Raw genomic sequence first — 45,757 nt, 5'->3', positions numbered from 1 at the left:
ACAAAGCCACTCCCCGCAAGGCAAGGCTGTCAGGCACGGAACACTGGTGAGCGGTATTGATGGCAGTACTGGACGCATTATCCCACCGGGACATGCGGACAGACACGGCACATTGGCTGTTGGCCGGACGGCTAATCTGTATATCGATCCAGTACCGCATGTAACCTGCGGGCGTGGTAAAGGGATCATCATCCAGGCTCGCGTAATCCGCATTGAAAGAAGTATTGCCTATGGCGATGGAATCAAAGCACCGGCCATATCCCAGACCGCAGGACATTGGGAAATAACAACTGGTCAAGCCGTCGTAAGCTGAATTGTTATTGTCGAGATCAAGCATATTAAAATCAGCCGTGACCACAGTCCATGTCGGTATGTTGTCTCGCCCGGCAGCCCACCAAAACCGGTCCACAAGTATTCCCCAGGAAAAAGGATTGGAAGAATTGAAATAGGTACGCAACGCGGAAAACTCCATCTCGTGAAGCAGACGCACCTCCCTGTATCTAGCCGCCTCCGTGTCAGTGGATGGCACTACCGGAATATTGACACCGCCGTTGGCATTGACAGTGTAGGAAAACGTACCGCTCTGGGCCGCCAGATTATTCAGAACGGCATCCTCCCCGTTTTTAATACCGCCGTCCTGGGCAGACGATCCCAAGGCGGCTCCTTTAAAAGTCTGTGTCACAAGGGCATGTTCGTCGGAAACCTCTACGGTTTCCGTAGGAGCAGTAAAGCCGAACTGCCCGGCGGAAGACGCTTCCAGTATGGTGAGGGGTTCTTTTCCATCATTACGAATGGCTTTCACGGAACAGCCAGTTGTACATGTAAGGGCATAATGCGCACCTGGTATGGTATTTATTTTCATCGTGTGGATTTGATACAAACCCATGCCGCATTTCATCCATTCTGACACGTGGCAGAATATAAACGGTAAACATATATTCTCCCAATCTCTTTGAATACATCAATTTACTCCTATTCCCGCAAAACACCTTTCCAGCTGTGGCATCCCGTCCTTCTGACCGATGGGCAAGCCTTTCCCATCATGTAATGGTGCTACTTTTTCCTTGGCTTGCCGGTCCATATTTGATTTACAGGGGCAGGCGCAGCGGATTCCGCAAACGGAGACCGGGACGCCGGCATTAATTCCCCTTTCAGCACAGTGGCACGTATTCTTGTAGGCTTATCCGGCGGAGTGGACAGTTCCGTTGCGGCGGCGCTGCTCGTGGAGCAGGGCCATGAAGTCGTAGGGGCCTACATGAAAAACTGGGTGAACGATGAAGGCATTCCCGGAGAATGCCCGTGGGAACAGGATATTCGGGACGCGCTGGCCGTCGCCCAAAAAATCGGGATCGAATTTCGCGTGATTGACCTCGTGGAGGAATACCGCGCACGCATCGTGAACTACCTGATTGAAGGCTACCGGGCCGGATACACGCCGAATCCGGATGTGCTGTGCAACCGGGAAATGAAATTCGGCGTGTTTCTGGATTATGCACTGGAACAAGGCTTCGAGTACGTCGCCACGGGCCACTATGCCCGCAGGCTGGAGACACCGCAGGGATCGTTTATCCTGCGCGGACGGGACCCGAACAAGGACCAGTCCTATTTCCTTTCCCTGATGCGGCCCGGCCAGATTTCCAAAGCCATATTTCCTCTCGGAGACTTGCTGAAACCGGAAGTCCGCGCGCTGGCGGATAAATACGGACTGCCCACGGCCCGAAAAAAAGACAGCCAGGGCATCTGTTTCATTGGCCAGGTGAAGATGAGCGACTTCCTGCGGCATTACCTGCCGGACAAACCCGGAAAAATCGTGGATACGGAAGGCAGAATTCTTGGCGAACACCAGGGATTGCACCTGTTCACGATGGGACAGAGAAAGGGGCACGGAATCGCCTCCCCGCGGGAGGGCATCGCCTATGTCGTAGTGGGCAAGGATGTCAAACGCAATCTTCTGATTCTGGGGTATGAAGAGGCCTCCACACGGGGCCTGTATGCCTCCCATGCGGTGGTCGGCGGCATCTCCAACACCCTGTCGCCTCTGCCCTCCCGCGTCATGGCCCAGCCCCGCTACCGTGCCAAGGCGGAATGGGCCGCCTGCGAGTATCTGGAGGAAGGCAGGGTGCGCCTGAGCTTTGAAACGCCTCTGCGTGCCCTGGCCGTGGGCCAGGTCTGCGCCTTTTACGATGGGGGAAAACTGCTGGGAGGCGGCTTTTTTGAATCCATAGAGCCATGATTGATCCGGAACGCACCATAGCCGCCCAAGCCACTGCCGCAGGCCAGGGAGCCATCGCCGTTATCCGCATGAGCGGAACCCGGTGCACGGATGTTCTGGGTATCTGCACTCCGGTGGGATTCCCCGCACGCCTCCGGCCGCGCTGCGCCGCGCTGACCCATATTCTGGAAGAGGACGGCTCCTCCATCGACCAAGTGCTGGTCACGCACTTCCCGGCTCCCGCCAGCTATACGGGGGAAGATACGGTGGAAATTTCCTGCCACGGCGGCATGCTGGTGACGGAACACCTCCTGAAACGGCTGTACCAGTGCGGAGCATCTCCCGCAGAACCGGGAGAATTTACGAAAAGGGCCTTCCTGAACGGACGGATGGACCTGACTCAGGCGGAAGCCGTCATGGACGTGATCTCCGCGGGAAGCGATCTGGCGCTGAAAGCCGCGCAATCCCAACTGAACGGAAGCATCGGCGCACGGGTGGATGAACTCAAGGACGAACTTGTCCACGTCCTGGCGCATGTGGAAGCCTATATTGATTTTCCGGACGAGGACATTTCCCCGGACACAGCCGCCGCCCTTCTCTCACGGCTCGCCAACGCGGAAGAACAGCTTTCCGGCCTGCTGGGCTCGGCTGCCGCGGGCCGTCTGCTGAGGGAAGGCATCCGGACGGCCATCGCAGGACCGCCCAACGTCGGCAAATCCAGCCTGCTCAATACCTTGCTGGGATACGAGCGCGCTATCGTCAGCAACATTGCCGGAACCACGCGGGACACCGTGGAAGAATCCATCCAGATCGCCGGTCTGGCCCTGCGCCTGATTGACACGGCAGGAGTCCGGGAATCGTCCGACCTCATCGAACAGGCCGGCATCCTGCGCACCAACAGGGCACTTGAAGCCGCAGACCTGGTTCTGGAAGTGGCGGACGCCTCCCTCCCCCGCTCCGCCCCCCTTCTGACTGAAAACCGCGGCACGCCCAGTCTGCTGATCCTGAACAAGTGCGACCTGGGAATCCATCCGGACTGGCGGGAAGTTTCCGGAATCCGTTTCTCCTGTTCCACGGGAGAAGGCCGGAAAGAGCTGGAAGAAGCCATTGTCCGCATTTTCGCATCCCAACTGCCCCGTGAAGCGGGAAGCTCCCTGGTGGCCATCAATGCCAGGCACCAGCATGAACTGGGCCTGTGCCTGGAACACGTCCGCCTGGCTTCGGAATCCATCTCCCGGCAGGAAAGCCCGGAATTCACGGCTCTGGAACTACGGGAAGCCCTGGCACACTTGGGAGAAATCACCGGAGCCGTTGACACGGAAGACGTACTGGGCGCCATTTTTTCCTCCTTCTGCCTGGGGAAGTAGGAAAAATGCTTCCGCCGGCAGGTTTCCCCCGGCTCCGGAATCTTTCTTTTTATTTCCGCCTTGCGGAAAGACGGGCATCACCTGAAAAACTTTTTGCAGCTATTTTACATCGGAATTATCTTCTTTAGTCTTGTTGTGACTGATCTCCCTGGTTTATTCATTTCGAACTATTGATGAACAGCAGCAATCTTTCATAGTTGGCATTCAAATGCCGTCGGAAGTGAATAAAAACAGCGTTACAAGATTACTCTACATAGATCCGTTTTACATTGATTCCCGATTGTTTGTTTACTATCATTACAACATTCTTATGTTATGCGTCTTTTCTCTCTTTTTCCTTCTCACGCTGGTTCCTGTCCAGGCCGCCATTTATTTTGCTCATAACGTTTCCGAAAATTCGGGATTCGTAAACACCAAAAAATATTGGAACGGAGATTCCAATTTGTGTTGGGCGGCTACGGCCAGTAATATGCTGCAATGGTGGCAGAACAATTCCTCAGGAATCCCGTCTTCCGTTCCCAATGGTCCAAACGAGAGCGGAAGAACGGAGATTTACGATGTATTCTGCAACAATTGGAAAGATAGCGGGAAAGGCGTGGAAATCGGCTTGCGGTGGTATCTGGGAGGTAAACCCCTCAATCCCAATAATTATTTGTATGATTTCAAGGATACCGTCACCGATCCGAAGGGCACTGGCCGATACTGGGAGGGATACGTCACGGATTTGGGATTCTCCTCCTCCACGTGGGAAGGCAACTGCCCCTTCATCAGCAGCAAGTTTTTTACACAAGACGATTTTTTCCTCCAGTTCGGTACAGACCTCGTCTCATTTTTCAAAAACGGCGGCGTGGTAGGCCTTTCCATTGCCCCCGCATCAGGACCCGGCCACGCCATTACCTGCTGGGGAATTGAAGTTGACGATGCTACCGGGAGGGCCAAATCCTTGTACATCACGGATTCCGACAATGGACAAGGACTGGAAAAACGGGATGTCTATTATAATGAAGACAACCAAACCCTGTACCTAGGAAGCCCGAACGGCTACCGGATCAACGCGTACGACGCCTTGCTCCTGCCTTTTTACAATGTCCCGGAACCTTCCGCAGCGGTCCTCATCGTCCTTGCGGCGGGAACAGCCTCTTTCCGCAGACGCCGGCTCTACTGAACCGCATCCGGGAACATTCCCGCCTGTCAGGCTTCCGGCTCTTCAGGCGGCGAATCGGCATCCGAGGTAAACAATGGGATATAGGAAGGCAGGTTCCAGTTCCAGCGGATGGCCGCCAGGCGTACGGAAAGCGTCACGACGAACCCCGTCACAAAGCAGGTGGAGGAGTCGATGCCCAGATAAGAGAGCGCGGCATAGGCCACGCCGCCCATGAGCGCCGCCGTGGCATACAATTCACCGGGACGGAAGACATAGGGGACGTTCCCGGTCAGGACATCGCGCAGCAGGCCGCCCGCCACGCCGGTGCAGATCCCCATCATCACGGAAACGGTAGGCGTATAGCCGTGCAAGTATGATTTTTCCGTGCCGATCATGCCGAAAAGGGCCAGCACGATGGCGTCCGCCACGCGGATGGTGCCCAGGGGCGGCGGATACTTCTGGGCCAGGTAGAAAGTCGCCAGGCTGGTAATGACGGCAGCAAGAACAAAAATCTCCCCGCTGGGAAGCGTCCAGTACACTGGGATATCCAGCAGCAGGTCGCGCACGGTTCCTCCGCCCAGAGCGGCCAGCGTTCCGCACACGATGACGCCGAACAAATCCATCTTCACCCGGGAAGAGGCAATGGACCCCGCCAGGGCGCCAATGATGGTACTCATGATTTCACAGATGGAGAGGAACATGACGGGAGGCGGGGGAAAGGAAGGGAAACCGGACTCAGCACACCCGTATCCACGGAAGGGACGAATCCTGCATGGCGCAGAACAGGGAGGTGGAGCCGAGGCCCATGTCATGCAATGTAGCACGCATCAGGCTTTCTGCCAATGCCGGAGAATTACTTTCAGCACTCAAATGGGCCAAAACGACGTTTTTCAAGGCATTGTGCGCCACGCGCCTCAGCAGGTCGCACGCCTGCTCGTTGGAAAGGTGGCCGTGCCCGGACGCTATGCGCTGCTTCAGCGGCCATGGCCTTTTGGGCGTGGCCGCCAGCATTTCCGGATCGTAATTAGACTCCACCACCAGGCTGTCCACCATGGACAGGTATTCCGCCACGCATCCGGGGGCCTGCCCGGTATCGCTGATAAAGCCCAGGCTGGATTGTTCCGTCTCAAACTTGAAGCCCACAGGGTCCACGGCGTCATGGTAAGTGGGAAAAGGCGTGATGACAATATCCCCTATCTTGAAAGACTGCCCCTTCTCAAAATAAGTCCAGGGAGCTTCCGGAGCCTTTTCCTGAACGCACAGGGCGGTATGGCGCGTGGCGTACACGCGCACGGCGTGCTTTCTGGTAAACTGGTGCACGCCCTTCATGTGGTCGGCGTGTTCGTGAGTAAGCAGGATGGCGTCCAGGTCATCCGGTTCCACTCCGGCATATCTCATTCTTTCCCTGAGTCTTGCGGCGCTGAATCCGGCATCCACCAGCAGCACGGTATCCCCCGTTTTCACAATGGTGGCATTTCCTCCGCTGCCGCTGCCCAACACGCAAAACTGCATCATGGGCGGAAATATAATCCTCCCCCGCGGGCGGGGCAAGACCGGATCAATGCTTTTTTCCCGGCATTCATGCAAGAAAAGAATGACTTTATCCAGTACAGGGTTGACATTTCAGGTGCATTAAAGTGTATTGAAAGCACTACGTAGTGTACTCGCAGGCGATGAGCAGTGTATCAGACAACCTATTTGGTGCATACACGCACAAGCTTGACCCCAAAAACCGGATTGCGATTCCGACGGAATGGAGGCCAAGCGAAGGCTGTGCCCTGCTCCTGTTATCCGGACGGCGCCTTGACCTGCCGACGGTGAAAGTCTACACCCGGGACAAATTCCTGCAACTTATTGAAAAAATCAAATCTGCGCCAGGCTACAGTGAAGCGCAGATCGACCTGTTCATCGGCAAACTATACGCAAATTGCGTGGAAGCCATCATCAACGCCCAGGGCAAGCTGCTGATTCCCAAACCCATGTGCGAGCATGCACAACTGAGCTCCGCGGTGCGTCTCGCCGGCCGCGGCGGCTATTTCGAACTATGGGAACCCTCGGCCTATGAAGAAGTCGCCCTGCGTGAAAACGCCAGTATTTCCGACATCAACCAATCCTTCGGCATTTTCTGATCTCCTCTCATGCCTCCAGATCCGTCTACACAGTCCGTGCACCAGGCAGACCCGTTCGCAACGCTTGCGCTGCGCCCGGGCTGGCTTGTCTCCCGCCTAGGCATTGCCGCCAGGACCGGACTGGATGCGGAAGTCACGGCATATTCCATCGTTTTCTGGCTGCATGACGCCCTGCCGGCACAGGACATGATCGCCTGGCAGGAGCAGAAGGCCCGCATCACCGCGGAAATGGCCCTGGCCGGCCAGAAGGGCGCCTACGGCAAGCTGGGCGCATTGTCCTCCGACCTGAACCGGGCCTTTGAGGACCATGTTGAGCTTTCTTTACGCGCGGGCGCGGGCGCCCATATCCGCACGGATGCCGTCCAGGCGCTCGCGGACGGCATCTCGGCCAGCACGGCCTGCCGCCTGCTGGCCTGGAGCATTTGCCGCAACCACGTCCATGTGATCGCGGAGCTGACGGGAGAAATGGGAGTGGATGAACTGGTCTGCTCCTGGAAGGCCCTGGCCCCCGCCGCGAACTGGGAAAGCGCGTACCACGCGGAAGCCCTGAAAGCGCCGGAAGTCGGCGCCAGGCTGGATGAACTGGCGGCGGAAATCGGCGAAGCGGAAACTGTGGCCGCCCCCGCTCCGCAGGAAGGGGAGGAAGGCTCCGCCGGGAACTTCCGCCACATCACCGTCCTGCTGCATGAGACGGTGGACATGCTCGCCGCCGCCCCCGGCAAACTCATCGTGGACTGCACGCTGGGCGGAGGAGGGCACACGGAACTTCTGCTGGAACAGGGAGCCACCGTATGGGGCATTGACCGCGATCCGGACGCGCGCCGCGCCGCCGCGCTCAAGCTGGCCCGCTTCGGCTCCCGCTTCAAGGTGCTTGCCGGCAACTTCCAGGATGTGGAATCCCTTCTCGCCCAGCAGGGCGTTTCCCGGGTGGACGGTCTGCTGGCGGACCTGGGCGTTTCCTCCCACCAGCTTGACACCGCTTCCCGCGGCTTCTCCTTCCGGGAAGACGGCCCCCTGGACATGCGCATGGACACGCGCTCCGCCTTTTCCGCCCGGAACCTGGTGAATGAAGCCCCGGAAGAGGAACTTGCAGACATTCTCTGGCAGTACGGGGAAGAGCGGGCCTCCCGCGCCATCGCCCGCGCCATCGTGAAGGCCCGTGCCCAGGCCCCCATCACCACCACCGGACAGCTTGCACGGGTGGTGGAATCCGTCTTGCCGCGCAAAGGCAGGCAGCATCCGGGCACCCGCACCTTCCAGGCCCTGCGCATCGCCGTGAACGGGGAGCTGGACGCGCTGGACTCCCTGCTGAACTCCTCCGTGCGCCTGCTCGGCAAGGGGGGGCGCCTGGCCGTCATCACTTTCCACAGCCTGGAAGACCGCAGGGTCAAGCAATTCTTCGACCTGCGCAGCCGCCCGGAAATCGACCGTCCGGAATGGCCCGCCCCGCGCCCCAACCCGGACTACTGCTTCCGCCTGCTTTCCCGCAAGCCAGTCACTGCGGGAGAGGAAGAACTTTCAACCAACCCCCGTTCCCGCAGCGCCAAATTGCGCGGCGTGGAAAAAATCATCTGACACCGCTCTCCCGCTCCCACCATCATGAAAAAATTCAAACAGCGTTTCACCGGCCACCAGATCAGCGTGAGCATGATCATGTGGCTCATTGCCTTCGCCTCCCTCACCTGCGGCGCGGGCATCACCTATGCAGTCCTGAAAAACGACCAGGTCCAGGTTACGCGCGACATCAAACAGATGAACGACGAAATCGCGTCCTGCGAACTTACCGGGGAATACTACCGTTCCAAGACCTCCTCCCTGACCAGCCGCTGGGCCATCCGCGACAGGCTGGCCCAGGACAAATCCAACCTTCAGCCCATCGACCCCGCAGCCGTAGAATACATTTCCCCGGAAAACGCCTCCCGCATCGCCGCGGCCGGCAACTAAACGCGTCGCGCCATTCATGACCACGCTCACGAAATCCAGATTCGCCAGAAGAAGCCTCGTCCTGTGCGGCGTGGCGGGCGCCGTGGTCATCTGGCTGATGCTGGGCCTGGTTAACATCCAGCTTGTCTCTCCCAGGAAAACGGGCGGCCTCCCCAGCGGCGGCATTCTGGAACGGGAGGTGCTGCGCCCCCAGCGCGGCCGCATCATGGATGCCAATGAGGAAATCCTCACCAACAACATGCACAGCTCCATCCTGGTTGCGGACGGCTACCACCTGAGCGACCCCAAGGTCATCAGCTACGCGCTCGCCTATTCCAAGGCGGTCCACTCCCCGCTGTGGGCGGAAGCCAAAACGGAAAAGGACCAGGAAAAGCTCGTTTCCGGATTCCGCAGGAAAATTCTCAACCAGGCCGCCAGCAAAAAAAACGGCAGCAAGGAATACAACCTGGCAAAAATCCTCCTTCAGGAACCGGAGGAAGGGCCGGAAGGAGCGGACAAGGCTCAAAAAAGGATGGAAGAACTTTATGACCCGGCCACGGTGCAGGAATATGTTCAGGCCCATCTGGAATACGCTGCCAGGGTGATCGCGCCCTTTCTGCCGGACATGAGCGTCCAGGACATCATCAGCGCCGTGGAAAAAGACGGGGAAATCCCCAAAAGGCGCATCGTCATCGCCAAAAACCTGTCGGAGGAAAAAGCGGAACTCCTGCGCGAAGCCATCCAGAACGCCCGCATCCGGGGCTTCCGGTTTGAAACCTCTTCCAAACGCATCTATTCCGTGCCGGAATGCATGGTGCACATTCTCGGCTACATCGCTCAGACGGAAACCAGCGGCGCCTACCCCGTAGCGCTCGCCGGCCTTGAAAAACAGCTGGACGACCAGCTTCTGGGTCACGACGGCATCCGGGAATGCCGGAAGGACAGCCGCGGGCGCATCATCCCTTCCGCGGACTCCCGCTTCAAGGACGCCGTGGACGGACTGAACGTGCGCCTGACGGTGAACATGGAATACCAGACCATTGTGGAGGAGGAACTGGACGCGGCCATTTCCTTCTATACGGACAGCACCCACAAGCCCAGGGGCTGCATCATCGTGGTGGACCCCAAGACCGGCAACATTCTGGCGATGGCCAGCAGGCCGCACTATAATTTAAATACGCGCGAGGGCCTCCAGGAGGGAGCCTACCACTTCGCAGTGCAATCCCTCTATGAACCGGGCTCCACGTTCAAAATCGTGGCGGCCACGGCCGCCGTGGATTCCGGCAAGGCCACATTCGACACCACCATCAACTGTACGCCCTACATCGTGCCCGGCTCCCGCCCCGTGACAGACAAGCCCCGCTTCTACAGCGCCCTGACGCTGGCGGGCGTGCTGAAAAAATCCAGCAACCCCGGCGCCTTCCGCATCGCCCTCAAAGCGGGCTGGCCCACCTATAAAAAATACTTTGACCTGTACGGCTTCTCCTCCAAGACGGGCATCGAACTGCCGGGGGAAACCAACAGCCAGTGCCAGGACGGCAGCAACTTCGTCAACTTCTCCCGCATCAGCTTCGGCTACTCCCTGATGGTCTCCCCGCTGCAGGTGGCCATGGCTTACGCCGCCATCGCCAACGATGGAGTGCGCATGCGCCCCCGCCTGGTGGACGGCATTTACGTGGATGACAAGAACTTCCAGCCCTCCCCTCCCGTGGAAGTCTGCCGCGTCATGAGCGTAAAGACAGCCAGAAACCTGCGGAACGCGCTCTTTCACGTCACGGACATGGACGGCACCGCCAAACGCGCCCGCATTGAAGGATACAACGTGGGCGGCAAGACGGGCACCGCCCACAAGGTAAAGCCGACCGGAGGCTACTATGAAAACCGCTATACCGTTTCCTTCGTGGGCATGCTGCCCGTGGAAGACCCGGCCTTTGTCTGCCTGGTGGTTATTGACGACCCCACCTCCAAGCACTGCCACCCCGGCGGCGGCACCGTCTGCGCCCCCATCTTCCAGAAACTGGCCACGCGCCTGGCGGCGGCCATGAACATTCCCAAAAACACTCCTTCCGCAGATCAGGACAAGAAAACATCCCGGACCACCGCCTCCGCTTCCCCGTCCAACCAGCCGCGCAGATAGAACCACATCATGAAGCTACTTACTCTTCTCAAAGACCTCCCCAAGCACACGCTCACCGGTTCCGGCCAGGTGAAAATCTCCCATCTGGAATGCGACAGCCGCCGCGTTCTGCCCGGCTCCTGCTACATTGCCCTGAAAGGAACGCAGGCCGACGGGCACGCCTTCATTCCGGAGGCCATCAGGCGCGGAGCATGCGCCATTGTGGCGGAATCCCCCTGCACGCAGGAAGCCAGGGACGGCAAGGTCTCCTGGGTGGAAGTGAACGACTCCCGGCTGGCCGTCAGCCTGATGGGAGCGGCCTGGAACGGCCACCCCTCCCGCCACATGTCCATGATCGGCGTCACCGGAACAAACGGGAAAACCACCACGGCCTACATTGCCCATTCCCTCCTCAAGCAATCGTGGCTGCGCGCCGGACTCATCGGCACCATCGCCTACGACAACGGGGAGGAAATCACCCCCTCCACGCACACCACGCCGGGTCCTCTGGAACTGGAACACCTGCTGAAGGAAATGTTGGAAAACGGCTGCCGCGGCGTAGCCATGGAAGTCTCCTCCCACGCCCTGGACCAGGAACGTGTGGCGGGCATCAACTTCAATGTGGGCATCTTCACGAACCTGACCCAGGACCATCTGGACTACCACCACACTATGGAAAACTACTTCCAGGCCAAGGTGAAATTGTTCGAGCAAATGGCGGCGGACACCAAATCCCGCCGCAAGCCCGTGGCCGTCATCAACATTGATGACGCCTACGGCCGCCGCCTGGCGGAAATGTTCTCCGGCCGCATGGCGGTGAAAACCTATGGTTCCGCCCTGGGCGCGGACTTCCGCATGCTGGTGCACCACGCCACGGCCAGGGGCAGCGAATACGAGCTGGAATACAAGGGAAAAAGCTACCTGGTCCGCGTGCCCCTGATCGGCAAATTCAACATGTACAACAGCCTGGCGGCCCTGGCGGCCGTCATCTGCGCAGGCATCCCCGTGAGGGACGCCATCGCCAGCCTCCAGAACATTCCGCAGGTGCCCGGCAGGCTGGAACTGTTCACCCATCCGGGCGGCGCACAAATCTTCATTGACTACGCCCACACCCCGGACGCCCTGGAAAACGTCTGCAAAACGCTCAAGGAACTGTGCTCCCGCCGCCTCATCACCGTATTCGGCTGCGGCGGAAACCGGGACAAGGGAAAGCGCCCGCTGATGGGCGCCGTGGCCGCACGCCTGTCGGACGCATGCATCGTCACGTCGGACAATCCCAGGAGTGAAGAGCCCCTCTCCATCATCAACCAGATCACGGCGGGCATGCCGGAAGGCCGGTACGCCATCATCCCGGACCGCGCACGGGCCATTGCCACGGCCATCGACCAGGCCCGGCTGGGAGACATCGTTCTCATTGCCGGCAAGGGCCATGAAAACTACCAGGAACTTTCCACGGGGCGCATCGACTTCAGCGACGCCAAGGAAGTACGCCGCAACATGCGCATCAAAGACGAGTTCACGCAGGCATAATACACGACCATCATTCCCATGACCTCCCTCACGGCACACGGCATCTGCAATGCCATTGGCGGACAGCTGGTCAGCGGCCCCTTTGAAAGGGTCGCTTCCGGCGGCGTCTGCACGGACAGCCGCGCCCTGGCGCCGCATGCCGTCTTCTTTGCCCTGGGCGGAGAAAAATTCGACGGGAACCTGTTCGCTCCGGAGGCCTCCCGCACCGCGGCGGCCGTCGTCGTCAGCCGCGTGGAGCCCGGCATCGACCCCTCCTGCGCCGTCATCCTGGTGGAAGACACGCTGGCCGCCCTGCAGAAACTGGCCTCCTGGTGGCGCTCCAACCTGAAGCTGACCGTCGTGGGCCTGACCGGGTCCAATGGGAAAACTTCCACGAAGGACCTGACCGCCGCCGTCCTCTCCCGGAAATTCCGCACCGTCGCCACGGAAGGCAATCTGAACAACCATATCGGCGTCCCCCTCAGCATCCTGAAAGCGGAACCCGCCGATGAAATGGCCGTCTGGGAAATGGGCATGAACCATCCTGGGGAACTGGCCCCGCTGTGCGGAATGGCGCGGCCGCGCATCGGCATCATCACCAGCATCGGTACTTCCCATATAAAATACATGGGCTCCCGGGACAACATCGCACGGGAAAAATGCACGGTTGCCGAATGCCTTCCGGAAAACGGCCACATGATCTTTCCCGCGGACTGCGACTATGCGGACATGATCCGGCAGTCCACCCGTGCGGCCTGCATCGACTGCGGCATTGATTCCGGCACGGTGCGTGCGGAAAACCTCGTTTCCACGGAAGACGGAACGCGGTTCACGCTCGTCATACCGGACTTCTGCCGGGAAACGGTGGAACTGCCCGTGCACGGCCGCCACATGGTCTGCAACGCACTGCTCGCGGCCGCCGCCGGCTGGGTGGCAGGTCTTGCGAAGGAACAAATCGTCTCCGGCCTGAACGAAGCGAAGCTGACGGGAGGCAGGCTGCACTGCAAGCAGAGCGGCGGCATCCTGGTGATAGACGACACCTACAACGCCAACCCGGACTCCATGCAGGCGGCCCTGCGCACGGCAGCCGACCTCCCCTGCACGGGCAGGCGCTTTGCCGTGCTGGGCAGAATGGGGGAACTGGGCACCTTCTCCGCGGAAGGTCATGCCCTGGTGGGCCGTACGGCGGAGGAACTCCATTTCGACTATGTAGTCAGCGTAGGGCCAGACGCCGCGCAAATCACGGATGCCATCCCTCCCGGTTCCGCCACCCAGGCCCTGTATCTCGCCACGCCGGAGGAAGCCGCCGAATGGCTCCGCAACCATGTCGCCCCGGGTGACATCGTCCTCTTCAAAGGCAGCCGCGCCGCCCGCATGGAGCAAGTCATGAACCTCACTTTTCCGCCCCAGTAAATCATGTATTCCCTCATTGAACATATCTGCCCCGGATGCGGGCTTGCAGGCACGGCAGGGAGGGCCCTGCTGGCCTGCCTGCTTTCCTTCGTCCTGACCATGGCGTTTGCGCCCAGGGTCATCCGCGCGCTGATTTCCCTGAAAATCGGCCAGCCCATCAGGACGGCGGAAGAGGTTCACAAACTGGCGGAACTTCACGGAGCGAAGGCGGGCACTCCCACCATGGGCGGCGTGCTCATCGTGGGCGCCACGCTGGCGGCCACCCTGCTGTGCGCCAGAATGGGCAACCCCTTCATCATCTCCTGCCTGTTCGTCACGGTGGCGCTGGGCCTGCTGGGCTTCCGGGACGACTACCTGAAAGTAACCAAAAAAACCTCCGACGGCATTTCTGCACGCAAGAAGCTCATCGTCCAGGTCCTGGTGGGTCTTCTGGGCGTCGCCTTCCTGTGGCTGTATCCGGAAGGGCAGCCGCGCGTGGAACTGCACGACTACGTCACTTCCCTCTTCATCCCGTTCTACGGGCAGGTGAATCTGCCGTGGTACGTTTACATCCCGTTCGGCGCGCTGGTCGTGGTCTCCGCCTCCAATGCGGTGAACCTGACGGACGGCCTGGACGGGCTGGCCTCCGGCTGTTCCGTCGCCACGGGCATCACGTACGCCATCCTTGCCGCGCTGGCCGGCAACTGGCTGATGGCGGACGGCCTGAACATCCCCTTCCATCCGGCAGCCAATGAAATAAGCGTCTTCATGATGGCCGTCGTGGGAGCCTGCCTGGGCTTCCTATGGTACAACTGCTACCCGGCCAAGGTCTTCATGGGGGACACCGGCTCCCTGGCCCTGGGGGGCGCCTTCGGCATGGCGGCGGTCTGCACGGCGCAGGAAATCCTCTTCATCGTCATTGGCGGCGTCTTCGTCATGGAAGCCACGTCCGTCGTCCTCCAGGTAGGCAGCTTCAAGCTGCGCCACGGCAAACGCATCTTCGCCATGGCGCCCATCCACCACCACTTCGAGCTCAAGGGATGGAAGGAAACGCAGGTAATCACCCGGTTCTGGATGATCAGCCTCCTGCTCGCGTTCCTGGGCCTGTTCCTCATCACCACCGCATAACCCGTCCATGAATCTTCACAACCTCAACATAGCCGTTCTGGGAGCGGGCAGAAGCGGACGCGCCGCGGCGCGCCTGGCCATGAAGCATGGCGGACGCGTATGCGTATTCGACACTTCTCCGGCGATCACCGGCTGGCCGGAAGACATTCCGCTGCATGCCGGCGCCACGCAAGAAGACGGGCACGCGTTCCGCGCGGACCTGGTCGTGATTTCCCCGGGCATTGAAACGGACTGCCCCTTTGTCAAATCCTTTGGACGGGAAGATGTGGAAACCATCGGGGAAATGGAACTGGCCTCCCGCTTCTACCGGGGGAAAATCATTGCCATCACCGGCACCAACGGCAAGACCACCACCACGTCCCTGGTGGAAAAAATCCTGCTCCGCGGCGGAAAAAACGCCGTTGCCTGCGGCAACTACGGCGTGCCCATGGCGGAAGTGCTTCTCCGGGATGCCGTTCCGGACGTGCTGGCGCTGGAAGTCAGTTCCTTCCAGCTTGAAACCATCCGCGACTTTCATCCGGACGTGGCCGTATGGCTCAACTTCGCGCCGGACCACATGGACCGTTACACCGCCGTGGAAGACTATTACAAGGCCAAGCTGCACATCTTCGACAACCAGACGGAAAACGACCTGGCCGTGGTGCGCTTCGGAGAACATTTGCCCTCCCTGAAAGCTTCCGTCCGGACATTCAGCTCCGAATCCCCGGAAGCGGACCTGTACTACCGGGAACCCCTTGTCATGGAAGGAGGCTCCCCTCTGCTGAACCTGGCAGGGACTTCCCTGAGCCAGCGCCACAACGCGGAAAACGTCATGGCCGCCGTGCTGGCCTGCCGCCACCTGGGCATCCCGGCGGAAACCGCCGCGGAAGTGCTGGAGGAATTCACCCCTCCCGGCCATCGCTGTGAAGCCGTCCGCACGCTGGACGGCGTGCTGTGGCTGAACGACTCCAAGGCCACGAACCTGCATGCCCTGGAAGCGGCGCTGAAATCGCAGAACGCCCCCGTCGTCCTCATTGCCGGCGGCAAGGACAAGGGACTGGACTACCTCCCCCTCCGCCCCATGCTGAAGGAAAAAGTGCGCGCCTGCGTGGTCTTCGGCCAGATTGCGGACCAGCTTTACGACTCCTTTTCTCCTGCGGCGCCCACGGAAAAAGCCGCAGACGTGGCGGACTGCGTGGAAAAAGCGCGCCTGCTCGCCCGGCCGGGAGACACCGTCCTGTTCTCTCCCGGCACCTCCTCCTTCGACATGTTCACCGGCTACGCCCAGCGGGGACAGGCCTTTCGCGACGCCGTGAATGCCCTATCCCCCCTCTCCTGACCATCCCACCAAAACCATCATCATGAAAACGACCAAAAACCCCGATCACAATCCGACCGGACGCACGCGTCCGAAGCGCAAGCTGGGTACCGTACTCCGCGCCAAACTCAGCAGGTACCGTGCCCGCGTCTCCGAATTCGAAGACGACGCCCCCAGCAGCACCGTCGTGCGCTGGCTCGTCGTCCTCCTTCTCCTCCATCTTCTCGTCATCGGCGGGGTGTGGGTGCGCAGCACCTGGTTCAAGAACACCACGGAAATGGTGGAAATGACCGCCACTCTGCCCTCCCCGCCCACCGTCCCGCAAATCCCCGTCCCCGCCGCAGCTCCCGTAACGGCCCCCGCCGTTCCCCAGGCGGCTCCCGCCGCCCCGGTGACCATCACCCAGCCGGAACAGGTAGTGGACGCGCGCCCCGGCAGGCAGGAACAGGCCGCTCCGGCCCCGACCGCTCAGGAACATATCCCCGATGCCGCCCCGGTGGCAGGTCCGGCCCGCCACATCGTGCGCACGGGTGACACCTGGGAACGCGTCGCCCGCGACAACCGGGTCTCCGTCGCGGACCTGAAAGCCGTCAACCCCAACATGCAGAAACTGGTCAGCGGCACCACGCTGGTCATCCCGGCGCGCCCCGGCGATCATCTCGTCCAGGAAAAACCCGCCGAAGCCGACACGGCCCTGACCGGAACCACCCATATCGTGAAAAAGGGGGAAACGCTCTCCGTCATTGCCCGCAAGTATAAAATGAACTGGAGGAATATCCAGAAATTCAACAAGATGAGCGACAAGGACGTGGCGCGCCTCAAGATCGGCCAGAAAATCATGATCCCCAAGAAATAGTCCTTTCCGGTCCGCCCGGCTGCCGCCATGTCTTCCAAAGTCTGCATGATTCTGGTCTGGTTCTTCGTCATCTGCCTTCTGGTCGTGGGTCTGGTGATGGTGTCCAGTACAGCCGCGTGGGCTGAGGAAACCAAGCATCCGTACGAACCGCTCTTCAAGCAGACGGCCTTCGCCTGCGCGGGGCTGGTGGGCGCCCTGGTCCTGTCCCGCATAGACTACCGCCTGTGGCGGAAATATATCTGGTGGATCCTGGGCTTCGCCTCCTTCCTGCTGGTCCTGTGCTACGTGCCGGGCATCGGGAAGGAAATCAACGGGGAACGCCGCTGGATCACCATCGGCATGCAATTCCAGCCCAGCGAATGCGCCAAACTCTGCATGATGATGGCCCTGGCCCACTGGCTGGCCCTGTACCGGGACCGCACCACTTCCCTCTGGTGGGGGTTCGTGATGCCGGGCGTCATCTTCGGCATTCCGCTGGCCCTGATCCTGTTTGAAAAAGACATGGGTACCTCCGTGGCCCTGGCACTGGCCGCCTTCTGCGTCATGTTCGTGGCAGGCACGCGTAAAATCTACCTGGGCGCCGCCCTGATCGTGGCCGGGGCATCCCTCTACTTCCTCGTACAGAGCAATGCCAACCGCCTGGAACGCTTCCTGGCCTGGAAGGACCTGGACGCCCACAGCCAGGGGGCCGGCCTGCAGCAGTACCGCGCCGCCATCGCCCTTTCGCGCGGCGGCCTGGAAGGCGTGGGGCTGGGCAACAGCGCGGAAAAGCACGGCACCCTCCCCTTTGCCCACACGGACTTCATCTTCGCCCCGCTTGGAGAGGAATTCGGCTTTTACGGAACCATGGCCGTGCTTCTGGCCTACTTCCTGATGACATACGCCGGCATCGGCGTGGCCATGCAGTGCCGGGACGCCTACGGGCGGTTCCTGGCCGTGGGAATCGTGGCCATCATCTTCTGCCCGGCCATGCTGAACATTGCGGTGGTGACCAATGCCGTGCCCAACTCCGGGCTGCCGCTGCCCTTCATCAGCTTCGGGGGCACCAACCTTGTCTTTACCCTGGCTGCACTGGGAATGCTCACCAGCATCCAGAGATTTTCCACCGGCGCACAGCCCAACTGTGAAATCACCCGCAAAGACGAACGCTCCATTGACGTAAGATTATGACCCAGCCCTCTCCCACACGCCCCCCGCTGAACATCGTGATTGCCTGCGGAGGCACCGGCGGCCATCTCTTCCCCGGAATAGCCGTGGCACAGGAACTCAAGAAACGCGGCCACAAGGTCACCCTGCTCATCTCCCAGAAAAAGGTGGATGCCCAGGCCAGCAAAAACTACGGCGATCTTGACTTCCGCGTCATTGAAGCCATCGCCATGCCCAAAATCCCGTCCCTGGGCCTGCTGGGTTTCGGACTCAGGCTGTACAAGGCCATCCGCTTCAGCCGCAACCTGCTGGATGAAGTCAGCGCGGACGCCGTCATCGGCATGGGCGGTTTCACCTCCTTCCCCCCCGTATATGCCGCGCACCGCAAGGGCATTCGCACCTACGTGCATGACTCCAACGCGCTGCCCGGCAAAGCCAACCGCATGACCGCCAAATGCTGCACGAACGTGCTGCTGGGCATTGAGGAAGCCAGACACTACTTCAACCCCGCCAAATGCATCGTCACCGGCACCCCGGTTCGCCAGGAAATGGAGGTCCGCAAGGACAGGCGGGAAGCCCGGGAAGAACTCAACCTGCCGCAGGACCGCCGCGTGGTCCTGGTGATGGGCGGCTCCCAGGGAGCCAGGAACCTCAACTCCCTGGTCATTGAGGCGGCCAGGCAATGCGCGGAATTGTGCGACTTCCTCATCATCACCGGATCGGCTGACTTTGAGCGGGTCAGCCAGCTGACGGCGGACATGCCCCACGTGCACGTCATTGAATTCTGCTCCGCCATGGCCTCCGCATACGCCGCCGCGGACGTAGTCGTCTCCCGTTCCGGAGCCTCCAGCCTGACGGAACTGGCCCACATGGGCAAGGCGGCCCTGCTGGTGCCCTACCCCTTTGCCGCGGACGACCACCAGGCCCACAACGCCCGCGTTTTCGCGGCCCACGGCGCGGCGCGGATGATGCGGGAAAACACGCTGACGCCGGACGACATCGCCGCGTTCCTGAAGGAAGTATTCACGGACTCCGCCCTGCTGGCGTCCATGAATGAATGTGCTTTACGTCTGGACATGCCTGATGCAGTATCCCGCATCGCCAATGTCATTGAAAACACGGACTCTCCAGCCAGCCATGATTGAAACCCTGCGCAAACGCCTCATCAACAGGAAGTCCCCGGCGCGCCTGCACCTCATCGGGGTGGCGGGGTCCGGCATGTCCGGCCTGGCTCTCATGCTCATGGAGATGGGGCACAGGGTCAGCGGCTGCGACCGCGTAACCAGCACGGAGACGGAACGTCTGCAAAGCCTGGGGCTGGCCTTCTCCTGCCCGCACTCCGCGGACGCCGTGGCGGACGCGGAAATCGTCATCTATTCCAGCGCCATCCGGGAGGACAATCCGGCGCTGGCCGCCGCGCGCCAGCTCAACATCCCCTGCATGCGCCGGGCGGAATGTCTGGCCGCCATCCTGAACGGAAAGAAAGGCGTAGTCGTCTCCGGCACGCACGGCAAGACTACCACCTCCGCCCTCTGCGCCCACCTCATGAGGGAAGGCCGCATGCGCCCCTGCCATTACGTGGGAGCGGAAATCCCCGTGCTGGGAACCAACGCCCACTGGAATGAAGACAGCGAATACCTGGTGGCGGAAGGGGATGAAAGCGACGGCACGCTGGTCAACTACATTCCGGAACACAGCATCGTCCTCAACGTGGAGCCGGAACACCTGGACCACTACAAGGACCTGGATGAAATCAAAACCGTCTTCAACCAGCTGTGTACCCAGACCCGCGGAAAAATCATTTACTGCAAGGCCCATCCCGGCGCGACGGACGTCTGCGCCAAATATCCCAATGCCGTCTCCTACGGATGGTCTGACGCGGACTACACCGCGGCCGACGTGGTGGAACGCCGCGGCCGCACCCTCTTCACCGTTTTCAAGGGAGAGAAAGAACTGGGCCGCGTGGAGCTGGGCATTCCCGGCCGCCACAACGTGCTGAACGCCCTGGCCGCCATCGCCCTGGCCACGGAACTGGGCGTGGACTTCCCTTCCGTCACGCGCGGACTGGCCTCCTTTGCCGGAGCCAAGCGCCGTTTTGAAACCAAATACCTTTCCCCCTCCATCCGGATCGTGGACGACTACGGCCACCATCCCACGGAAATAGCCGCCACCCTGCAAACGGCCCGCTCCCTCCAGCCGGAGCGCCTGGTCGTGTACTTCCAGCCGCACCGCTACACGCGCACCCAGATGCTGGCGGAAGACTTCGGGAAAGTGCTTCAGGCCGCGGACCTCGTCTTCGTGGCGGACGTGTATCCCGCCAGCGAGCTTCCCATTGAAGGAATCAGCGGCCAAACCATCATTGACGCCATGCACAGGCATGGCCGGGTGGAAACCTCCTATCTGCCGGACCTCAACACGGCCCACCACGCCATCGGCAACGCCCTGAAACCCGGCGACCTCTTCCTGACGCTGGGGGCGGGCAACGTCCACGAATGCGGCATGCGCATCGCCCGGGACCTCGCCCTGCTGGAGGACCTGGAACGCACGGCGGGAGAATCCCTGAACGGAACGCTGTATGAGCCCATGTCCCGCCATACCACCATGGGCGTGGGCGGCTGCGCCCAATTCTGGCTGGAGCCCTCCACCTTCGCCGCCATGCAGACGGCCGTCAACTACTGCCGGGACAGAAACATCCCGGTTCACGTCGTGGGCCGCGGCTCCAACATCATCGTGCGCGACGGCGGCCTGCGCGGTGCCGTCATCCACCCCTCCGGCGGAGAATTCGACACACTGGAAGTCCGGGACAACTTCATCACGGCAGGAGCGGGCGTACGCCTGAAAAAAATGGTTTCCGCCGCTCTCCGCAGCGGCCTCGGCGGCCTGGAATGGATGGACGGAATCCCCGGCAACGTGGGCGGAAGCCTCCGCATGAACGCCGGAGCCATGGGAAGGGACATGATCCGGAACCTCGTCTCCGTCACCTGCCTGGATGAAGACGGGGAAATCCGCAGCCACCCCTCCGGCGACCTCAACGCCCAGTACCGCTCCATTCCGGACCTGGCCCACAACTTCGTGCTGCAGGCCGTCTTTGAAGGCAGCCCCTGCGCCAGGGAGGAAATTGAAGAAAAACTGGAAGACGCCCGCGCCAAACGCAGGCTGTCCCAGCCCTCCGGCGCCAGCGCCGGCTGCATCTTCAAAAACCCGGAGGAAATCCCCGCGGGCAAGCTGATTGACGAACTGGGACTGAAAAACGCCTGCGTGGGAGACGCCTGCGTCTCCAGCGTGCACGCCAACTTCATCATCAACCGGGGCCACGCCAGGGCAAGGGACATCACCATTCTGATCGACATGATCCGCAAGGAAGCCATGGAAAACCGGGGAATCGACCTGAAATCGGAAGCCCAGGTCATCGGCGACCGCGAACCTCAATTCTAACCAACCATTCACTGATTCATCATGAGCACCCTCAAGCGCGACCTCAGCATCGCCCTGCTCCTCGGCGGACCGGGAGCCGAACGGGAGGTATCCCTCGTCTCCGGCAACTCCGTTTACGACGCCCTGGTCCGGGCTGGATTCACCCACGTCACCCGGGTGGACGTGCAAGGCCCGGACTTCCGTTTGCCGGAAGGCACGGAACTGGCCTACAACATCATTCACGGCACCTTCGGGGAGGACGGCGCGCTCCAGTCCATTCTGGAAGAACGCGGCATCCCGTACACCGGCGCAGGCTCCCGTTCCAGCGCCGTCTGCTTTGACAAGGCCAAATCCAAAAAAATCTTCACGGCTGCCGGAGTCCCCACCCCGAAAGCGGAAATCCTGGACTGCTCCAACGGCATCGTGATGCCGTCCCTTCCGCTGCCTTTCGTCATCAAACCGCCCTGCGAAGGGTCCAGTGTGGGCGTCCACATCGTCCACCGGCAGGAAGACGTGCTGCCCGCCATGGAGGAAGCCGTCACCCACGGTCCGGAAGTGCTGGTAGAGGAATTCATCCAGGGCAGGGAGCTTACCGTGGGCATTCTGGACGGGGAAGCCCTGCCCGTCATCCATATCTGCCCCCGCTCCGGCTTCTATGACCTGAGCAACAAATACCCCTGGATGAACATGGGCGGCGGCACGGACTACATCTGCCCGGCGGACCTTCCGGAGGAAACCGCAAAAAAAGTGCAGGAAGCGGCCCTTCAGGCGTACCGCGCCGCTGGCGTGGAAATTTACGGCCGCGTGGACGTGCTGCTCCGCGACGGGGACGAGGCCCCCTTCGTGCTGGAAATCAACACCATTCCCGGCATGACCCCCTCCAGCCTGCTCCCGAAGGCCGCGGCAGCCGCCGGCTGGTCCTATGAAGCCCTCTGTGAAAAAATTGCGGAATTATCGCTAGCCACCCCCAGGAAAGAGCGTAGTATTTGACAAAGGGCGGGGAGTCGCCCATCCCACACCCCCCGATGTCGCATAAAGTCACAACGCCAGTTCCCCCCTCCGCCAAAAGGCAGGAAATGCTTCTGCTGGAACGGGAGGCCAGAAAAGAGGCCATCGAACGCAAGGGCAAGAACTACCGTTTCTGGCTCTTCCGGCGCAAGCTGTACCACATCGTCGTCGTTTACGCGCTCATCATCGGCCTTATCGGCGCCATCGTCTTCCTGTGGACCAACTACATCCTCAAGTACGACTGGCTCTCCATCGACACCGTTACGCTGAACAGCAACGGCATCTTCAATGCGGAACAGGCCTTCGCCGTCATGGGCGTAGGGCCGCAGGACAACATCTTTTCCATAGACGCCTCCGTACTGGAACAGCGCCTGCAGAAATGCCCCGCCATCCGCCGGGCGGACGTCAAGTACCAGGTCTCCTCCAACCCCACGCTGATTGTGGACATCGATGCGCGCATCCCCGCGGCCTGGATCGACTGCCCGGAGCTGGGCATCCATCCCGGAGACGCCAAATACGGCGTACTGGCGGACAAGGACGGCGTCATGTTTCCGTGCATGGAAACGGTCCACATGCCCTACATCCAGGGGAAACACCTGCCTTCCGTCTCCCTCAGGCCACCCAGTTCCGGACAGCTCTCCTACGGCGTCAGCACCCGGGATTTGGAAGCGCCCATGCAGTTGATCGAACTGCTGTCCGGCGCGGTGTCCGAATTCTTGCCCGGCATCGTCTCCATCTCCACGCCCAACGACTGGTCCTTCTGCGTGCGCTTCTCCAACGACTGCCAGGCCACATTCAGCCACTACGGGCTGGAACGGCAGGTGGACAAGCTGGAACAGGCGCTGGAACACGCACGGCAGACCCACCGTAAAATCAACGCCATCAACCTCATCCCGGAACACAACGTTCCCGTCCTCTTTGACGGAGCCTATGAGGACATCCCGCTGGCGGAGCCCATTGAGGAATAACCCTGCTCCGCGGGTTTTCACAGGATTTCCCACATGTCAGAATTCTACTCTGCATCAAGGGAAAATGGCCCCGGAAAGACCCACTGAACGCTTGCAAACAGACCACGTTCAGCTATAATTTTCCACGATATATGAGCAACGATACACCCTTATCTCCCGAAGCGGAAAAACTGTCGGCCGCACGCAAGCGCAACCTTGACCTTGCCCTGACCCAGATTCAAAAAGACTTCGGTGAAAACGCCATCATGCGTCTTGGCGACAATGCCAAAATGGAAGTGGATGTCATCCCCACCGGCAACCTTCTCATTGACCGCGCCCTGGGCGTGGGCGGGTTCGCCCGCGGACGCGTCGTGGAAATCTACGGACCGGAATCCTCCGGTAAAACCACCCTCACCCTCACGGCCATCGCCCAGGCCCAGAAATCCGGCGGCCTGGCCGCGTTCATTGACGTGGAACACGCCCTGGATCCGCAATACGCCGCCCGCCTGGGCGTGAACCTGGACGACCTGCTGGTCTCCCAGCCGAACTCGGGTGAAGAAGCCCTGCAAATCTGCGAAGCCCTGGTGCGTTCCAACGCCATCGACGTCATCGTGGTGGACTCCGTAGCCGCCCTGGTTACCAAACAGGAACTGGAAGGCGAAATAGGCGACTCCACCGTGGGCGCACAGGCCCGCCTGATGTCCGCCGCCCTCCGCAAGCTGACCAGCTTCATCTCCAAGGCCCGGACCGTCTGCATCTTCACCAACCAGATCCGTGAAAAAATCGGTGTCATGTTCGGCAACCCGGAAACCACTCCCGGCGGCCGCGCCCTGAAATTCTATGCCTCCGTGCGCGTGGACATCCGCCGCATCGGCCAGATCAAGGGCAGCGACGGCTCCGTGACCGGCAACCGCACCAAGATCAAGGTGGTCAAGAACAAGGTGGCCCCTCCCTTCACGGAATGCGAATTCGACATCATGTACAATGAAGGCATCTCCTCCGTGGGAAGCTTGCTGGACCTGGCGATGGAATACGACATCATCCAGAAGCGCGGCTCCTGGATCAGCTACAACGGCAGCCAGATCGCCCAGGGGCGCGACGCCGCCAAGGAGGCCCTCAAATCCAATCAGGAACTGTACTCGGAAATCGAAGAACAGGTTAAAGCTAAAATGGACGAGAAGGCGGCCAAGTAACCGCCGTCTTTACTCTTCCTTCAACCAGGCGGACTCCCCGCAAAGGGGAGTCCGCCTTTTTTCATCCCTCCGGCTAATCCCCGCCAATCTCAGGAAACCGCATTCCCCGGCCTCCCTGCCGGAATTCCGCGATGCCCACACCTCCGGATAAGCCCTCATCCTTCCGGCGTACACGCATGCACTGGAAACGCGCCATTTACAAGAACCCGGAACTATCTTCCGCACGCCGCGGAAACGGTTTTTCCCGGCAGGTGGCTATCAGGGCTGCGCTCTCCGGCATGTCGGGAAAAAATGAAAGAACGCCGTTCCCTCTCTTTGCAAAAGGATCTTTCACGGCAACTTTTCTCTTGTGCGTCATGAAAAATCCGTTAGTCTGTGCCTGATATCGTCCTATGTATCCGTCCTCTCGTACATCCTGCACAGCCATGCTCGGCATTCTGGGCATGTTCCTGTTGACGCTGTCCACGGCGTTCGGATGGAATCCGGAAACCATCAACGGAGTGCAGTACATCCCCATGTCGGAAGTGCGTACCCATTACAAGCTCACGCGGGAACGGACGGAGGGACGCCAGAAAGTTTACGAGGTGCCGGAAAAAATTCAGATCCGCATGCAGGCCCACAGCCAGGACATGTACATGAACAACATGAAGTTCATCCTGTCCTACCCCGTGGCGGACCACCCCTCCAAGGGGCTGATGGTCTCCAACCTGGACCTTCACAAAATCATTGATCCCGTTCTGCGGCCCACCTACATCACCAACCGCCGCGGATTCAACACGGTAGTCATTGATCCCGGCCACGGCGGCCATGACAGCGGCGCGCGCAACCGCATCAGCCGGGAGGCGGACCTCAACCTGTCCGTGGCCAAAAAACTGCGCGACCGCCTCAAAAGCATGGGCTACCAGACGGTAATGACCCGTGAGACGGACAACTTCATCTCTCTTCAGGACCGCGTGCGGATTGCCAACAAATATTCCAACGCCATCTTCATCAGCATCCATTTCAATGACGGCGGGCCGTCCGCCCGCGGGGTGGAAACCTTCACGCTGGCCCCTGCCGGCACGTCTTCCTCCATGTCCCGCAACATTCGGCAGGAAGCCCTGCAGGGCAACTCCCAGGACAGCATGAACATCGCCCTGGCCACCGCCGTACAGGGACACATGCTGAAAGGCCCGCTCGCTATCAAGGAAGGAATCTCCATGGTTGACCGCGGCATCAAGCGCGCCCGCTACTCCGTGCTGTGCACCATCAAGCACCCTGCCATCCTGGTGGAGGGGGGCTTCATGTCCCATGCACAGGAAGCATTGCTCATCAACACGGAACGCTACCAGAAATTCATGGCCTCCTCCCTGGCCGCCGCCGTACACCAGTACCGCACGGCCCTGGGCCAGCAGGCGCGCAGAACACGCTGAGGGACGCATCCCCGCCCTGCCCGCACATGAACATCATCCGCATTCCCGGCCTGGCAGACTATCAGGAAACCCTGCGCATGCAGGAAGAACTGGTGCGGGCCCACCAGGACGACCCGGAACGGGAAGACGAACTGCTGCTGCTGGAACACGCCGGCGTGTACACCATCGGCCGCACACGCGACCATGGCAGCCTTCATCCCGGCACCGTGCTGCCCTTCCCCGTCCATGAAATCAACCGGGGAGGACAGGCCACCTACCACGGGCCCGGCCAGCTTGTGGGCTACCCCGTCACGGACCTGAACCGCCGCGGCAGGGATTTGCACGCCTACGTCACCTCTCTGGAAAATGCCCTGATCGAATCCTGCGCCCGGTTCGGCGTCGCCGCCCGCATCCGGGAAGGTCTGGTGGGCGTCTGGGTGGAAGACCGCAAAATAGCCTCCATAGGCGTGGGAGTAAAAAAATGGATAGCCATGCACGGCTTCGCCATCAACCTGACGCGGGAATCCCTGTCCCCCTTCCTGGCCATTACCCCCTGCGGCATTCAGGACGTCCAGATGACCTGCCTGGAAAATGAAATGCCCGCATCCCGGGAAAAAGGGGAGCTGATGCGGCGCTTTGGAGACGTTTTCGCGGAGATTTGGGAGAAAAATTCCTGAACAATATCCGGCTCTCCCGGCCAGCGTCATTCCAGGCGCGAATTCCGCCTTCCTTTGCAGGTGAAAATACGCCAAAGGCTGGCAAATGGCCAATTCAGACCATACATGCAAGGGAAATGTTCAAAAAAACGCCCTGAGTAAGACACAAACCGTGTCAGCAATACGTCCTTGCATCTTGACGCGGTTACCGAACGGACGGATGCTTGGTATCAGTTATGGGAAAAACACTTTTCCAAAAAATCTGGGATGCTCATTCCGTCGGCATTCTGCCGGACGGAAGGACGCAAATGTTCATCGCTACACACTTTCTGCATGAAGTCACTTCTCCGCAGGCTTTCGGCATGGTCCGCGACCTCGGCCTTGCTGTGCGCCATCCGGAACGCACCTTCGCCACCGTGGACCACATCATTCCCACGGACAACCAGGCGGAACCGTTCGCGGACGCCACGGCGGACGCCATGATCCGGGAACTCCGCAGGAACTGCGCGGAAAACGGCATCCGCTTCTTTGATCTTCCTACGGGCCTCCAGGGCATCGTTCACATGGTGGGGCCGGAACTCGGAATCACCCAGCCGGGCATGACCATCGTGTGCGGAGACTCCCACACGGCCACCCACGGAGCGTTCGGTTCCATCGCGATGGGCATCGGCACCACGCAGGTGCGCGACGTGCTGGCCACCCAGACGCTGGCCCTCAGTCCGCTGAAGGTGCGCCGCATCAACGTAAACGGCAAACTGGCTCCCGGCGTGCGGGCCAAGGACGTGGCCCTTCACATCATCGGACTCCTGGGAGCCAAGGGCGGCCTGGGATTCGCCTATGAATACGGCGGCGACGTCATTGACGACATGAGCATGGACGAACGCATGACCCTCTGCAACATGTCCATTGAAGGAGCGGCGCGCTGCGGCTATGTGAACCCGGACATGACCACGGTGGAATACATTAAGGGACGCCTGTTCGCCCCCGAAGGTGCGGACTGGGACAAGGCCGTGGAGCGCTGGCTGAGCTTCGCCTCCGATGCGGACGCGGAATACGATGAAATTGTGGAAATCGACGGAGCCTCCATCGAACCTACCGTGACATGGGGCATCTCCCCGGACCAGAACACGGGCATCAGCGGCACAACGCCGGATCCCGCATCCACCGGGGACGCCGACGAACGGAAAATGATCGGCGAAGCGCTGGAATACATGAAATTCCCCGCCGGGATGCCCCTCAAGGGACTTCCCGTCCAGGTGTGCTTCGTCGGGTCCTGCACCAACGGCCGCATCTCCGACTTCCGGGAAGTGGCCGCCCTCATCAAGGGACGCCACGTGGCTCCCGGAATCAGGGCGCTGGCCGTGCCGGGCTCCCAAATGACGGCCAGGCAATGCGAGGAGGAAGGCATTGCGGACATCTTCCGCGAGGCCGGATTCGAATGGCGCCTGGCCGGCTGTTCCATGTGCCTGGCCATGAACCCGGACAAGCTCCAGGGCGACCAGCTCTGCGCCAGTTCCTCCAACCGGAACTTCAAGGGACGCCAGGGCAGTCCCACGGGCCGCACGCTCCTGATGAGCCCCGCCATGGTGGCCGCCGCCGCGCTGACGGGCAAAGTATCCGATGCCCGTGAAGTGTTCTCCATGAACTAACCTCTCATCTCCCGATCTTATGTCTCTGACCAAATTTACTTCCATCACCGGCACCTGCGTCCCGGTCCCCGGACCGGACATGGACACGGACCGCATCATCCCCTCGCGCTTCCTCAAATGCATCACGTTTGACGAACTGGCGAACGTCATGTTCTGGGACGAACGCTTTGACGAAAACGGGAAGTCCAAGTCCCATCCGGTGGACGATCCCCGTTTCCGGGGAGCCTCCATCATCCTGGGAGGCGCCAACTTCGGCTGCGGTTCCTCCCGCGAGCATGCTCCGCAAACCATCAGGCGTTCCGGCATCAAGGCCGTGATCGCGGAATCCTTTGCGGAAATCTTCTTCGGCAACAGCACAGGCATCGGCCTGCCCTGCGTGTGCGCCTCCGCGGAAGACATCGCCGCCCTGTCCCGGTACGTCTCCGAACACCCGGAAACGGAAATCACCATCGACCTTCAGGCCATGACCGCCTCCTGGCCGGACGGTTCCATCCCCATCCGCATGCCTGCGGAAGCCCGCGAAGCCCTGACCCGCGGCCGCTGGGACTCCATTGCGGAACTGCTCGTCAACATGGACGCCGTGGAAAAGAAAAATGCGGAACTCCCCCAGGTTTCGGCCTCCTGCTGATTCAACCATCACCCCCCTCCCCCTATCCCCATATGATCTTCAGAATTACAGACTACGTCCAGCGGGGCACGCTGGACAACCGCGAACGCGGAACCATACGGCTTGTCCTGCATCTTATGGGGATGCCCCACCCGGTGCGCATCACCCTGCAGGGAGACTGCCTTCAGGACCTGGCGGGCTGCCTGGTGGAATTTGAAAATCCCGCGCCCCAGATGCTTCCGGCGGAGCTGACCGCTCTGCCGGACGTCATCCGCGGCGTTACGGGAGACATGACGGCCAGCCGCCGCATGCCCGTAAAGGGGAGGAAAACCATGGAAAATTCCCTGTACATGGAATGGTTCACGGACCACCAGGACATGGTCCTGATGGAAAGCGCCGCCTACTCCGTCAGGGTATCCCTGCCGGAATGGACCATGGACGCCTGCGAGGAACAGGTGCAGATCATGGCCAACCAGCAGATGCTCCGCACCCAGGTCAAGACGTGGGCCAGAAACTACGCCAACAACCGGGAAGACGGCAACCTGCCGGACCATGCGTGGGACAGGCGGCTGCGGGAGGCGGAAGCCATTGCCATCGCCTACCAGGAAGTCTTCCAGAAATACAGGCTGAACCCCACCGGGGACATCCGCGTGGCGTTCGTCATGGGCTGGGACGAGGTATTGGACGACATCGCGCAGTCGGAAGAAACGGGCACCCCCTGTTCCTGCAAAAGCTCCGGCATGCTCAGCCTCTTTGACATCCTCAACGAGCAGGAAGCGCAGGAAGTCCAATCCTGCATGTTCCATCCTCTGTTTCAGCAGGTCATGGAATTGACGGACCTGTGCCAGCGCCAGTTCAGCAGGGAAATCAACAAATCCCAGCGGAACAGGACGGAACCGCCGGAACCCCTCGGCCAAATCTTTTACTGCATCCGTTACATCACTCCCCGCATTCTTTCCTGCCTTCTGCAGGAAAAGGAAAACGGCGCGGACTACTGCACGCTGGCGGCCAGAATGGCCCTGTGCGTGGAGCAGACGCGCCAGACCGTCTCCGCCCTGAACGGCAGCGGGCGGCACATCGGGGACGAAGTACGGGAACGCTTCTCCTCCCTGCTTGAAGAAGTCAGCTCCTTCCAGGAAAGCCTGGCAACCCAAAGCAGGAAAAGCAACCTGTAATATCCTCCGCCTGCACTTGCACCACATCCAACCATCTATCATCATGCGTTTTCATACATGCCTCCAGGGACTCTTCCTGGCTCTCGCCGCAGTATCCCTCTCTCCGGCGGACGAGCCGGCCATCTCCCTTTCCGACTTCGGGGTGGACAAAGTCATGTCCGGCCCCGTCGTTTCCATCAATGACCAGTACAAGGGCGTTGTAAAAATTGAAGTGGACTCCCTGACTCCGGACTACGCCACGCCGTGGGATACGGGCCGCTACCAAGGAGGCATCGGCACCGGTTTCCTGATCGGTGAAAACGCCTTCATGACCAATGCGCACGTGGTAAGCAACGCGGAACGCATCTACATCTCCATGTACGGGGACTCCCGCAAAATTCCCGCCAGGGTCAAATTCATCGCCCATGATGCCGACCTCGCCCTGCTGGAAGTGGAGGATTTCAAGCCGTTCAAGGGAATCAAGCCCTTCGAATTCAGCAAGAACCTGCCCAATCTGGAAGACGAGGTAAGAGTCATCGGCTACCCCATCGGCGGCAACAGGCTCTCCGTCACGCGCGGCGTCGTCTCCCGCATTGACTTCACCCCGTACGCCCATCCCCGCAACATGGAACACCTCACCATCCAGGTGGACGCCGCCATCAACCCGGGCAACAGCGGCGGCCCCGCGCTCATGGGCAATAAAGTCATCGGCGTGGCCTTCCAGGGTCTGAACAACGCCAACAACACGGGGTATGTGATTCCCACCCCCGTCATCCGCCACTTCCTGGAGGACATCAAGGACGGAGTCTATGACGGCTACGTGGACATGGGCATTCAGGCCGCCCCCATCCTGAACCCCGCCATGCGCAAGGCATTCGGGCTGCCGGATGACGAAAAGGGCGTCCTGATCGGCAAGGTTCTCAAAGGCTCTTCCGCGGACGGCGCTCTCCGGAACGGGGACATCCTGATGAAGGTGGACGGCTACGATGTGGACAGCTCCGCCATGATCGAACTGGAAGGCCAGAAAATCAGCATGAAAGAGCTCATCGAACGCTGCTTCAAGGACGACAGGTTGCCCCTGGACATCATCCGGAACGGCAAGCCCATGAAAGTAGAAATGGTCATGAAACCCTCCCGCGCCAAGGAACTGCTGATGGAGGAATACGACAAAATGCCCCGCTACGTCGTCTTCGGCGGCCTGGTATTCCAGCCCATCCAGCGCAACGTGCTGGCCGCGGCGGACATTTCCATGCTGGACGTAGCCCTGGACATCCGGGACTACCAGGAAGACGGAGGCTGCGTGGACTATGAAGACATGGTCATCATCACCAAGGTGCTGGACGATGAAGTAAACGCCCGCCTCTCCGGCTCCGTTTCCAACGCCATCGTGGAAAAAATCAACGGCGTGAAAGTCAAGGGCCTCAGCCATGCCTACAAACTGCTTTACCCGGAAAAAATGCCGGAATACTTCGTCATTGAACTGAAAGACGGAGAACGCCCCCTGATCTTTGAAGGAAAGGCCATGGAAGCGGCCAACAAGCGGATCTCCAAAACCTACAATATCCCCAAAAACGCCCGGCTTGACAGCGCCATTCCCGGCCGCCAGCCCTCCCGCAAAGAAACTCCTGCCCACTAACAGCCATGAAAACCCTTTCTCTTCTTACTTTCGGCTCCCTGATTCTTCTTGCCGGATGCCAGCCGCGCGAATCCTCCATCCCGGCCCCGGCTCCCGAACCGGAACAACAGCAGGCCCCTGCCATAACTCCGGAACAACCGGAGGAAACGCCTCCCGCACCCCTCCCCGTGCCTTCCCCCACCAACTCCATGGTGGGCATCAACGCCACCAACCAAGGATATGCCATGGTTCAGCCGTGGAGCAAGGAAAACCCGTCCTACAGTGAAGGCTTCGGCATCTATCTGGGGGACGGCAACATCCTCACTGCCGCCAACATCGTCTATTCCGCCAGCTTTGTGGAAGTAACCTCCTCCGACGGCTCCCAGACGGTTCCCGTGACCGTCACGGCTTTTGACCCGGAAGCCAACCTCGCCCTGCTCCGTCTGAAAAACGAGAAAGACGCCGCTTTCCTGGACAAGCTGGTCCCCGTCACGCTGGGGAAAGCCCCCAAACTGGGGGACAAGGTGGAATTCTGGCAGTTCAACGCGGACGGCCTCCCCATCACCACGTCCGGCTCCATCCTGGCAACGGAAAGCTCCTGCCCGTTCACCAGCGGCGAACCCTTCGTCCTGTACAATGTCAAATCCTCCGTCACTCCTTTGAGGGGCGGCGCGGGCAACCCCGTCATGACCGGGAAGGAGCTGATAGGCCTGAGCGCCAGCTGCAACCCTTCCGCGCAAAAGGTGCTGGCCGTCACCCAGACCATGATTTCCCGCTTCCTTGAACAGGCGCAGTCCGGCAAATACTCCGGCTTTCCGGCGGACGGCACGCAGGTCACGGAACTGACGGACCCCGTCTTCCGCAAATACCTGGGACTACCTGAAAACGGCGGCGGCCTCTACGTCGCCAAACTGCCCGTTTATAGTTCCTTCTACAAGGCCGGCATACGCTCCGGAGACGTTGTGGAAAGCGTCAACGGCATCCCGCTGGACAGCAAGGGACTGATCAAGGATCCCTCCCTGGGGCCCGTCTCCGCCAACTTCCTGTTCCGCGACTCCGCCAAACCCGGAGACGTCATCACGCTGGGCATCCGCCGCAAGGACAAGGACGGCGTCAGCCAGCCCATGACGGTGGACGTCACGCTGGACCGCGGCGCATTGGAAGGGGACCTGGTCAATCCCGCCCCCTTTGTCGCGGAACCGCGCTACCGCATTTACGGCGGCCTGGTCTTCGTTCCGCTGACGGGCGCCCTGGTGGGAGAAATCAACAAGCTCAGCAAAAACCGCCCTCCCCTCAACCTGGTTGAGGCCATCGAAAAGAAAGAGGAAATCCGGAAAAAAGGCGTGGATGAAATCGTGGTCTTTCTGGTAGCCCTTCCCACGCAGGCCACCCTGGGGTACGCCACCATGAGCCCCTCCATCGTGGAAAAGGTGGACGGAATCCAGGTAAAGAATTTCAAACACCTGAACCAGCTTCTGGACAGGCCCGCCCCCGGAGGCACGCACCGCATTGAAGTCAGCCAGCAGCCGTACACCATGTACATGTCACAGCAGGAGGCGGCCAAGGCGGACCGCTTCATCCAGATGCGGGCCGTTCCCGTCCTCCGCAGGGACTGAGTCTGCCGTCCCGATACGCCGCCGTTCTACCGCATACGTTCTGAAATGTCCCTCCACACGCTGAACATCCATCTGGATTTTCCCTACAGGGTAGCTTTCACCCACGGGGTTTTCCGGCCGGAAAACGACGCACTGGCCGGGCTGATGGAGCAGAGGGAGGGAAGCCGCGTCCTCGTCCTGGTGGAAGAAGGGCTGGAACGGTTCTATCCTGCCCTCCCGGCGGACATCGACCGCTACTTTACGGAACGGGCCGGAACACCGGACTATGCCGGGCGCCGGACCGTACCGGGCCGGGAGGCGGCCAAAACCACCTTTGCCGCGTGGGAAACGGCCCTGCGCCACATCGTGGAAGCGGGGATCGACCGTCATTCCCATATCGTCGCCGTGGGCGGAGGAGCCTTTCTGGACGTGGCGGGCTTTGCTGCCGCTACGGCCCACCGCGGCATCCGCCTGTTGCGCGTGCCCACCACCACCCTCTCCCAGGCGGATTCCGGCGTAGGCGTCAAGAACGGCATCAACTTCATGGGGCAGAAAAACTATTTGGGCACCTTTGCCGTTCCCTGGGCCACCCTGAACGACTTCCTCTTTCTGCACTCCCAGCCCTTCTCCCTCAAACGCGCGGGCCTTGCGGAGGTGGTGAAAGTGGCCGTCGTGAAAGACGCCGTTTTCTTTGACTGGCTGGAGGAACACGCCGGAGCCCTGGCCGCATGCAGGCCGGACATACTGGAACACGCCGTAGAGCGTTCCGCCCTGCTCCATGCGGAACACATCGCCCGCGGGGGGGATGCCTTTGAAATGGGTTCAAGCCGCCCCCTGGACTTCGGCCACTGGGCCGCCCACTACATGGAAACCATGTCCGGCTACACGCTGGGCCATGCGGAAGCCGTCTCCGTGGGAATGTGCCTGGACATTCTTTACTCCGTCAAAAAAGGCTGGCTGTCCTCCCGGCAGGCGGAACGGATCATTGCCGTCCTGAAAGCCCTGGAACTGCCCGTTTTCCATCCTCTTCTCACGCGGAGAACGAAGGACGGCGCATGCGAAATCCTGAAAGGGCTGGAAGCCTTCCGCGAGCACCTGGGCGGCCAGCTGACCGTTCTGATGCTCACCGGCATCGGAAAGGGAATGGACGTCCATGAAATAGACGCCGCCCTGATGGAGGAATGCATCCGGGAAATGCAGGCGCAGGCGGCTTCCCTAGAATGAGAGGCTTTCCCCGGAAGCCTACTTGCCGTTCAGATAATCCAGAATAATCCGCACTTCCGCCTTCACGCCGTTGAGCAAGGCGCTGTCATCCGCCCTGAAGCCGGGATTGTGGTTGGGGGGACCGTCTCCGGAACCCACGATCATAAAATAAGTCGGCGCCACCTGCGCGTAATAGGAAAAATCTTCACTGGCGGAAAGTCTCGGGGCATCGAACACGTTTTTCACGCCTACCGCCTCCATGGCGGCCTTCTTCGCCAGTTCCCGGAGAGCGGCATCATTCTGAATGGCTGGGTAGCCGAGTACGTAATCCAGTTTGTACGCCGCCCCGTTGGCCTCGCACACATGGCCGATGATGGAACGGACGCGCTCCTCCATCAACTTGCGGGTTTCCGGCGTGACGGTGCGGATGGACGCGGCCAGCTCCGCCTTGCCGGGAATCACGTTCGGAGCGTCTCCCGACTGGAACTTTCCAACGGAAACCACGGCCATTTCCCCGGGCGTCACATTGCGGGACACGACGGTCTGAAGCATCATCACGATCTCAGACCCCGTCACGATGGGGTCCACGCCCATCTGAGGCATGGAACCGTGGGACCTCTTTCCCTGAATGGTCAGGAAAAATCCGTCCGATGAAGAAGAAGCGGCGCCAGCCGGCAGCATGCCGACGGACCCCGCCGGCATGTTGGGAATGACGTGCGCGCCGAAAATGGCGTCCACCCCCTTCAGCTTTCCGCTCTTGATGATCTGCAAGGCGCCGCCGGGGGATTTTTCCTCCGCATGCTGGAAAATGAAATAAACCGTGCCTTGCAGTTCCTTCTGCATGCCGGAAAGGACCTTGGCCGTTCCCAGCAGCATGGCCGTATGCATGTCATGACCGCAGGCATGGCTGACGCCCGGCGTCTTGCTGGCAAAGGAAAACCCGGTTTCCTCCTGCACGGGAAGGGCATCCATGTCCGCCCGGAAACCCACGGTACGGCCCGGTTTGGCTCCGCGGAGAATGCCTATGACGGAAGTTTCCGCAGGCCGGATGACTTCAATATTGCCGAAGGAGCGCAGCATGTCGGCCACATATCTGCCTGTGTTGTATTCCTTGAAGGAAAGCTCCGGATTCTCGTGAAGATGATGCCTCCATTCCACCACATTTCCGGCGACGGACTGCATGTCGGGCTGCTGCGCACCCGCCGCGGACAGGCAGCAGCAAAAAAGCGCCACGGACCAATAAGACTTTTTCATGGTTTGAATAGACGAGTCGTTGTCTTTTATTCAGACAATTCCTCCACATTTCCATTTCATGAAAATGTGCCATCATATGACGGCCTTTTTAAAGTAAACTCGCCCGGGGGGATGCTGCGGTAAATTCGCCATGACAGCCTCTATCCCCTGAAAGGACAAATACCATGGAAAACATTTCCCGGATTTCCTTAAAGTGTCCAAATCCGGAGTTCTCCGGCCCCTTTACGGTCTGCGGACCATGAAATCCGTTTACTTCAGTTTGAAAGAGAAATAATACCCCGGAATTTTTCATCTCCTTCATCGACTATGGATGGCATTCCTGGTAAGAATGGCACGGAATGCCGGACAACATACAAGCCGGCGGCTGTACCGGAAATCAGCCGGCGCCCGCAGCACGGAAAACGATTCCGGTAAAATAAAAGGCATTGGAAAGATGCGTCACCTCTCGGCAGGTAGAATTATCCCAACAAAAACTTACCTGAAAAAAATGAAAACCGTTTTTAAATGGATGGCAGGCCTCCTGATTGCGGCAGGGGCCGTATGGATCGCCATGCCGTTTGCTCTCATGTATCCTTTTTTATACGTCAAATACAGCTTAAATCCTGATATGACTCCTGCCACGATGGAGAAGATCATTAAGGAAAATCCTAAAGACATATACGAAATAGAACAGCGATTGAATAGAAAGAGGATTCTTCCCGGCCGGAATGACTCCGATTTCCAGTCTTACAGGGAACGGCTGGAACGAATTACGGCCAGATATGCGGCGGAGGGAAAACTGGCTTCCCTGCCCGTCAACTGGTATTGCGGGAATAAACAGGCCGCTGAAGTAACATATATAGCCGGCTATGAGACAAGAACAGCGTGGGGAAGAACGAAAGCCGATCTGGGCGATCTTTCGGACAAAACGACTTACTATTTCCTTCTTGACGGGAATCTGCGCCTCCTGGGCTGGATGAAAGAAGAATCAGACGAATAGGAACATGCGTGTCAACCGCATGTTCATCACCGTGGAACGGCCGCCAGCAGGGTCTGCGTGTATTCATGGGATGGGGAGGAAAATACCTCGTCGGCATCCCCGTATTCGACGATGCGCCCCTTGCGCATGACGGCAATCCTGTCCGCGATGTAATGGACCACGGACAAATCGTGGGAAATGAAAATCATGGTCAGGTTCAAATCCCGGGCAAGCGTCATGAGAAGATTCAGAATCTGGGACTGGATGGAAACATCCAGCGCGGAAACGGGTTCGTCCGCAATCACCAGCCTGGGTTCCGGCGCCAGGGCGCGGGCAATCGCCACCCTCTGCCGCTGTCCTCCGGAAAACTCATGCGGGTATTTCCGCATCAGGGCAGGGCTCAGCCCCACCCTTTCCATCAGTTCCGCCACATCATCCCGCATCTGGGAGAAAGTTCTCTTGCGGCGGCGGCATTCCAAAGCCTCCTTCAGCGTCGCATAAACGGTAAAGCGGGGATTCAGGGATGCGTACGGGTCCTGGAAAACCATCTGGAAATCCGGGCGGCGCTTCCTGACCTCGGACGGGGAAAGGGCCGTCAGTTCCTCCCCTTCCAGGAAAATGCGGCCTTCCGTGGGTTTCTGGAGCAGCATCACCGTGCGGGACAGCGTGGACTTGCCGCAGCCGGACTCTCCCACCAGTCCCAGGATTTCTCCCTTTTCCACGGAAAGGGATACCCCGTCCACCGCCACGACGGACGCCGGTTTGCGGGAGGAGAGCATCCCCTGCACCGCAGGAAAGACGACACTCACATGATCCAGTTCCAGAAAAGCCATATCCCCACTTTAACAGGTGTTCCGGAACAAGACAAGATACCAACCGTGCCAGCTTCGTCAACATGGGCGCCGCCAGCCCTCCCGGCAGAGCAATTCATCCCGGCAGTAATAAGAACAGGGCAGCCTTCCTTTCTCTTCATGAGCCCGGAGAATCATCCTCCGGCTTGAAAGACCAGCGGAACAGCTGCACCAGCACATAAACCGCTGCATCGCCGAGAATAGCCGTTCCTCCGGCCCAAAAGCCCCCGAAAATGAAAATAAGCCCGGCCTGGGCGTCGCTCCGCAAATACCCCGGCGTGGCGACCGACCACAGCCAGTAAAAATGGCAAATGATGCCGATGATTAAAAAGGTAACCGTCTCCCACCTGTACTTCCGTCCGGTCCCCACGAAAAACCACAGCAGAAGCAGAAAATACCAGCCTCCGGACACAAGCCCGAAGAAGGGCTGCAACAGGCTTGAGGCCAACACCATGTTCCAGATGAACATGCCGATGATCACTCCCATGAGCAGGCGGAAAACCGGATCATGCTTCACCGGTTTTTCCACAAGGCCCTTCCTGTCACCCCCAGTCTCCATGAAAGCCGTTTTATCCGCACATTCCCCCGGCAGCAAGTAAAAACGCTTCCGTCCGGGCTGCCTGTATTCCCGGTCAACCAATTCCGGAGAAACGGGAAATGAACGGACTGCCCGGATTCATCCCTGTGGCAGCAACAGGACGGTAAAATAACGGCAACCCATCGTCCTGACGGCCATTGGTGACGAATCCGAATGCCGGTCACGAATGATGGATTGTTCCGTCAACAGGCGGGTTTCCTGTTGAAAGGCGGCATGGCTGCATGCGCAAGGAATAACCCATGATTCACTCATCAGGAAAACTGCCGCCCCAGGCGGGAACCAGGGATTCGGCAACATGAAAAAGAGCCGTTCCCCTTGCAGGGAACGGCTCCTGAAATTCAAATCATCCGGGCTTACGCGCCAAGCTGGTAGCGGACGAAGGAGACGACGGAGATTTCGTCGCCGAGTTCCTTGCCGACCTGCTTGAGCAGGGCGTCCACAGAGTCGGAAGGATCCTTCACGAATCCCTGGTTCAGCAGGCAGGACTGGGCATACAGGGCCTTCAGCTTACCGGGCAGGATTTTTTCCAGCAGGTGTTCCGGCTTGCCTTCCTGAATGAGCTGCTGGCGCGCGATTTCCTGTTCTTCAGCCACAAAGGCGGGGTCCAGGCTGTCGGAGCTGACGCTCTTGGGAGCGGCGGCGGCGATGTGCAGGGTCAGGTCCTTGACCAGGGCCTTGAACGCGTCGCTCTTGACGGTTTCTTCCTTGCCGGCCTTGACGGACAGCAGAACGCCGACCTTGCCGCCCATATGGATGTAGGAGGCAATGGTGCCGTTGCCGTCCACCGTCAGGCGGGCGAATTTGCGCAGGCCCATGTTTTCGCCGATGGAGCTGCACATGGCCTTGATGTACTCTTCCGTGGTGCCTTCAGGCATGGAGACCTGCAGGGCTTCCTCCAAGGTGGAGGCCTTGGAGTCCGCGAGCGCCTTGGCAACGTCGTTCACCAGGCCCTGGAACTTGTCGCCCTTGGCGCAGAAGTCCGTTTCACAGTTGAGTTCAAGGATGATGCCGCAGCAGCCGCAGGGAGCTACGACGGTGCGGATCACACCTTCCTTGGCGTCGCGGTCAGCCTTGGCGGCAGCCTTGGCGATGCCCTTTTCACGAAGGTACTTCACGGCGGCTTCCATGTCGCCGTTGCATTCGTTGAGGGCCTTCTTGCAATCCATCATGCCGGCGTCCGTCTTGTCACGGAGGGCTTTGACGAGAGCAGCAGTAATTTCTGCCATAGTTTTTCTGTTCTTTCTGAATGGGGTTTGATTAGGCATTGGCGGCGGCGCCCTTGCCTTCGTTGATGGCCTTGACGATGCAGTCAAGAATCAGACGGATGGAGCGGACGGCGTCGTCGTTGCCGGGGATCGGGAAATCAATGTCCTTCGGGTCGGCGTTGGTGTCAACCAGCACGCAGACGGGGATGTTCAGACGGTGGGCTTCGCGGATGGCGATGTCTTCATGGTCGGCGCCGATGGCCACCATGGCGTCCGGAGCGCCGCCCATGTTGCGGATGCCCTGGAGGTTGCGTTCCAGCTTCTGGCGTTCGCGGTCCAGAGCGGCCAGTTCCTTCTTGGACATGCTCTTGAACTCGGGGGTTTTTTCAATCCCTTCGAGATAGGAAAGGCGTTCGATGCTCTTGCGGATGGTGCTCATGTTGGTGAGCATGCCGCCCAGCCAGCGGTGGTTCACATAGTACTGACCAGTGGCTTCCGCAGCTTCGCGGACGGCTTCCTGGGCCTGGCGCTTGCAGCCGACGAAGAGAATCTTCTTGTTGCGGCGGGCCAGATCAGCGAGGAAGGAGCAGGCCTTGTCCAGGCACTTTTCAGTTTCTTCAAGGTTGACGATATGAATACCGGCCTTGTCCTTGAGGAGGTACTTCTTCATGCTGGGGTGCCATTTGCGGGTCTGGTGGCCCAAATGAACACCGGCTTCAACCATCTGGTTAATCAGATCATTAATCATATATGTATGTAGGTGGCTTTCCTTGCGGCAGGAAAAGCGGTTTTTGGGGACTTCGACGCTTTCTACCCCTCCGATCCCCATTGTTTAGGTTGCGCCGAATCGCGCGAGGGACGGATAATATACCGCGCGCAGCCCTTCTTGTCAAAGCATAAATCATTGATTTACGAAACCATTCCGTCATCCTCCGCACTTCCCGGCGCCCGTGCCGTTCCAGACCTTCCGGGAGGCATGCGGACACTTATCGTACAAAAAACATGAACATGCCGCAAAACGGACTTGGAAAAAACGCCGGGCGGGCGTTCCATGCGTCCGCTCCGGATGACCAAGACCCTGACAAGCGGAAATCCCGCCAAATTGATTTTCCTGTTCACCATTCCCCTGCTGATCGGCAACCTGTTCCAGCAGTTCTACAACATGGCGGACACCCTGATCGTGGGCAGGACGCTGGGTGTGGAAGCCCTGGCTGCCGTAGGCTGCACGGGAGGGCTGATGTTTTTCATCCTCGGGTTCGTGATCGGGTTCACGGCCGGCCTTGCCATCATCACGGCCCAGCGTTTCGGCGCCGGACGCAAACGGGCCGTGCGGCGCAGTTTTGCCGTGTGCATCCTCCTGAGCGCGGCGGCAACCGTCCTGCTGACGGCCGTGAGCGTCGTCTTCGCCCGCCCCGTGCTGGAACTGCTGCAAACGCCTCCGGAAATTCTGGATGCGGCCCATTCCTACATCATCATTATTTTCTGGGGAATTGGCGCGGCCATGCTGTTCAACCTCCTTTCCAACGTCATCCGCGCCCTGGGGGACAGCAGAACACCTCTCTACTTCCTGGTGCTGGCCTGCGTGCTGAATATCGCCCTGGACCTGGCGCTGATCCTGCGTTTCGGCATGGGCCCCGCCGGGGCTGCCGTAGCCACGGTCGTTTCCCAACTGGTTTCCGGGCTGCTCTGCACCATCTACGTGTTCAGGAAGTTTCCCATGCTCCGGCTCACCCGGGCGGACTGGAACATGAGCCGCCGCTACCTCTGGGCGCATATCCGCCTGGCCCTGCCCATGGGCTTCCAGGCATCCATCATCGCCATAGGCGCCATTCTCGTGCAATTCGCGCTGAACCGGCTGGGAGCCCAGGCCGTAGCCGCCTTCAGCGCCGCCCAGAAAATCGACATGGTGGCCACGCTGCCCATGATGTCCTTCGGCATCACGATGGCTACTTATGTAGCCCAGAACTACGGAGCCAGGAATCCGCTCCGCATCCGGCAGGGGGTGCTGCAGTGCAGCCTCATGTCCGTAGGATTCAGCATCGCCGTAGCCGTCGTCAACATCATCTGGGGACCGGAACTCATCAGGCTGTTTGTGGGAACGGGAGAGCGGGAAGTCGTCAGGCTGGCCCAGACCTATTTGAACATCAATGCCTCCATGTACTGGGTACTGGCCCTGCTGTTCGTATTCCGCTACACGCTTCAGGGGCTGGGGCAGAGCGTTGTGCCCACCTTTGCGGGCGTCATGGAGCTGGGGATGCGCGCCTTTGCCGCCATTATCCTGGCGCGGTACCTGGGTTTTGCCGGGGCCAGCATGGCGAGCCCCGCCGCATGGATCGGTTCCTGCGTGCCGCTCGCCATTGCCTACTTCTTCACGAGAAAGAGGCTCGCACAGTCCATGAAACAGCCCTCTCCCCCATGCTGCGGGGAAGAACGCGAATCCATACGCCAGGCGGCCTAACGGCGGGAGAAAAGCCTTTTTTACTCCGCAGCATAACGGCGGACAACGCACGGCGTCCACACCACCGGTTCCCCGATGCCCTGAATGGCTGCGGTCATGGCGCACACTTCTTCCCAGTCGTTTTCCAGCAATCCGAAGGAATTGAACTTCAGTTTATAACTTTCCTCCACGTCTTTGTAAAGGGCGTTGCACAGCCAGGAATGGAAGGAGCCGCATTCATAACCCACGATGTCGAAACCCAGGAATTCCCCGCATTCCGGTTCGTCCGCCTGCGGAGCGTTGCCGCGTTCCCGTTCCACTGCCGCGCGCATGGCCCGGTCATCTTCCTCGGCAAAGGAGATACTGACCAGTTCCAATTCTCGGCCGGAGGAGGACAATAATGAAAGCACACGGCGGGCTCCCGCCAGAGTGGGAAAATTGTCGGCTACCCAGCAGTCCATGAACTCTTCCGCCGCTTCACGCAGCTGCTGCGCCTTCTGCGGGGAAAGTCCCATGCTCCGGGGATAATCCTCCTCCGCACGTCCGTACCGGCCCCAGTCCATCTCCGGATGAAGGCGGCACAGGCAATCGCTGACGGAAAGAATGACGGAAACCGGGAAAAAGCCGGAATCCGGGGGTACATGGAAAGGCTCGATCAGGTAATAGCCGTAGACCTTCAACCCGGCGGGCAGTGTTTTTCCGTTCAATTCCATTGCCAGGGCAGTTTCCTGTCTTCTCCGCCTTCCTCTCTGCAGGAGCGGCAAAAATCCACATAGGCTTCCATGGCCCGGCGCTGGTCTGCACTGAGCAGGGCCGTAGCCTCCAAACCCCATTCCGCGAAATCCTCGGGACACGTCACCTCCATGCAGCTCCACATCCTGCGCCGCAGGTCACAGCACATGAATGCGGGGACCAGAAAACGGTAGCCCTCCGGATCCGTAAAGCACAGGGCCGTAAAGCAGTGATTCAGCATCGCGGCCGTCAGTTTTGTCCAGTCGTGCCGTTCATCACTGTCCGCCAGTCCGCGAAAAACCTCCCCGAATCCCTCCATATCCCTGTAATCCGCCTGGAGCAGCCCTATTCCGTTCCCCAGTTCCACCCCGGCAAACGCCTTGGCGATCTGCTCAATGACGGGAGCCGCTCCTTCGCGCATTGCCCCGTATTCCGGTATTCGTTCCAGTTCCTCCTGCGTCTCTTCAAATTGGCGCAGATACCATGCCCGGACATCTTCCAGATTCGCCATGTCCGGCCAGTCGGATTTTTTTTCCGCACCTCCTTCCGGCTCCGCCGGCCGGGACGCGTGCTCCGCCTGCAAATAAAACGTGCCGAAGGGCGGCAGTATCTTCACCTCCTTGCCGAACCTGGCCGCCAGCTCCGGAGAAGGCATGTCCTCCCTCATGTGCTTGCCTTCCCCGATCAGGAATGGAAGAACAAGCACCTTCTTTCCCTTCAGAGAAGGAAGAACCTCTTCCACGGAAGGAGAAACGCCGAAGTACGCCAGCGCCATCTCCGTTCCCTTCGGCAGCCATACTTTTGAATGTTCCAGAAAATCGGACGGTTCCGGGGGCAATTCCCTTCCCGTCACGCCGTGGGCCACCACCAGCAGGGAAGCGCCATGCTCCAATTCCTTCTCCAGGGATTTCCACACGCCAAGGTTCCATGTACGCTCCGCTCCCCATACGGGCCGGAATTCCAGAGCCGGGGACAAGCCGCGCTCCGCATACAGGGAACGCAGCAATTCCGGCAGGGTTTCCGTCACCGTTCTGCCGCTCTGCATGAAAACGGGATAAACCCAGACCACGCCGTCGCCGGGAGGAAGCTCCGCAAATTCCAGGTCGCGGAAGGATGCCTGCCAGACAAAGTCGCTCGCTCCCTTCACGTCTTCCGCCACTTTCTGCCGCAGCCGGGCCCCCGCCTCATCATAGGAGACGCATAACTTGTAAATTTTTCTCGGCATGTCGGTAAGACCCCGGCGGGGCAATGGCGTTCATCCCCCGGCGTCATCAGTGGAACGGGAAGGAGGCGGATGATTCGCCGTTTGTAGCAGAAACGCCGGATTCAGGCAATACCATACCTCTTCTTTCACCTTCCTTCCGTTTCCCGTATCCGGCCCCCGGCACACAGGCATGAAAAATCCTGTTATTGCGCACGCCGTCATGGAATTACGCACTCCCGCAAAAAATACTCCGGGCGGGACGGCCCCCGGAGGCCGAATCTCCCGCCGGAGGCAGGATAGCGGCTTGACCGGAGAGGCCGGAACAGTCATGATAGAGGGACATACAGGTTTCCGTCTTATGTCGTTTTATATTCAATCCGTTGAAATCGGCGGCCCCCGGCCGTTCTACCTTCTGGGCCCCTGCTCCCTGGAATGCGAATCCTTTGTCTGGGAAATGGCCCGCTCCATCAAGTCCATCGCTGAAAAGATGGACGTGCCGCTGATTTTCAAGGCATCCTACGACAAGGCCAACCGCACCTCCGTCACCTCCTTCCGCGGACCGGGCGTGAAGGAAGGCTGCCGCATCCTGGCGGAAATAGGGAAAGAACTCAATCTCCCCATCGTCACGGACGTTCACACCGCCCAGGAAGCGGAGATAGCCGCCGAATACGTGGACCTGCTCCAGATTCCCGCCTTCCTGTGCCGCCAGACGGACTTGCTGGAGGCGTGCGCCAAAAGCGGGCGCGCCGTGAACATCAAGAAAGGCCAGTTTCTGGCCCCGTGGGATACGGTAAACATTGCGGAAAAAATGAGGGCTTTCGGCTGCGACAGGTTCATGATGTGCGAACGCGGCACCACCTTCGGCTACAACAACCTGGTGGTGGACATGCGGTCCCTGTACTGGATGAAGCAGGAAGGCTTCCCCGTGGTGTTTGACGCCACGCACGCCGTCCAGCGTCCCGGCGGCCTGGGCGGGACGACGGGCGGAGACAGCGAACTGGCTCCCGTTCTGGCTTCCGCCGCCATGGCGACGGGCAGCGTCGACGGCGTGTTCATGGAAGTGCACAAGGATCCGTCCAAGGCGCTTTCCGACGGTCCCAACCAGATCCCCCTCCACCTGCTTGAAGGCGTGCTGAAACGCCTCCAGGCCATTCATCAGGCAGTCCGGTCATGCTGAAACCATTATCCACATGTGCGCTGGCGTCCTTCATGTTCTGCATGACGGCCTCCGCGGGCACTGCCCTGCCGGAGGAAACTCCGCTGGCCGGGGTGGATAAGAAAATGCCCATGCTGGAGCTTCTCCCCGTGGGCAGCACGCTGACCAAAGTCAGCGTGACCGAATACGCAGGGCCGCGTCTTTCCCTGCTGATGACCGCCTCCAGCATGACGGTGGTCGCTCCCCAGGAAGCCGCAGGAAAAACGCTGAACATTTACCTGTATGGAAAAAACAGCCAGGTTACGCACCTGTTTTCCGGTGACGCCTCCTACTTCCTGGACAGGAAACTGGTCGTCTCGCGCACGGAAACCACCATCCGGGAGGAAAATTTCTCCGCCCGGGGTGCAGGGCTTTATCTGGATACGGAAACCAGGCGGGGTATCCTGCTGGGCCCCGGCAAGACCATTATTCACGTAAAAAATCTCAACAAGTAACCGCCACCTTACCATGATCCGAATTCTCACCGTGCTGGCTCTGGCCGGAGGCTTTGCCTGCGGCGCATCCGACATCCCCTCCCACATCGTCCAGCCTCTGCCCAAGGAGCTGGACCCCATGCTTGAGCCCGCCTTCCAGCCTCCGGCGAACATCGTGCGCCCCCTGACTGCGGAAGAAACGGCCCAAAGGGAAAAAGACCTGGCCCCCATCCCTTCC

At 60.0% G+C, this 45,757-nt stretch carries 41 protein-coding genes (1 of these 41 running past the window's edge); 31 read left to right on the top strand and 10 right to left on the bottom strand.

The genetic code is table 11. From position 1 onward, the window contains the following. Positions 1-886 (bottom strand): hypothetical protein (locus HMPREF3039_RS14065; protein WP_231863833.1); only part of this gene is annotated, 886 nt, incomplete at its 3' end. 273 nt (positions 887-1,159) lie between these two features. On the opposite strand from HMPREF3039_RS14065, the gene mnmA reads away from it, so the two are divergent. The 3 genes from mnmA to HMPREF3039_RS03295 all read left to right on the top strand — a co-directional run bounded on the left by mnmA (position 1,160) and on the right by HMPREF3039_RS03295 (position 4,744). Further along, entirely contained in the window at positions 1,160-2,233 is a 1,074-nt protein-coding gene (gene mnmA / locus HMPREF3039_RS03305; protein WP_067951920.1) for a tRNA 2-thiouridine(34) synthase MnmA, read from the top strand. Beyond that, positions 2,230-3,579, top strand: coding sequence for a tRNA uridine-5-carboxymethylaminomethyl(34) synthesis GTPase MnmE (gene mnmE, locus HMPREF3039_RS03300; RefSeq protein WP_067572014.1), 1,350 nt, complete (start codon positions 2,230-2,232; stop codon positions 3,577-3,579). The genes mnmA and mnmE overlap by 4 nt, the downstream gene beginning before the upstream one ends. Positions 3,580-4,174: 595 nt before the next feature. Beyond that, a complete protein-coding gene (locus HMPREF3039_RS03295; RefSeq protein WP_231863831.1) occupies positions 4,175-4,744 on the top strand; it encodes a PEP-CTERM sorting domain-containing protein in 570 nt (189 codons plus the stop codon). 26 nt (positions 4,745-4,770) lie between these two features. On the opposite strand, the gene HMPREF3039_RS03290 is transcribed toward HMPREF3039_RS03295, so the two are convergent. Together HMPREF3039_RS03290 and HMPREF3039_RS03285 are read right to left on the bottom strand one after the other, a co-directional pair. After that, positions 4,771-5,400: a trimeric intracellular cation channel family protein gene (locus HMPREF3039_RS03290; protein WP_067572153.1), complete on the bottom strand. Its 630-nt coding sequence runs from the start codon at positions 5,398-5,400 to the stop codon at positions 4,771-4,773. Between the two features lie 58 nt (positions 5,401-5,458). Then, positions 5,459-6,238: an MBL fold metallo-hydrolase gene (locus tag HMPREF3039_RS03285; RefSeq protein WP_147549450.1), complete on the bottom strand. Its 780-nt coding sequence runs from the start codon at positions 6,236-6,238 to the stop codon at positions 5,459-5,461. Between the two features lie 158 nt (positions 6,239-6,396). Between HMPREF3039_RS03285 and HMPREF3039_RS03280 the strand changes: the two genes are divergently transcribed. The 23 genes from HMPREF3039_RS03280 to HMPREF3039_RS03170 all read left to right on the top strand — a co-directional run bounded on the left by HMPREF3039_RS03280 (position 6,397) and on the right by HMPREF3039_RS03170 (position 34,672). Then, on the top strand, positions 6,397-6,852 hold the full coding sequence (locus tag HMPREF3039_RS03280) for a division/cell wall cluster transcriptional repressor MraZ (RefSeq protein WP_067981803.1): 456 nt from the start codon (positions 6,397-6,399) through the stop codon (positions 6,850-6,852). Between the two features lie 9 nt (positions 6,853-6,861). After that, entirely contained in the window at positions 6,862-8,427 is a 1,566-nt protein-coding gene (gene rsmH / locus HMPREF3039_RS03275) for a 16S rRNA (cytosine(1402)-N(4))-methyltransferase RsmH (RefSeq protein ID WP_231863830.1), read from the top strand. 24 nt (positions 8,428-8,451) lie between these two features. After that, complete coding sequence (locus tag HMPREF3039_RS03270; protein WP_067572017.1) at positions 8,452-8,796, top strand: hypothetical protein; 345 nt, start codon at positions 8,452-8,454, stop codon at positions 8,794-8,796. 16 nt (positions 8,797-8,812) lie between these two features. Next, positions 8,813-10,912, top strand: coding sequence for a peptidoglycan D,D-transpeptidase FtsI family protein (locus tag HMPREF3039_RS03265; protein ID WP_067572019.1), 2,100 nt, complete (start codon positions 8,813-8,815; stop codon positions 10,910-10,912). Between the two features lie 9 nt (positions 10,913-10,921). Further along, complete coding sequence (locus tag HMPREF3039_RS03260; protein ID WP_067572020.1) at positions 10,922-12,421, top strand: UDP-N-acetylmuramoyl-L-alanyl-D-glutamate--2,6-diaminopimelate ligase; 1,500 nt, start codon at positions 10,922-10,924, stop codon at positions 12,419-12,421. Positions 12,422-12,439: 18 nt separating this feature from the next. Next, positions 12,440-13,813: a UDP-N-acetylmuramoyl-tripeptide--D-alanyl-D-alanine ligase gene (gene murF, locus HMPREF3039_RS03255; protein WP_067572021.1), complete on the top strand. Its 1,374-nt coding sequence runs from the start codon at positions 12,440-12,442 to the stop codon at positions 13,811-13,813. A gap of 3 nt (positions 13,814-13,816) precedes the next feature. Continuing rightward, a complete protein-coding gene (gene mraY / locus HMPREF3039_RS03250) occupies positions 13,817-14,920 on the top strand; it encodes a phospho-N-acetylmuramoyl-pentapeptide-transferase (protein ID WP_067572022.1) in 1,104 nt (367 codons plus the stop codon). A 7-nt stretch (positions 14,921-14,927) separates the two neighbouring features. Beyond that, a complete protein-coding gene (gene murD, locus HMPREF3039_RS03245; protein WP_067572030.1) occupies positions 14,928-16,238 on the top strand; it encodes a UDP-N-acetylmuramoyl-L-alanine--D-glutamate ligase in 1,311 nt (436 codons plus the stop codon). Then, positions 16,216-17,073 (top strand): LysM peptidoglycan-binding domain-containing protein, encoded by an 858-nt coding sequence (locus HMPREF3039_RS03240; RefSeq protein ID WP_067572031.1) that lies wholly within the window; start codon positions 16,216-16,218, stop codon positions 17,071-17,073. The genes murD and HMPREF3039_RS03240 overlap by 23 nt, the downstream gene beginning before the upstream one ends. A 27-nt stretch (positions 17,074-17,100) precedes the next feature. Next, complete coding sequence (locus HMPREF3039_RS03235) at positions 17,101-18,243, top strand: FtsW/RodA/SpoVE family cell cycle protein (RefSeq protein ID WP_067572032.1); 1,143 nt, start codon at positions 17,101-17,103, stop codon at positions 18,241-18,243. Beyond that, complete coding sequence (murG, locus tag HMPREF3039_RS03230) at positions 18,240-19,364, top strand: undecaprenyldiphospho-muramoylpentapeptide beta-N-acetylglucosaminyltransferase (protein WP_067572037.1); 1,125 nt, start codon at positions 18,240-18,242, stop codon at positions 19,362-19,364. The genes HMPREF3039_RS03235 and murG overlap by 4 nt, the downstream gene beginning before the upstream one ends. Further along, positions 19,357-21,654, top strand: a complete 2,298-nt coding sequence (gene murC, locus HMPREF3039_RS03225) for a UDP-N-acetylmuramate--L-alanine ligase (RefSeq protein WP_067572038.1) — start codon at positions 19,357-19,359, stop codon at positions 21,652-21,654. Before murG ends, murC begins: the two co-directional genes overlap by 8 nt. A 21-nt stretch (positions 21,655-21,675) precedes the next feature. After that, entirely contained in the window at positions 21,676-22,623 is a 948-nt protein-coding gene (locus tag HMPREF3039_RS03220; protein ID WP_067572039.1) for a D-alanine--D-alanine ligase, read from the top strand. A gap of 35 nt (positions 22,624-22,658) precedes the next feature. Next, a complete protein-coding gene (locus tag HMPREF3039_RS03215) occupies positions 22,659-23,609 on the top strand; it encodes a cell division protein FtsQ/DivIB (protein ID WP_082770052.1) in 951 nt (316 codons plus the stop codon). Positions 23,610-23,740: 131 nt separating this feature from the next. Further along, the gene (gene recA / locus HMPREF3039_RS03210; RefSeq protein WP_067572044.1) at positions 23,741-24,781 is read left to right on the top strand and encodes a recombinase RecA; all 1,041 of its coding nucleotides are present in this window, start codon (positions 23,741-23,743) and stop codon (positions 24,779-24,781) included. A gap of 392 nt (positions 24,782-25,173) precedes the next feature. After that, on the top strand, positions 25,174-26,193 hold the full coding sequence (locus HMPREF3039_RS03205) for an N-acetylmuramoyl-L-alanine amidase family protein (RefSeq protein WP_082770053.1): 1,020 nt from the start codon (positions 25,174-25,176) through the stop codon (positions 26,191-26,193). A 26-nt stretch (positions 26,194-26,219) separates the two neighbouring features. Next, the gene (gene lipB, locus HMPREF3039_RS03200) at positions 26,220-26,849 is read left to right on the top strand and encodes a lipoyl(octanoyl) transferase LipB (RefSeq protein ID WP_067572047.1); all 630 of its coding nucleotides are present in this window, start codon (positions 26,220-26,222) and stop codon (positions 26,847-26,849) included. Between the two features lie 215 nt (positions 26,850-27,064). Continuing rightward, a complete protein-coding gene (leuC, locus tag HMPREF3039_RS03195) occupies positions 27,065-28,477 on the top strand; it encodes a 3-isopropylmalate dehydratase large subunit (protein ID WP_067572049.1) in 1,413 nt (470 codons plus the stop codon). A gap of 19 nt (positions 28,478-28,496) precedes the next feature. Then, positions 28,497-29,105 (top strand): 3-isopropylmalate dehydratase small subunit, encoded by a 609-nt coding sequence (leuD, locus tag HMPREF3039_RS03190; RefSeq protein ID WP_067572050.1) that lies wholly within the window; start codon positions 28,497-28,499, stop codon positions 29,103-29,105. A 32-nt stretch (positions 29,106-29,137) separates the two neighbouring features. Continuing rightward, entirely contained in the window at positions 29,138-30,259 is a 1,122-nt protein-coding gene (locus tag HMPREF3039_RS03185) for a hypothetical protein (RefSeq protein WP_067572051.1), read from the top strand. A 43-nt stretch (positions 30,260-30,302) separates the two neighbouring features. Further along, the gene (locus HMPREF3039_RS03180) at positions 30,303-31,874 is read left to right on the top strand and encodes a S1C family serine protease (protein WP_231863829.1); all 1,572 of its coding nucleotides are present in this window, start codon (positions 30,303-30,305) and stop codon (positions 31,872-31,874) included. Positions 31,875-31,879: 5 nt separating this feature from the next. After that, complete coding sequence (locus tag HMPREF3039_RS03175) at positions 31,880-33,469, top strand: S1C family serine protease (RefSeq protein WP_067572053.1); 1,590 nt, start codon at positions 31,880-31,882, stop codon at positions 33,467-33,469. 45 nt (positions 33,470-33,514) lie between these two features. Next, entirely contained in the window at positions 33,515-34,672 is a 1,158-nt protein-coding gene (locus HMPREF3039_RS03170) for a 3-dehydroquinate synthase (protein WP_067572054.1), read from the top strand. A gap of 18 nt (positions 34,673-34,690) precedes the next feature. Here HMPREF3039_RS03170 and HMPREF3039_RS03165 read toward each other — a convergent pair whose 3' ends face one another. Beyond that, positions 34,691-35,905: a M20 metallopeptidase family protein gene (locus HMPREF3039_RS03165; protein WP_197457117.1), complete on the bottom strand. Its 1,215-nt coding sequence runs from the start codon at positions 35,903-35,905 to the stop codon at positions 34,691-34,693. Positions 35,906-36,215: 310 nt separating this feature from the next. On the opposite strand from HMPREF3039_RS03165, the gene HMPREF3039_RS03155 reads away from it, so the two are divergent. After that, positions 36,216-36,884: a hypothetical protein gene (locus tag HMPREF3039_RS03155; RefSeq protein WP_067572056.1), complete on the top strand. Its 669-nt coding sequence runs from the start codon at positions 36,216-36,218 to the stop codon at positions 36,882-36,884. A 26-nt stretch (positions 36,885-36,910) separates the two neighbouring features. On the opposite strand, the gene HMPREF3039_RS03150 is transcribed toward HMPREF3039_RS03155, so the two are convergent. From HMPREF3039_RS03150 to rpsB, 4 genes are all read right to left on the bottom strand, one after another. Next, on the bottom strand, positions 36,911-37,696 hold the full coding sequence (locus tag HMPREF3039_RS03150) for an ATP-binding cassette domain-containing protein (RefSeq protein ID WP_067572057.1): 786 nt from the start codon (positions 37,694-37,696) through the stop codon (positions 36,911-36,913). A gap of 136 nt (positions 37,697-37,832) precedes the next feature. Then, a complete protein-coding gene (locus HMPREF3039_RS03145) occupies positions 37,833-38,273 on the bottom strand; it encodes a hypothetical protein (RefSeq protein WP_147549453.1) in 441 nt (146 codons plus the stop codon). A gap of 392 nt (positions 38,274-38,665) precedes the next feature. Next, on the bottom strand, positions 38,666-39,538 hold the full coding sequence (tsf, locus tag HMPREF3039_RS03140; RefSeq protein WP_067572060.1) for a translation elongation factor Ts: 873 nt from the start codon (positions 39,536-39,538) through the stop codon (positions 38,666-38,668). Between the two features lie 31 nt (positions 39,539-39,569). Continuing rightward, complete coding sequence (gene rpsB / locus HMPREF3039_RS03135) at positions 39,570-40,265, bottom strand: 30S ribosomal protein S2 (protein WP_067572164.1); 696 nt, start codon at positions 40,263-40,265, stop codon at positions 39,570-39,572. 318 nt (positions 40,266-40,583) lie between these two features. On the opposite strand from rpsB, the gene HMPREF3039_RS03130 reads away from it, so the two are divergent. Further along, complete coding sequence (locus HMPREF3039_RS03130) at positions 40,584-41,975, top strand: MATE family efflux transporter (RefSeq protein ID WP_067572166.1); 1,392 nt, start codon at positions 40,584-40,586, stop codon at positions 41,973-41,975. 20 nt (positions 41,976-41,995) lie between these two features. On the opposite strand, the gene HMPREF3039_RS03125 is transcribed toward HMPREF3039_RS03130, so the two are convergent. Both HMPREF3039_RS03125 and HMPREF3039_RS03120 read right to left on the bottom strand, forming a co-directional pair. Further along, positions 41,996-42,667 (bottom strand): hypothetical protein, encoded by a 672-nt coding sequence (locus HMPREF3039_RS03125; RefSeq protein WP_067572061.1) that lies wholly within the window; start codon positions 42,665-42,667, stop codon positions 41,996-41,998. Continuing rightward, a complete protein-coding gene (locus HMPREF3039_RS03120) occupies positions 42,658-43,911 on the bottom strand; it encodes a DUF6714 family protein (RefSeq protein WP_067572063.1) in 1,254 nt (417 codons plus the stop codon). The genes HMPREF3039_RS03125 and HMPREF3039_RS03120 overlap by 10 nt, the downstream gene beginning before the upstream one ends. Before the next feature lie 337 nt (positions 43,912-44,248). Between HMPREF3039_RS03120 and kdsA the strand changes: the two genes are divergently transcribed. The 3 genes in view from kdsA to HMPREF3039_RS03105 are tightly spaced (at most 13 nt apart) and all read left to right on the top strand, a layout consistent with a single transcriptional unit that may run on beyond the window. Further along, positions 44,249-45,067 carry a 3-deoxy-8-phosphooctulonate synthase gene (gene kdsA / locus HMPREF3039_RS03115; RefSeq protein WP_067572168.1) on the top strand — a complete coding sequence of 273 codons (819 nt, stop codon included), beginning with the start codon at positions 44,249-44,251 and terminating at the stop codon, positions 45,065-45,067. Next, on the top strand, positions 45,061-45,540 hold the full coding sequence (locus tag HMPREF3039_RS03110) for an LptA/OstA family protein (RefSeq protein WP_067572065.1): 480 nt from the start codon (positions 45,061-45,063) through the stop codon (positions 45,538-45,540). Before kdsA ends, HMPREF3039_RS03110 begins: the two co-directional genes overlap by 7 nt. 13 nt (positions 45,541-45,553) lie before the next feature. Then, a protein-coding gene (locus HMPREF3039_RS03105; RefSeq protein ID WP_067572067.1) for an LptA/OstA family protein crosses the window boundary here: on the top strand, positions 45,554-45,757 show its beginning. The gene runs 729 nt beyond the window's last position; the window shows 204 of its 933 coding nt (coding positions 1-204); it begins with the start codon at positions 45,554-45,556; its stop codon lies beyond the right edge, outside the window.

This window comes from Akkermansia sp. KLE1798 (assembly GCF_001580195.1).
GTDB lineage: Bacteria > Verrucomicrobiota > Verrucomicrobiia > Verrucomicrobiales > Akkermansiaceae > Akkermansia > Akkermansia biwaensis.
Note: the sequence above shows the minus strand (reverse complement) of the source record. Positions and strands in the feature narration are given on the sequence as shown.

Bases quoted from the DNA above. Each gene is read 5' to 3' on its own strand.
- HMPREF3039_RS03125 (WP_067572061.1), bottom strand. From the start codon at position 42,667: ATGGAATTGAACGGAAAAACACTGCCCGCCGGGTTGAAGGTCTACGGC.
- HMPREF3039_RS03180 (WP_231863829.1), top strand. From the start codon at position 30,303: ATGCGTTTTCATACATGCCTCCAGGGACTCTTCCTGGCTCTCGCCGCA.
- HMPREF3039_RS03285 (WP_147549450.1), bottom strand. From the start codon at position 6,238: ATGATGCAGTTTTGCGTGTTGGGCAGCGGCAGCGGAGGAAATGCCACC.
- HMPREF3039_RS03205 (WP_082770053.1), top strand. From the start codon at position 25,174: ATGTATCCGTCCTCTCGTACATCCTGCACAGCCATGCTCGGCATTCTG.
- mraY (WP_067572022.1), top strand. From the start codon at position 13,817: ATGTATTCCCTCATTGAACATATCTGCCCCGGATGCGGGCTTGCAGGC.
- HMPREF3039_RS03150 (WP_067572057.1), bottom strand. From the start codon at position 37,696: ATGGCTTTTCTGGAACTGGATCATGTGAGTGTCGTCTTTCCTGCGGTG.
- HMPREF3039_RS03145 (WP_147549453.1), bottom strand. From the start codon at position 38,273: ATGGAGACTGGGGGTGACAGGAAGGGCCTTGTGGAAAAACCGGTGAAG.
- HMPREF3039_RS03260 (WP_067572020.1), top strand. From the start codon at position 10,922: ATGAAGCTACTTACTCTTCTCAAAGACCTCCCCAAGCACACGCTCACC.
- murF (WP_067572021.1), top strand. From the start codon at position 12,440: ATGACCTCCCTCACGGCACACGGCATCTGCAATGCCATTGGCGGACAG.
- HMPREF3039_RS03165 (WP_197457117.1), bottom strand. From the start codon at position 35,905: ATGAAAAAGTCTTATTGGTCCGTGGCGCTTTTTTGCTGCTGCCTGTCC.
- HMPREF3039_RS03280 (WP_067981803.1), top strand. From the start codon at position 6,397: ATGAGCAGTGTATCAGACAACCTATTTGGTGCATACACGCACAAGCTT.
- murC (WP_067572038.1), top strand. From the start codon at position 19,357: ATGATTGAAACCCTGCGCAAACGCCTCATCAACAGGAAGTCCCCGGCG.
- HMPREF3039_RS03220 (WP_067572039.1), top strand. From the start codon at position 21,676: ATGAGCACCCTCAAGCGCGACCTCAGCATCGCCCTGCTCCTCGGCGGA.
- rpsB (WP_067572164.1), bottom strand. From the start codon at position 40,265: ATGATTAATGATCTGATTAACCAGATGGTTGAAGCCGGTGTTCATTTG.
- HMPREF3039_RS03265 (WP_067572019.1), top strand. From the start codon at position 8,813: ATGACCACGCTCACGAAATCCAGATTCGCCAGAAGAAGCCTCGTCCTG.
- HMPREF3039_RS03290 (WP_067572153.1), bottom strand. From the start codon at position 5,400: ATGAGTACCATCATTGGCGCCCTGGCGGGGTCCATTGCCTCTTCCCGG.
- recA (WP_067572044.1), top strand. From the start codon at position 23,741: ATGAGCAACGATACACCCTTATCTCCCGAAGCGGAAAAACTGTCGGCC.
- murG (WP_067572037.1), top strand. From the start codon at position 18,240: ATGACCCAGCCCTCTCCCACACGCCCCCCGCTGAACATCGTGATTGCC.
- HMPREF3039_RS03185 (WP_067572051.1), top strand. From the start codon at position 29,138: ATGATCTTCAGAATTACAGACTACGTCCAGCGGGGCACGCTGGACAAC.
- tsf (WP_067572060.1), bottom strand. From the start codon at position 39,538: ATGGCAGAAATTACTGCTGCTCTCGTCAAAGCCCTCCGTGACAAGACG.
- rsmH (WP_231863830.1), top strand. From the start codon at position 6,862: ATGCCTCCAGATCCGTCTACACAGTCCGTGCACCAGGCAGACCCGTTC.
- HMPREF3039_RS03170 (WP_067572054.1), top strand. From the start codon at position 33,515: ATGTCCCTCCACACGCTGAACATCCATCTGGATTTTCCCTACAGGGTA.
- HMPREF3039_RS03235 (WP_067572032.1), top strand. From the start codon at position 17,101: ATGTCTTCCAAAGTCTGCATGATTCTGGTCTGGTTCTTCGTCATCTGC.
- HMPREF3039_RS03270 (WP_067572017.1), top strand. From the start codon at position 8,452: ATGAAAAAATTCAAACAGCGTTTCACCGGCCACCAGATCAGCGTGAGC.
- lipB (WP_067572047.1), top strand. From the start codon at position 26,220: ATGAACATCATCCGCATTCCCGGCCTGGCAGACTATCAGGAAACCCTG.
- mnmE (WP_067572014.1), top strand. From the start codon at position 2,230: ATGATTGATCCGGAACGCACCATAGCCGCCCAAGCCACTGCCGCAGGC.
- kdsA (WP_067572168.1), top strand. From the start codon at position 44,249: ATGTCGTTTTATATTCAATCCGTTGAAATCGGCGGCCCCCGGCCGTTC.
- HMPREF3039_RS03175 (WP_067572053.1), top strand. From the start codon at position 31,880: ATGAAAACCCTTTCTCTTCTTACTTTCGGCTCCCTGATTCTTCTTGCC.
- HMPREF3039_RS03120 (WP_067572063.1), bottom strand. From the start codon at position 43,911: ATGCCGAGAAAAATTTACAAGTTATGCGTCTCCTATGATGAGGCGGGG.
- HMPREF3039_RS03240 (WP_067572031.1), top strand. From the start codon at position 16,216: ATGCCCTATCCCCCCTCTCCTGACCATCCCACCAAAACCATCATCATG.
- HMPREF3039_RS03215 (WP_082770052.1), top strand. From the start codon at position 22,659: ATGTCGCATAAAGTCACAACGCCAGTTCCCCCCTCCGCCAAAAGGCAG.
- murD (WP_067572030.1), top strand. From the start codon at position 14,928: ATGAATCTTCACAACCTCAACATAGCCGTTCTGGGAGCGGGCAGAAGC.
- HMPREF3039_RS03110 (WP_067572065.1), top strand. From the start codon at position 45,061: ATGCTGAAACCATTATCCACATGTGCGCTGGCGTCCTTCATGTTCTGC.
- HMPREF3039_RS03130 (WP_067572166.1), top strand. From the start codon at position 40,584: ATGACCAAGACCCTGACAAGCGGAAATCCCGCCAAATTGATTTTCCTG.
- HMPREF3039_RS03155 (WP_067572056.1), top strand. From the start codon at position 36,216: ATGGCATTCCTGGTAAGAATGGCACGGAATGCCGGACAACATACAAGC.
- leuD (WP_067572050.1), top strand. From the start codon at position 28,497: ATGTCTCTGACCAAATTTACTTCCATCACCGGCACCTGCGTCCCGGTC.
- leuC (WP_067572049.1), top strand. From the start codon at position 27,065: ATGGGAAAAACACTTTTCCAAAAAATCTGGGATGCTCATTCCGTCGGC.